Consider the following 57,671-nt stretch of genomic DNA (forward strand, 5'->3'; position numbering starts at 1 on the left):
CTCTACCACCTTCACCTACACGGGCGACGTAGCCATAACCGGCACGACGTACAGCGCCTGCGCCACCAACGCCTGCCACAACAACGGCAAGAACGCCGCACCGCGCACGGCTGCTTACGCATGGGACGCCGCGGTGATAACCAACTGCGACGAATGCCACGGCGACGAATCCGCGACGCTCACCTCACAGTCTCACGTCGCTCACCTTACCGCCGCCACCAACTTCGGAATAACGGTAACCTGCGCCAACTGCCACGCGGCGGCAACGACGGCGACGCACATCAACGGCACGATCAACATTCCTGCCATGACATACAGCGGCGACGTGCTTGTAACCGGCACGACTTTCGGCAATTGCGGCAACAACACCTGCCACAGGTCCGACGCCTCCGCCGGCACCAACCCGGTAAATATGACCTACACCTGGGGCACCGCCTATGCGAACTGCACGCTGTGCCATAACGCGCCCCCGGCCAACGGCGGTCACGTCAACCACCTTGCCTCCAACGCCATGCCCGGCGCCACGGCCATCAACGAGTGCTACATATGCCACAACGGCACGGCTACGAGCGGCGGCATCGCCAGCGGCGCATCGCACATAAACTCCACGGACAATCTCGCGTTCAACACCTCGGCGCAATACCAGGCTACGGCGGTCACGACCGCGGGTTCCGGCACAACCACCACCTGCACCAACGTCAAGTGCCACAACGGCGTAGAGACTCCGACCTGGGCCACCACGCCCATCACCTGCGGCAAGTGCCACAACGAAACCTGGACCGCCTTGGGCACCGGCCCGGCTCCGACAGGCAGCGCAGGCGTCGCGGGCAGTCATGCCATACACACCAACAACGACGCAGTATATAACGATTGCGCGGCTTGCCACGCTGGCGCTACGGCTTACACCGCCGTTGGCCCCCTTGCCGGAACTCACCAGAACCTCACCGTCAACGTGAGCATGACGAGTGTTACCTATGCACCCGACGCAAATCCGGGCGGCATTAACTACATCGCACCCGGCACCGACAACGGCACCTGCACCTCCGTGGCAGCCGGCTGTCACAACGTTGCCACTCCTGTATGGGGCGGCACCATAAGCGTTACATGTCTGTCATGCCACGTCGGCACCGAGCCCGCCACCGGCGCCAAACCGATTCCGACGGCCGACGCTACCCCCAACAGGGTCGCCAGCGCCCAGTACGCAGGCGTCAGCGCCCTAGGTCACGGCAGGATAACCAATAACTACGCATCCGGCCTCCTCCCCGCGGCACTGACGGACACCACGGCAAGAGACACCACCAACGGCTGCCTGAAGTGCCACGATCAGGCGGCGGATCACTTCCCGAAGGATACGCTCGACCCCTACCGTCTCGGCGTCCTGGCGGCCACTACCGACAGCCTCTGCCTCGATACCAACAGGTTCGGCGCAGGCAGCTGCCATGAAGCGACTCAGGCCCAGACCCACTCCAAACTCAACGCCGGCGGCGCCGTACCCGCGATCTGGCCCAACGGCGAATACGCCTTCAAGTGCGTTGACTGCCACGACCCGCACGGCGACGCAAACGTTTCCATGATCCGCAGCCACATCTCCGCGCCGACATCGACGGCGGATACCAGCTTCGGTTCCGACAGCAACGGCACCCCGGCGGATACGGCCACGCTCTCCGCCGTCACCTTCACCTCCTACACAGGCAACGCGACCAACAGCTACGGCGTGAACCTCGCGCCTAACGGCATCTGCGAAGTCTGCCACGTAGACCTTGCCGGTGTAGACTTTTACCGCCGCGCCCAGGCCGAAAACAACACCCACAACACCGCCGGCACATGCACCACCTGCCACAAGCATGAGGAAGGCTTCAAGGGAGGCGCTTGCAACGGATGCCACGGCTTCCCGCCGGTACTGGCTGATCAAAACTACGCGGGCGGCGGCGGCGCGCACGACGCGCACGTCAGTTTCCTGGCGGATGCCACCGGCGCCCAGTATCCGGCAACTACCTCGTTCCAGTCGGCCCTGCTGTGCGACCCCTGCCACGGAACCGGTTCCGGCAATACCGCGCACAACGGATCCGTTCAGGGCTCCGGCGCTTGGCCTGTCGCTACGAGAACCTTCGTAAACATCGTCGCCAAGACCGGCGCGGATAGCTGGAATGTCGTTACCCCCGCAAGGTACAACGGCGTTGCGATAACCACCTCTGCCGCCACCTCCGCGACAGGCATAAATGCGGTTGTATCCGCGGACAACACCGAATGCACGGCGGTTGATTGCCATTCGACGACAGCCGCCGAAGACGCTGAAAATCCGCCAGTAGTCAACTGGACGGCGATCACCGACACCTCGGCCTACAACGATGGCCTGGCCCGGTCCAAGGTCTGCAAGGCCTGCCACGACAGGACTCCGTCAAAAATGAAACTCTGGAATACCACGTTCCCGGTAGACGGCACTTACGACGCGGCTGTAGACGGCAACGCGGCCATCAACGCGGCGGACAGCTACTACGGCAACTTCACCCTGTACGGCAGGGGCGGACACGGCGATGCGGCGATACAGACGGAAGACCCGCTCGTCGATTCCGCCGCGGGCAGGACCACGCCCATAGACTGCACGGCCTGCCACGCCGCGGCCACGACGACGACCCATTACAACGCCAAGGCGGGCGCCAACCCGAACCGGCTGACGGGCCTCTCCACCGCCTCGACGGCGGACAACATGGTCGCCCGGTGCCAGGTCTGCCATGCCTCCACTTTCTACGGCAGCACCTCCACCCTCGCTCCCAGGCACCACCCGGCAGGCGACTTCTTTGCCGCCCCCGCAGGCACTTCGGAAATCATGACCGCGATCTCCGGCACCACCACCTGGGGCGAGGTAGCTCCCCCGGCCGGACATTACGAGCAGAACGCCTACGGCTACAACATTAACTATCCCACTGGCGTCGGAAGCGCCAACGTAGACCGGTTCATCGACTACTGGGGTGGTGACTTCGAGACCACAAGAAGCGCCACCAATCCGCCGAGACCCGTCTTCGTGGGCGAGCTCACCTCCGCGTCGCCCAAGGTAACGCTCCCTCTGGCGCAGTACGCAATCGGCGGCGGTACCAGCAACAAGATTGTCTGCACCACCTGCCACAACCCGCATGGCACGGATCTCTACGTGTACGACACAACCGCCGGTCATTCGGGTAGAAGCATCGCCGACAACAACATGCTCCGCCTGCGTGACGACGACAGCACACTGTGCAACGCCTGCCATTAAAAGCGGGCTGAAAAACAAGGGCGGCTCCGGGAAACCGGGGCCGCTTTTTTTCTTGGCGCGCCGGTTTGTTTCTTTAGCGGCCCTTCGGGTCTTTACTGTTGCGGCGGCTATTCAAGTATGTAAAAATCAAAATATCCTTATTGGAAATTTTTCGGGGAACAGGCACTGGAGGTTTAAATGAACAGAAAATCTTTTCTCCTCGCCGGGGGGATAGTTTTTTTTCTTACCGCTTCGCTTTCGATGGCGGCGGACCATCCCGGCAGCGATTCCAACTGCGCCGAGTGCCATTCGGTTGAGTCCTCGGCCGACGCCCCCAGGGTGATACCCGCCAAGCCCGGGCTTTTGGACAAGCTGTTCGGCGGCGCGCCAACCCCGAAATGGCACGAGAAAATCGGCTGCACCGGCACCGCCGGGGCCGACGGCTCTATAACCGGCTGCCACAGGCCCGAGGACAAAAAGAAGAATTATCTGGTCATGGACCTTTCCGGCAAACCCTCCGATCTGCTCTGCGCCAAATGCCACGCAAACGAAATGGATCCGGGGCTTCACCACCCCTCTTATAAAATCGACAAAGACGGCAACGGAATTCCCGAGCACTTCGTAACGGTAATCGAAAACAAAGAGGCCGTAACCAAATTCGCCCCGGCGCTTCTCGGCGAGCCGCTGAAGAGCTACCCCGATTCGCTTTCGTTCGTAACGGGGGCCGACGGACAGCGCAAGCTTGTTTCCTCCGTTCCCCTCGGGAAATTCGTCGAGGTAGAGAAAAAAGAGACCAAGACCTACGAGAGGGTGGTCACCTGCTCAAGCTGTCACAATCCGCATTTCGGCTTTCAGGCCGAAAACGGAAAAGACGAAGTTTTTGAAAAGACGGCCAGAAAGACCGGAGACGCCCTGCTCAGACTGCGCGACCAGAACAACACCCTTTGCCTTGTCTGCCACTGATTTAAACGGCCGGGTTAAAGTTTTTTCCTTTCCCGGCCGTTAATTTATTTGGGGATTCCTTCCTTTATTGCCGCTATATTTTTGGGGTGAATAAAACGATTGCCTTCGCTTGTCCGCCAGCCCCTGGGAGACAGGCGCTTTTATTTCGTGATGACCTGAATTTGACGACACGCAGGATTGCTCTGATTGTATTGGAGATTTCCTTTGAGCGGTGACAGGGAACAACCATTGAGCCCCAAAAAACCATTCTCTCGCCTCGGATTTTCGCTGTTTTCCGGGTGTCTGCTGTCGGCGGCTGTTTCAACCGCCGCGCTGGCGGTAACTCCAGTCTGGTCGCCGTACCCTCCGGCCGACGGAAGCCATCCCGGCGGCGGGCCGTGGGGGGGAACGGTAACACGGCTGGTCTCGACCTATGACGCCTCCGGCAACTCCATTGCCCTGTGGGCGGCGACGGCGGGCGGGATATTCAAATCCATCGACGGCGGCAGTTCCTGGACCCAGTCCCGGACCGGGATCCTGGATCTGGACGTTACGTCCGTTGCGGTGTCCCCCCCGGGAGACCGCCTCCTTGCCTCCGTTCACGCTTACGCTTCCATCGACGCCGCAAACGACGAGGGCGGCGGCATTTACTTGTCGAACGACGGCGGAGGCAGCTGGCAGAGATTCTCCCCGGGTCTTTTTGAATTTGATTTCTCGATACCCGGCGGGTTTGTCTCCGTGGCGATCGACCCAACCGACCCCACCCACTTTTTCGCGGCAGCCAATGACGCGGGCAGAAGCGTTACCGGCTACAAGGATGTCATTTTCGAGTCAAAAGACGGAGGCGTCACCTGGACAGGCCCGCAAACCGACGGCGGGAACGGGCCCCGCGTGGAGCTTGGCGATTCTTACAATATCACCGGGCTTCGCGCCATTTCCGGCGGCACCCTTTTCTTTTACGGGCGAAGCAAAGAGTTGTACAGGCTGAAAAGCGCCGACCAAAGCCCGTCGCTGATCGGTGCTTTTGTGGACGGAAGCGGAAATCCCTGCACGGTTGAGGACATCGCCGTCGTCGAAGTTCCTTCCCTGAAAATATACGCCGCGGCGGGAGCTTGCGGCTTGTGGGAGGGGGTTTACAACCTCACGAACGATAACTTTACCTGGACGAAACGCCAGTCCATTCCGGTCACCGCCAACGGCTACCCGCTGATAACGGCGGTGGGGGTAACTCCGGGAGACCCCTCGCATCTCTACTACATGGTTTACGATTATCAGGACGAGGCGGTTTCAGAAATCTACGAGAGCCTTGACGGGGGCGTAACTTCAACCGGGATATTACTCCCCGAACGGGTAATGAACGTAAAGCAGATCCTTCCGGATGCGGGGGGCTCTTTCCTCGTGGAATCTTTCTCCGGGATTTACCGCCGCGCCCTCACCGGGAACTATCTTCATTCCAGCAAAGGACTTCGCGCCTTCGAGGCTAACGGTTTTGATTTCAAGCCCGGCGGCTCGGGGAGTTCCGGCGGTCTCGCCGAGCTTGCCGTCTCAGGCGGCTCCACTTCGTCCAGCAGCGGCATCGGCTGCGGCGGCGTATCCCTCTGGGATTACACCACCGGCTGGAAGCGCGCTTCGGATCAGTGGTACGACCCCGGGCGGGCAACGAGGCTCATAGCCTACGAAAACGCCCAGAGGCTGTGGCTTTCCGTCGAGGGTTTCAACATCTACGCGGGAGAAAAATCCCTCGCCACCAACGACATAGCCTGGGGCGAGATGACCCTCGGCATCGGCAGCTCCTCCACTTCGCTTAACACGGTCACTTCGCTTGCCTTTTCTCCCGACCCTTCCGACGTTTTATACACGGACAAGGCCATTATAGGCGGAACCAGCCTTATTGCGGGCAGGGGAGGGGTTCCTTACTGGCACTCGGGAAACCAGAGGATCGAGCTGTATCCCGAGGGGTGGAACCTGCCTGCGGGACTCCCCGGCGGGTGGCGGGACTGGCAGAACTGGATTACCCTTGGCGACCCCTTCAATCCGGGCGGATTTTACACGATAGCGGGCAGCGCCAGGGTAGATCCCCTCAATCAGGCGAATCTCGGCGCTTTTGTCGGCTACGCCGAATATGCGTCGGTGCCCTCTCTTGTCGAAACGGAATACGGAACGGAGATTTACGACATCTACGTGCCTCTCATCGTCCAGCGCTCGGCCTTTCCCGGCGTGCAGTTCCTGTCCGCCAGCGCCTCGCCGAATTCCAGCGGCAGCCTTTTGGCAGGGACAATGGGCGACGGGATGTGGAGAACCGCCGACGGCGGCAGAAACTGGAGCAAGGTCTATCTTCCGGTTATCGGTGACGCGCCCGAGGTTCCCTTCGTTGAAATCGGACCTTTACCCGGCGACGTACTGCTTGGAGCGTACGTAAACGGCAAGGGATTTTATCTTTCCGGCGATGGCGGCATAAACTGGCGCTCTTTCGGAGAGGGGTTCGACTTCCCCTCCAGCCTTCCCGGGCTTCGGGCGATGAAATTCACCCCCGATGGCCGGGCTCTGGTGGCCGCGCTCGGCGGCGCGGGGCTTTGGTCCCTCTACCTCGGAGAGCCTCCCGAAATTTCGATCAATGGGCCTGTAACGGTCGACGTCGGCTCCACCCTGACCCTCGACATAATCGCTTTCGATCCGGACGGCGACGCCGTGACGCTCTCCTCCAGGATTCTTCCCGACGGCCCCGAAGTCGCAGGGGCGCATCCCGCCTGGACGGCCGGCAATACTCCCCCGGCGATAGCGTCTCCCGGGGACAAGGTCGTTACCGTGGGAGAGACCCTCTCCTTCGACGTTAACGCGACCGACGCTGCCCCCTCCGCCACGATACGCATAACGAGCGGCGACGGTTTTTTCACCGTAAGCGAAGATATACTTCTATCCGCCACCGCCTCGTCCGTGGGAGTTCAGGCGGTAACCGCCGGGGGCGCGATATTCGACTCCGCTTACCCCAACAAGCCAACCTTCGACGGCAGAACCTTCACCTGGACTCCGGCTTACGCAGAGGGCGGGATCGACTACGAGGTGACCTTTACAGCCACCGACCTTCAGGGCGAGACGGACGTACAACCGGTACTGATAACCGTAAACAGAAAACCGGAGCTGAGTCTGCCTCCCCGGTTCGTATTCACCGTGGGCGCCGCCGAAACACTGGCGCTGCCGATAACCGAACCCGACGGAGACACCGTCTCCCTCGCCGCTCCGGGATTGCCCGGCTGGCTCACCCTCGATCCCACGGCTCTTACCATCGGCGGAACAGCGCCCTCGGCGGATGGCGGCAAGACCTTCAACCTGACCCTGACGGCTACCGACCAGCACGGAGCCTCCGCGCAGGGCGCGCTCGGCCTTCTGGTCAATCGCCCTCCCGTGCTTTCCCCGGTGGGCGACAAATACATCAGCGGAAACGAAACCGAGGTTTTCACCGTCTCAGCGACCGATGCTGACGGCGATACCGTGGCAATCAGCCTTTCGCCGCTCCCCTCCGGCGCAACCTTCGACGGAAGAACCTTCGTCTGGACTCCCGCCGGGTCCGCATATGGAACGAGGACGGTAGTCGTCACCGCTACCGACGAACATGGCGGCGCCGACTCAGAGACCATTTCCATAACCGTCGAAGAGCGCCCCAACTCGCTCCCCGTCCTTGGCGTCATAGGCTCAAAATTCATCAACGCAGGGAGCCTCCTGACCATATCCCTGTTCGCGACCGATCCCGACGGCGACCAGATAGTCTATTCGGCGGCCCCCATGCCCGCCGGAGCGAAGATAGAGGGGAACTCCTTCACCTGGACTCCCTCGGAAGCTGACGGCGGAACTTCGACCCTCACCTTCACCGCTTTTGACGGCAGAGACGGCACGGACACCGAAACGGTGGAGATTACCGTCAACCGCTCCCCCGCCCTTACCCTGCCGGGTGCTCAAAGCGGCGCTCCGGGGCAGAGCGTTGGATTCACCGTCCTGGTGAGCGACCCGGAAGGCGACCAGACCACGGTAACGCCGGTGGGGATGCCCTTCGGCGCCTCCTTTGTTTCCGGCACCTTCGCCTGGACTCCGGAGGGTGGGCAAAGCGGCGTCACAAACGTAAAATTCATAGCGCGCGACAGCTACGGGGCTTCAAGCGAGGGGATCGTACAGATAACGGTCGGCGCGACAAACGCGCCTCCCGTGCTCGCCCCCGTCGGCAACCACATTTACGACTGGAGCCAGCCCAGCCTGCAGTTCTGCCTGAGCGCCACGGACCCAGACGGCGACGCGCTGGATTACACGATGACGCCGGTCGAGTTTAACGGCGGGGCCTCGGCGTTGCCGACGCCCATCGCCGGCGTGACCTTCGACACCAGCGTAAATCCGCCCTGCTTCACCATAGACCAGATGTTTGTCTTCAACCATCTGGATTACGCCATCTACCCGACCTACCCCCAGACCCTTACGGTAAAATTCGAGGTGGCCGAGAGCCTGACCGCCGACAAAAAGAGCGACAGCGAGACGGTAGACATCATTATCTGGGACGTTCCTCCGGCGAACGCTCCTCCGGCCATTCTCCCCCTCGATCCGAAAACGGCTTTTGTTGGAAGGACGATTTCCTTCGGGGTGGAGGCCACGGACATCGACGGCGACATCGTCACCGTAACGGCGTCGAACATGCCCGCGTGGGGCTCTTTTGCCTCGAACAGGTTTACCGGCACGCCGCAGCTTGCCGATCACGGAGCCGTTGCTTCGATAACCTTCACCGCAAGCGACGACAAGGGAAATCAGAGCCAGACAACCGTAGACGTAACGGTAAAGGGCGCTCCCTCTTTCACCGGTCTTTCAAACAAGGTCATTCCCGTCGGGGAAACCCTGACCTTCACAGTGACTACCGCCGATCTCGACGGGGACGCGGTGGTTGTCACCGCCGAGGGGCTGCCGGCGGGAGCCACCTTTGACGGCGCGCAGTTCTCCTGGACTCCCGGAGCCTCTTTGGTGGCGCCGGTGCGCTTCACCGCCGCCGACGGCTTGACCTCCACCGCCCGGACCATAGACATTATGGCCCACAACCCGCCGGTCTTTACGCCCATAGAGGACAAACTGGTCACCGTCGGCTCGCAGCTTAGTTTCGACGTAGCCCTCGCCGACGCCGATTACGATGTGGTATCCGTCGAAAGCACCGGGCTTCCCGTGGGAGCCCTTTACGCCAACGGGACTTTTTCCTGGGTGCCCGCCGTGGCGGACGGAGGAGCGGTCGTGGAGGTATCCTTCACGGCGACGGATTTTTACGGCGCTACCGCGACCGTGAGCTTTACGATTACCGTAAACCGGCTGCCGGTATTTTCTTGCCCGGCCGTATCCACGGCGGTCCTCGGGCTTCCCTTTACCCTCGGCCTCGACGTTCTCGACGCGGATGGCGACGCCGTCAGCGTTACTCCTCTTACGGCTTTTCCCGGAGATATGAGCTTTAACGCCGTAACGAATACCCTCTCGTGGACACCCGTCACGGAAGACCTCGCGGGAAGCCCCTACAGCCTTAGATTTCTCGCCGACGACGGTCGCGGCGGAACCATCGAGCACTCTCTCGTCGTCTTCCTGAATTCGCCGCCGGTATTTAACTGTCCTTCAAGCGTAACCGTAAACGCCGGAGAGCCGCTCGTTCTTGACCTCGGGGTAACGGACGCCGACCTTGAAGAGGTTACAGTCGAAGCCCTCACCGCGCTTCCGGGAACGATGCTCTTCGACGGAGGTTCGCTCCTGTGGACGCCCACGGCCGCCGATGCCGCAGCGTCACCCTACAACCTCACCTTCAAGGCTACCGACGCCAATAACAACGCCGTGACGAAGGACATATCGATTGCGGTCAACAGGATTCCCGTCATTGCCGCTCCCTCCTCCGCAATGGGAATAGTGGGCGAAACCTTTACTCTGGTGGTGGGCGCGAGCGACGCTGACGGCGACACCGTAACCATATCGGCGGCCACGGGGCTTCTGGCCTCGATGACCTTCGAGGGAAACACCCTTCACTGGAATCCCGTCGCGGGAGACCTGCCCTCAATGCCCAAAGAAATCACCTTCACGGCCGGAGACGGAAGGGGAGGCGCCGCGCAGCACGTCCTTAGCCTTACCCTGAATCAAAGGCCCTACTTTACCTGTGCGCAGACAGTCGACGTTCTCGTCGGCAACGAACTGGTCTACGACGTGACGGTGACCGACCCCGATTCGGACGCCGTAACCGTAACCGCTACCTCGACTCTCCCGGCGGGCATGACCCTTCAGGACGGAGTTCTTTCCTGGACGCCTGTCAGGGCGGACAAGGAAGGCTCACCCTATACCGTTGACCTCGTGGCGACCGACGAACACGGCGCCGCCGCAACCTGGGCCCTCACCATAAACGTCTCGGAGATAGCCTCGGGCGGCGGTGGCGGCGGAGGTGGAGGCGGATGCTTCCTGGAAGCCCTGGGCGGTTCTATTTGGCGTTGAGGACGGCTCTGGCTCTCGCCGGAGCCCTCCTGACCTTTTCTGTCTCCTTTGCCGGTCCCTTCGGCGGGTCGGTAAACTCCATACTTCTCGACAAAGACGAGGTGACGCCGCTTTATGCGGCGACGGAACGCGGGCTCTTTTCCTTTGGAGGAGGGAAATGGTCCCGTGTGCCCGCTTTCGGCGTGAACCGGGTGCGCTCGGTCCAGCGCGCCGGAAAAGCCTTTGTTGCCCTCAAGTCCCTCGGCGATCTGTACGTCGGAGGAGGTGAGGATAAATGGCGTCCCTCCCGAACGGGACTTGAAGGCGCAACCGGCCACCTTGTCGATGAGATGAACACCATCACGGTAGACGCCTCCAACCCCAAACGGATCTACATGGGAAGCGCCGGGAAGGGGCCCTTCGTTACCCCCAATCAGGGGCGCGACTGGGATATCCTGTGGACCGGCCTTGAGGAGCGGCCCCCTGCCGCCGGGCAGGTCAGGGCCATTCTCTCTCCAAGAGAGCAGCGCCCCCTTATCATGGGCACCGAAGGGGACGGACTTTTTTACTGGCGGGACAAAAGCTGGCGCTCTTTCGGTGAGGGTCTTCCCCAAAACCTCCGGGTCATGTCTCTGGCGGAAGATCCCGGCAACCCCGATCATCTGGCGATGGGCACGGGCGAAGGGCTCTGGGAATCGGCCGACGGCGCGAAAAGCTGGAAACTGCTCCGAAAAGGGGAGTTTAAACACGTAAACGTCGTTTCGATAGGATACGACGGCGCGATCCTTGGATTTTTCCCCGGCGAGGGGTTCGTCGTCGCGCGGGGGGGAAAAGCCGGAAAAATTCAAAAGGACCAACACCGCTACGTTCTCACTCTTACGCCTCACAAGGGCGGGGGATGGTACGCCGGGCTCAGGGACGACGGTATTGTAAAAATCGACGCAGAGGGCCAGGACGCGGGTTTTCTGAACGAAGGGCTTCTGGCCACCCAGATATATTCCATCCACACCGGGAAAGAGCCCGGAACCTTCTGGTGCGGGGACGCCAACGGCATGTTTTTCTCCCGCGACAAGGGGGTTACCTGGGAGCCCCGTGACAGCGGCCTCGTGGTCGGAGCCTCCAACGTAATCCTGGAGGACGGGGGCGAATACTTCATGGGCAGCCACGGCCTCGGCGTATACCTCTGGGACGAAGCGGCGGGGAAGTGGCTGGAGCGCATCCTGGGGCTCGGCACCTCAAACACCATCTACTCTTTCGTGAAAGACCCCAAAGGGCGCTTTTTCGTCGGCACGGAGGGGGGGATTCTCCGCTCCGATGACCGCGCGGGCAACTGGGTTAAAAAGCCGGAAGGACTCCCCGCGTCCAACAAGTGGTTTCTGGCGGCCGAACCCGGTGAAAACGGCGGGCTCTGGGCGGCCTCCTCGGCGGGGCTCTACTATACCTCCGACGGCGGCGACAGCTGGAAAAGCGTAAAGTCCGGCGATTTAGGAAGAGTGAAACACATCGATGGAAAACTCTACCTCTCAAGGGCGGCGAGGGAGGTGATCGAGTGGGACGGGAGGGAGGGGATTCTTCTCTTCACGGCCCCTCAGAACGATTACGTAAACGATTTTGTCTTCGTGGGCAAGACGCTTATAGTGGCCACGAGCAAGGGACTCTGGGACGGGGAAAACGAAAAAAAGCCCCTGTGGGGAGAAGCCGGCGTGTTTACCCTCTATGAAACGGGCGACGGCCGGATTTACGCGGGCACTGACGGCATGGGCGTGAAATCGCTCAGGATACGGTGATAATTTTACGGAGCCTCCCCGAAGCCCTTGAAAAAAGAATATTTGTGGTCTAAAGTATAAAAAAGCCGGTAGAAAATTCCGTCAACTACTTTCGCAGAGGAAACGCCATGAAAAAGACAACCTACGTTAAGCCCCGCGTCATCGGCGCATCCACCGTACACCCCTGCTGAAAAGCAAATAGCGAAATCAAAAAAGGGCCGGATATCCGGCCCTTTTTTATTCCCCTGAGATACCTGATCAATCGTAGTGGCATCTTTCGCAGAATTTCTTCTGCTCCTGGCTGTTTTCAAAGATATTTCTGGTCGTTATGTCCTTCCGGCCGTGAACCGTATGGCAGCTTATGCAGTTCATCGGACGGATTTTGCGCGCGGCGTCCGCCTTGTATGAAACCGGGTGGTTGTGCATCTCCGCGTGTTCTCCCTCCCTGACGTGCTCATGGCATTCGAGGCACATCTCCTCGACAGCGTCCTTTTTCAGAAAGCCGGGATTGTTCGCGCCGTGGGAGACGTGGCAGGCGTTGCAGGGGTTGTCGGCGTGAAGCCCCTCGGTCATATTCTGGTTGACGGTCTCGTAGTGGCAGCGGGCGCAGAGGTCTTTTATCTGTTCCTGCTCCAGCAGCTTTTTAAAGCCCGCGTGAGGGGTGTGGCAGGTATTGCAGCGGTCCACGGCGAGGGGGCCGTGGATGAACTGCTTCGAGGTGATCTCCTTTGCAATGTAATCGTCGTGACAGGTTCCGCAGCTCTGCTTTTCACCGTCGTTGACGGTGAAGCGGGAGGGCGCGTACTTCGGATCGTGGCAGTAGAGGCAGGTGAAGCCTCCGGCGGGCCTGTGAACCTCCTCGCCCGAGATTATGTCGCGGTGGCAGGAGGTGCAAAGAACGCCGGTGGGGAGCTTTCTGTCCACGGTTTCGAGGTCGGGGGAGAGCTCGTGGCAGCCGGAGCAGTTCTTTTCCAGTTCCGGGACGTGGAAAATGAAGGTTTTGGCGGCCGTATCCATCACTTTTCTGGTCGAGGACGCGGGAATCCTGTAAATGCTCAGGGATTTTATCCTCTGTTCGTTGGAAGGATCCACCCAGGTGAATTTGTTAAGCCCCTCATTGAGCGGCAGGAGGAGGTGGACAAGGTCGGCGTCGTCTCCGGGCACCTTGTACCCTTCCTTGAACTGCTCCTTTTCTCCCCGCAGGACTACAGGAGAGAACCCCGGCGGAACCTTATAGATCACCATCGCCGATTTGGTGGAAAGGACCGCCTTGTCGAAGGGCAGCTCGATTGTGACCGAAGGTTCGGCCGCAAGCGAGGAAGCCGGGACGAAAGCCAAAACCCCGATAAGCAATGCAAGAAATCTTTTCATCAAACACTCCCTCGAAGACGAAAAACCAAAGCCTCCGGTTGCCATTGCGCTACAATTTTAGTACCCTTCAATACCCCGATGCGCAAGCGCAATATTGAAAACTATTCTAGCGCAGTTTAAAGAATACCGGAGAAATTCGCTATGACGAACCCGTTTTCATCGATAAAGAAAATAGCCGCCGGAAATGTGGAAGGAAGGTTCTACAGCCTTCCCGCCCTCGAAAAGGCCGGACTCGGCAGCGTATCCACCATGCCCTTTACCCTCCGGATAATTCTCGAATCCCTTCTTCGCGGGTATGACGGCGGCAAGACCGTCTCCGAGAGCGACATCGCGGGCCTCGCGGGCTGGAAAAGCGAAGTAGACTCGGGGAAGGAGATCGCCTTTCGCCCGGCGAGGGTTCTTCTGCAGGATTTCACCGGCGTCCCGGCGGTGGTGGACCTCGCGGCGATGAGGGAGGCCGTAAAGCGGCTCGGCGGAGACCCCCAGAAGATAAATCCTCTCATCCCCGCCGACCTCGTGATAGATCACTCGCTCCAGGTAGACCATTTCGGCGACCTTCACAGCCTCGATTACAACGTCGAGCTGGAGTTTCGGCGAAACCGCGAGAGGTACGAGTTCCTCAAGTGGGGGCAGGGAGCTTTCAGAAACTTCCGCGTCGTTCCTCCCTCCACCGGCATCTGTCATCAGGTGAATCTCGAATACCTCGCCGAAGTGGTCGCGCTACGAAAGGACGCGGAAGGAACGGTCGTCCTTCCCGACACCCTCGTCGGCACCGATTCCCACACTACTATGATAAACGGCCTCGGAGTCCTCGGCTGGGGAGTGGGCGGCATCGAGGCGGAGGCGGCGATGCTCGGCCAGCCGCTCTACATGCTGGTGCCGAAGGTGGTCGGCGTCAGGCTCACGGGGAATCTGAGGCCCGGCGTTACCGCCACAGATCTGGTTCTTCGCGTCACCGAGCTGCTTCGCGCCCACGGCGTCGTCGGGAAGCTTGTCGAATTCTACGGCCCAGGACTCGACAGCCTCTCTTTGCCCGACAGGGCGGTTGTGGCCAACATGGCCCCCGAGTACGGCGCGACGGCGGGGTTTTTCCCCGTGGACGAGGTCGCCCTTCGGTTCCTGCGCTTTACCGGCAGGGAGCCGGGCAGGGTGGACCTCGCCGAACGCTATTTAAAGGAACAGGGACTCTTTTTAGCCGACAAGAATTTCGAGCCGCGCTTTTCCGAAAAGGTCTCCCTCGACCTCGGCTCGGTCGTTCCCTCCGTGGCGGGGCCGAAACGCCCGCAAGACAGACTCGCCCTCGGGGAGGTGAAGAGAAACTTTTCCCAAAACCTGCAAAAGGGCTTCGGAAAGACGGTAGTCGCCTGCGGGGAGCCCAAAACGGGCGAGGGGAAGCGGGAAGACACCTACGGAGAGTTCGCCGTTCCCTTCGACACGGGGGATTTCCGGTCGAGAGTGACCCACGGTAGCGTGGCGATAGCCGCCATCACCTCCTGCACCAACACCTCCAGCCCGGCGCTGATGATAGGGGCCGGCCTCGTCGCCAAAAAGGCGGTCGAGCGCGGCCTTTCGCCCCGCCCATGGGTTAAGTCCAGCCTCACCCCCGGCTCGCGGGTGGTCACAAGCTACCTCGAAAGCGCGGGGCTCCTCCCTTACCTCGAAGCCCTTCGCTTCCACGTCGCGGGGTACGGCTGCGCCACCTGCATAGGAAACTCGGGAGACCTTCCCGCGCCGGTAGCCGAGGCGGTGCGAAGCGGCGATCTCGTCGTGGCGGGGGTCGTCTCCGGCAACCGCAACTTCGAGGGGCGCATAAACCCCCTCGTGCGCGCCAACTACCTCGCCAGCCCCCAACTCGTCATAGCTTACGCGCTGGCGGGGACGATAGACATCGATCTCGACACCGAGCCTCTGGCCGTGGACCCCAACGGCGAGCCGGTTTACCTTAAAGACATCTGGCCGACGCCCGAGGAGATAGACGCCGTCGTGGGCAAGCACGTCGGGGCGGAGATGTTCTCAAAAGAGTACGGAGACGTCTTTTCCGGCGACGAAAAATGGCGCTCGATAAAGACCGTGGGAGGGGAGATATACCAGTGGGACGAAAGCTCCACCTACATCCGCAATCCCCCCTTCTTCTCCGGCCTGCAAATGGAGTCCAAAAAGATCGAGCCCATAAAGAGCGCCAGAGTTCTGGCTTTCCTCGGCGACTCGGTGACCACCGACCACATCTCGCCCGCGGGGAACATAGCAAAGACAAGCCCCGCCGCCCTCTACCTCGAATCGAAGGGGGTCGCGCGCGCGGATTTCAACTCCTACGGCTCCCGGCGCGGCAACCACGAGGTGATGATGCGCGGCACCTTCGCCAACGTCCGCCTCCGAAACCACCTCGCCCCCGGCACCGAGGGAGGCGTGACTGTTCACTTAAAGAGCGGCGAAGAGATGTCAATCTACGACGCGGCGATGCGCTACGCCGAAGAAAAGACACCGCTCATAATACTGGCGGGAAAAGACTACGGCATGGGTTCCAGCAGGGACTGGGCGGCGAAAGGCACGCGCCTTCTGGGCGTTCGCGCCGTAATCGCCGAATCTTTCGAGCGCATCCACCGAAGCAACCTGGTCGGCATGGGCGTCCTCCCGCTGGAGTTCCTCCCCGGCCAGAGCGCCTCCACCCTCGGCCTCTCTGGGTCCGAATTCTACGACATAGAAGGGCTGGGCTCCCTCTACGCGGGCGCTACCATCAACGTCATTGCAAAGGAAATATCCGGAAAGCAGAAATCCTTTGAGGCGAAAGTCCGGCTGGATACGCCGATAGACGTTGAGTACTATAAGAACGGCGGGATACTGCAGTACGTGATCCGCTCGTTGCTGTAAGGTCCGGCTTCCTCTTTCGGCGAATGGCTGCGTCGTTTCTCGAGCGCGGGTCTTGGCGTAGTCACGCTACTGCCTGCGACCGCGCGCCCTGCGGACTCCTTGCCCTTCGCCGAAATAGATTGCCGGATTGAAAAGATAAAAGACCATAAGGCGCCGTTCCCCAAGGGGCGGCGTTTTTGTTTATCTGGCTGAAAGCTATTTACATACCCTTCCCAATCTCCCCCTTCCTTGACTCCCTCGACTGCCGCAATTAGAATCGGCTTTCGGCGGTGTGCCGCGACCTTCTGAATTCTCACGCAAACGACGGAAATCAACTGACATGGCGGGGATTACGCTTCACGCGGGAAATCGCATGGAACCTCTTGCCGAGGCGCTTTCCGGGGTGGTTGCGGCCCCGCTTGCGGACCCCTTCGCCGTCGAGCGGATAATAGTGCCCAACCGGGGCGTCGGACGCTGGCTCTCCCTCTATCTCGCCGAAAAGCGCTCCGTCTTCACGAACTTCTCCTTCCTGAGTCCCGACGGTTTCTTCGAGGAGGCAAAGGCCGCGCTCTTTCCCGGCGAACCCCGGCAGGAGTATTTCTCTCCCGAGGTCATGACCTGGCGGCTGATGAGGAAGATCGGCGAACTTCAGTCCGGACCGTCTTTCGCCGAGGTGAGGGGGTACACGCGGGCGGGCGAGACCGGCGCGGGGGATGAACTCTTCCGGCGGCTCCAGCTCTCCGGGAAACTCGCCCAGCTCTTCGAGCTTTATCAGGTCTTCCGCATAGGCAAATTGAAGGAGTGGGAGGCAGATCCCGGAGGGGACTGGCAGGGGGAACTCTGGCGGGAGCTTGCGCGCGAATACCCCGGCGGCGACAAGGCTTCGCGCTTCTTGCGGCTGGCGAACCTTCCCGACGGCTTCGTCCCGCCTCCGGGCGCTCTTCCCGAGCGGGTTTCTCTCTTCGGCACCGCCCTTCTGGCCCCGGTACGCCTTCAGATTCTCATCTCGCTCTCCCGCTTCATGCGGGTCGATCTCTTCATTCTGAATCCATCCCGCGCCTACTGGGGCGACATCGTCTCCGGGAAGGAGATGGCGAAGCTGGCCGCGAAAACGGGAATCTCGCCGGAGGAACTGGGTATGGAGAGGGGGCACCCGCTGCTGGCGTCTCTCGGGAAGCCCGGAAGGGAGTTCTTCGAGAGCGCCCTGTCTCTGGGGCTGGAGGCGGAGGAGTACTTCCGGAAGCCCAGTGGCGATTCGCTCCTCGCCATGATTCAGGGCGATATCCTCGACCTCGCCGACCCCACCGTAGCGGGGGAAAAGAGAGTTTTGCCGGAAGAGGACAACTCTATCGACATCCGCTCCTGCCACGGTCCGGTGCGCGAGGTGGAGACCCTCCACGACTACCTTCTCGGCCTCTTCGAGAAAACGGAAGGGCTGGAGCCGAGAGACATCCTGGTGGCGGCGACCGACATAGAGACCTACGCCCCGATAATAGAGGCTGTCTTCGGCGGCGAAAGAGACCCAGGCCGCCGCATACCCTACACCATCGCCGACCGCTCCGCGCGCTCCGGCGGAAAACTGGCCGGGATATTCCTACGCTTTCTGGAACTCCCCTCCGGGCGCTTCACCGTATCCGAGGTGGTCGAAATTCTCGAAACCGAAGAGGTCATGAAACGCTGGGGGTTCGAGGCGGGCGATTTGGAACTGATAAAAGGGTGGATTGAGGCCACAAGGATCAGGTGGGGCAGGGACGCCCTCCACCGCGAGAAAGAGCTCTCTTTCGCCTACGAGGAGAACAGCTGGCGCGCGGCTTTCGACCGCCTCCTCCTCGGCTACGCGATGGGCGGCGGGAGGGAGGAGTTCCGCGGGATTTTGCCCTCCGGCGAGATCGAGGGGAGCGAATCCCGCACCCTCGGGCGGCTCATCGAGTTTTGCGAATTCCTCTTTACCTGCGGCGATTCGTTTTCGGTTCCAAAGACCCTTTCGGAGTGGAGCGCGGCGCTGCTGGACTCCTTCGGAAACCTCCTCGAAGCAGGGGAGGAAGAGCTCGGCGAGGAGAGGACGATTCGGCAGGCGATAGGAAAGCTGGCCGAACTTGAAAGCCTTTCGGGGTTCGCCGGGCCGGTCGATCTTCGCTCCGTGAGGACCCTCCTGACAAAAAATTTCGAGGAGAGCGGTTCCGGGGGCGGGTATCTGCGGGGTCGCGTCACCTTCAGCGCCCTTCGGCCCTTCCGGAGCCTCCCCTTCAGGGTAATCGCCCTTCTGGGGATGAACGACACGGTTTTCCCGCGCGCCGAGCGCAGGCAGGGGTTCGACCTCCTCGCAAAAGAGCGTCTCCCGCAGGACCCCTCGATGAGGGAGGAGGACCGCTACCTCTTTCTGGAACTGCTCCTCTCCGCCAGGGACAACCTCTACGTCAGCTATTGCGGCCAGTCGCCGCAGGACAACTCCGAAAGGCAGCCCTCGGTGGTGGTGAGCGAGCTTGTCGACGCCGTGGAGGAGGGGTTTCGCCTCCCCAGAGAGGGGAAGGTGCGGGAAAAACTGGTGAGAAGGGAGCGGTTGCAGGGTTTCAGCCCCTCCTACTTCGAGGACGGCGCTTTTCGCAGCTACTCGCGTGAAAATTTCGAGGGGGCGAAAGCCCTCGCGGGAGAGCGGAAGGCCCCCGCCTCCTTCCTCCCTTCGCCCCTTCCGGACCCCGGACCGGAGTGGCGGATTGCCTCGCCCGCTTCTTTCACTAAATTCTTTTTGAATCCCGCAGGGTTTTTCATGACCGGGAGGCTCGGCCTCCGCTTTTTGAGGCCGGAAGAAGGGCTGGAGGACCGCGAGACCTTCGCCCTTTCCGGGCTGGAGAACTACAAGCTCATCGGGGAGATGGTCGAGGCAAGGCTCAGGTGCGAGGTCCGTCCCGGAGAGCTTTCCCATCTCAGAAAGCGCGGCTTTCTGCCGCCCGGAAGCGCCGGGGAGGGGGTTTACTGCGAACTTCTGGAATCGGCGGCCTTGCTGACCGCCAAGGTCTCGGAGCGGATGGGCGGAGCCCTTCCCTCTACGTTGGAAGTTTCGGTCAGGGCGGGGGAGATTGAAATTTCAGGTCCGCTTTCCGGCGTCACTCCCGGCGGCCTTCTCCTCTACCGGCCCGGCAAGCTGCGGGACAAGGATATCGTCGAAGGCTGGGTGCGCCACCTCCTCTGGAACGCCGCGGACACCGCCGCTGCTCCCAAACGGACCTTTTTCACGGCACGGGACAAGGAAATTTCCTTCCGGCCCGTTGACGGCGCTCAAGCCCTCCTCGACAGCCTGGGCGCGCTCTTTCTTCGCGGAGGGATGGAACCGCTTCATCTCTTTCCCTCGACCTCCCTGGAGTACGCGAAGAAGGTGCGAAAGGGGGAAACGCCCGAAAAGTCCTTTAAGGCTGCTCTGGAGAAGTGGGAGGGGAAAGAGCAAACCTCCGGGGAAGGACTCGATCCCTACATGCAGCGCTGTTTCGGCGAGACAGGCCCTTTCGCGGGCGATTTTGCGGCCATTGCCGAAACCTTCTTCTTTCCCCTTCTCGACCACATGGAAAAGCCGTGAGCGGGCGGCTCCAACCCGAATCCTGCCCTCTTTCGGGGGTGAACCTCGTCGAGGCGAGCGCGGGCACCGGCAAGACCTACGCCATAGCCGCCCTCTATTGCAGGCTCGTCGCCGAGGAAGGGTACAAGGTCGATGAGGTGCTGGTAGTAACCTACACCGAAGCGGCCACCGAAGAGCTTCGCGGTAGGATACGGGAGCGGCTTCGCGAGGCGCACGGGGCCTTCGGCGGAAAGGAGACAAAAGACCCCTTCCTGAAGGCCCTCATTGCAAGTTCCAAAGATCCCGAACGGGCGAAAAGGGCGCTCTGGTCCGCCCTCTGCTCCTTCGACGAGTCGGCGATACACACCATTCACGGCTTTTGCTTTCGCGCCCTCTCGGAGAGCGCCTTCGAGAGCGGTTCCCCCTTCGACGCCGAGCTGATGGAAGACGTGGACTCGGCTACAAGGGAAGTCGTTGACGACCTCTGGCGGCGGAAAATTTTCACCGCCGCGCCTCTCTTCGCCCGCTACGCCATGAAAAACGCCGCGCCGGAGGAGCTTTTCTCCCTCGTCGGCCGGTGGGGGACGAGGGAGGGGCTGACGGTGATCCCCTCGCTGACCGGCACCACCCTCCAGCAGGCGGAGGAGCGCTTCAACCGGGTTTTCGAGGAGTTCCGGACGCTCTGGGAGGAGCGGCGCGAGGAAGCCTGCCGTCTTCTCGGCTCCGGCTGCCTCAAGGGAAACGTCTACAAGCCCGACAGCATTCCGGAATGGGGCCTGGACGTTGACCGCTACCTCAGGGAAGGGGGAACCGGAAAGCCGCCCGACAAGCTCGAAAAGTTTTCCACACCCTCCATCGAAAAGAACGTAAAGAAGGGGTTCGACGCGCCCCAGGATCCTCTCTTCGACCTCTGCCGGATATTTATTGAGGCGGCGGGGGAGCTTGAGAACGCGCTGGAAGGGGAGCTTCTTCTTCTGAAATCCGAGACTCTCAAAGAGGCGAGGCAGGCGCTTAAAAAGCTGAAAGGGGAAAGAAACCTCCGCCACTTCGACGACCTTCTGACCGACCTTCGCGACGCGCTACGCGGCGAAGGAAGGGAAAGGCTCGTCGAGAGCCTGCGGAAACGCTACCGGGCGGCCCTGATAGACGAGTTTCAGGACACCGACCCGGTACAGTACGAAATCTTCAAGACCGTCTTCGGCGGGGGGCCGCTCTTTTTAATCGGCGACCCGAAGCAGGCGATCTACGGTTTTCGCGGAGCGGACGTCAACGCCTATATCGCCGCCGCGACGGAGGCTTCGCGGAGCTACACTCTCGACGTCAACTGGCGCTCCGCGCCGGATCTCATAGGAGCGGTCAACTCCGTTTTCTCCAACGCCCCCGGCCCTTTCGGCAACGAGAGGATTCCCTTCCACCCCGCCTCGCCCGCCGACAGGGATCACAAGCTCCTCGAATTCGACGGCGAGCCGGATAAGTCGCCCTTCAAGGTGTGGTTCATGCGAAGGGGCGAAAAGGAAAAACCGATAGGAAAGCTGGAGGGGAGGCAGTCCGCAGCCGCTGCGGTGGCGGGGGAGATTGTCAGGCTCCTTTCGGGAGGCAGGGAAGGAAGGGTTACCGTCGGAGGAGAGCCGCTCCTGCCCGGCGACATCGCGGTGCTGGTGCGGACCAACAAGAACGCCCTTCTGGTGAAGGACGCGCTGACGAACCGCCGCGTCCCTTCGGTCATCTGCACCGATGAGAGCGTCTTCGAGAGCCGCGAACCCCGGGAGCTTTTGCAGATCCTTCACGCGATAGCCAACCCCGCCGATTCCCGGATCGCCAGGGGAGCGCTGGCCACGGACATCCTGGGGGGCGACGGCGGATTGATCGCCCGTATGGAGGGGAGTTCGAGCGAGTGGTTCGGGCTTGCGGAGCGGTTTTACTCCTACAGGGAAGAGTGGCGAAACAAGAGTTTCGTCGCGATGGCGAGGAACTTTCTCTCGGCGGAAAAGGTCCGGCAAAACCTCCTTTCCTTCCCGGACGGCGAAAGAAGACTCACCAACCTCCTCCAGTGCGTGGAGCTGCTGGAAAAGGCGGACGAGGAGGAGAAGCTGGGGGTCGAGGGGGTCATAAAGTACCTCTCGTCGAAGGTCGCGGACCCCGGAAAGAACCCCTCCGGCGAGCACCAGCTTCGCATCGAGACCGACGAGCGGGCGGTGAGGATAATAACGATCCACAAGGCCAAGGGGCTGGAATATCCGGTGGTCTTCTGCCCCTTTGTCTGGGACTCCTCAAGCCGCCGTAAGGAGGCGGAGGTGGCCTGCCGCGACGAGGCGGACCCGCAAAAGGTGATTCTGGACCTCGGCAGCCCGCTACTGGAAGAACACCGGGAGCGGAAAAGACGCGAGGATTTCGCCGAGGAGATGCGCCTTCTCTACGTCGCCCTGACGCGCGCCTCCGCCGGTCTCTACCTCGTCTGGGGAGGGTTCAAGGAGGCCGGGGACCGCGCCCTGAACGGTCTCTTTCACCCCTCGGCAAAGACCTCCGGCGGCAAAAAGGATCTTTCCGACGATGAGATGCTGGCGGACCTTGAAAGCTTGTCGCAGCGGTCCGGCGGCAGGATTGCGGTAACGCCGATGCCGGAACCCTCCGGCGAGCCTCTTCCGGGGGAAACCGGCGTTAAGACCGGGCTCTCGCTGCCCGCGTTCAGGGGAACCATAGCGAGCGAATGGTCGGTGACCAGCTTTTCCGCCCTTTCCTCGGGAAGAGCCCACACCGAAGAATTGCCCGACCGCGACTACCTCGGCCGGGAGGCAGAGACAAAGACCGGCGGCGAGGAGGGTGGCCGGAGGAATATCTTCGCCTTCCCGAAGGGGGCGAAGGCGGGCGATCTTTTCCACTCCATCTTCGAGATCGCCGGTTACGGGGGGGAGACGACGCTCGAGCTGCTCGACCTTGCCGCCGGAAAACTCGATTTCTACGGGTTTTCGACCGCGTGGAGCGGGGTGGTGGCCGAAACCGTGAACAGGACCGTCAACGCCGTCATGGGCGGCGACGGGCTGACCCTCCGGGGACTTTTGGAGCGTGACCGGATGAACGAGGTGGAGTTTCTTATCCGCCTCGGCAGGATTACCGTAAGGGACCTCTCGCGCTGGTATGAGAAGCACGGGGGCGGCGGATTTTCGCCCCAAATCCCGCAACTCGTGGAAAAACTGGAATTTTCGCCGGTAAAGGGAATTCTCCGTGGGTTCATCGACCTCGTCTTCCGGCGCGAAGGAAGGTATTACCTGCTCGACTGGAAATCCAACCACCTCGGAAACTCGCCCGAAGCCTATATACCCGAGAAACTCGAAAGGGCGATGGCCGGGAACTATTACTTTTTCCAGTCGCACCTCTACGCCGTGGCCCTTCACCTCCACTTGCGAAGGACCCTTCCGGGCTACGACTACGACACCCATTTCGGCGGGATCGTCTACGCCTTCATCAGGGGCGCGGGCGGTTCGCCGGGGCAGGGGTTTCACCGCTCCAGGCCGACGAGGGAGTTCGTGGAGGGGCTCGCGGAGTTTCTCACCCGGGGAGGTGAAGCGTGAACGGCGAATTCTCCTTTCAGGAGTCCGAAGGCGCCTTCTCCCCTCTGGCGAGGCGCTTTGCCGATTTGCTGCTGCGCCTTTCCCCCGGGGCGTCCAGAGAGGCCGGGCTGGCGGCGATGCTGGTTTCGCGTGAGGTCGACAGGGGCAACGTCTGCGTGGAGTTGAAGAAGTACGCTTCGACTGTCCTTGAAAACGGCGAGAGCGCGCCGCCCTTCGGGGAATGGACCCGGATTTTGCTGGAAAGCGGCGTCGCGGGAGAGCCCGGAGAGTGGAAACCCCTCATTCTCGACGCGAAGGGCCGCCTCTACCTTCGCCGTTACCACGAGTACGAGACCTCTCTCGCCCGTTTCGTGGGCGAGGGGAGCTGCTTTAATCCTTCCGGCGCGGATACGGCGCTTCTAAAAGCGTCGCTCGGGCGGCTCTTCCCCGCTAGCGGCGAGAATCCCGATCTCCAGCGCGTTGCAGCCCTCGTCTGCGCCACGAGGCGCTTTTCCGTTATCTCAGGCGGCCCCGGAACGGGGAAGACCCACACCGTGGTGAAGGCGCTGGCGCTGATTCTGGAACTTAACGGCAGGCCGCTGAAGATAGCGGTGTGCGCTCCCACCGGCAAGGCCGCCGGAAGGCTGGGAGAGGCGATACGGGCCACCGTCGGAGGTATCGACTGCCCGGAGTGGGTGAAAAACGCTATTCCGAGGGAGGTCTTCACGCTGCACAGGCTCCTCGGTTTCGGAAATCTGGCGGGTTCCTTCGCCCACGGGCCGGAAAATACCCTCGCTCACGACCTGGTGGTGGTGGACGAGGCCTCGATGGTCGATCTTCCCCTCATGGCGCACCTCGCCGGGGCTTTGAAGGGGTCTGCGAAGCTGATGCTGGTCGGCGACCGCGACCAGCTCGCCTCGGTGGAGGCCGGGGCGGTTCTCGGCGACATCTGCGGGGCCGGGGGCGCGGAGGGGTTTACCCCCAGGTTCGCCGGTTTCATACGAGAGGTCTCCGGCGACGGGGTCGAAACCACCGGCGAGGGAGGAAACAGCCTCTCCGACGCGATAACGATACTCAGGAAGAGCTACCGCTTCAAAGTCGATAGCGGCATAGGCGAGTGCGCCGGAGCGGTCAACCGGGGCGACGGCGAAGGGGCTCTCGCCCTCCTTTCCTCCGGCTCCCGCGAGGACGCCGTCTTTGAGGAGCTTCCCCCGGTAGCGGGTTTTCACCGCAAGCTCTCCGCGCTGGCGCTTTTGAAGTTCGAGAAGTTCCTCCGGTCCAAAACGCCCGGCGAAGCTCTGGCCGAGTTCTCCTCCTGGAGAGTGCTTTGCGCTTTAAGAAAAGGACCCTACGGAGTCGAGGATATTAATTCTCTCATCGAGAGGGCGCTTTCGTCGCGGGGGCTTATCGACTCCCAAAAGCGCTGGTACGCGGGAAGACCGGTGCTGATAACCAGAAACGATTACAACGCGGGCCTCTTTAACGGGGACGTGGGCGTGACGATGTCCGACCCGGAAGCGGGCGGCGAGCTTCGGGTCTTTTTCCAGAGCCCCGGCGGGGGCCTTCGGGGGCTTCATCCGGCGAGGCTGGGCGAACACGAAACTGTCTTCGCCATGACGGTCCACAAGAGCCAGGGCTCCGAGTTCGAGGAGATACTCCTCGTCCTTCCGCCGGGAGAGAGGGCGGGGATTACCCGCGAGCTTCTCTATACGGCGATGACGAGGGCGAAAAGGAAAGTGGAGGTGTGGGGCGAAGGGGATTCCTTCGTGAGCGGTGTGAAGAAGCGGGTAGAGCGCTCCTCGGGCCTTCGTGACGCCCTCTGGGGCTGAGGCTTCACGCAGAAAAACAAAAGGGAGCTAATGGGATGGTCGCCCCTTTCCCTGACGGCATCAAAGTGCCAAAGTGGGAATGGTAAGTTCCACTTAACGGATGAAAGGGGCGACCATCCCATTAGCGCTTCGCGCGAGAATGACGAGTAGGTATTGTCGGCTTTCGTTCCTCAAGCGCGACCTACGCGACTACCCCTCGATTTCCGCATTCGTGGGAATGACGGTTAAGGTTTTGTCGCCTTTCGCTACGCTCAAACGACCTACATAATATTCCCTCTTCCTTTGTCTGAACCCACCAAAGTGTAGGAACCTACAAATTTGAGGGTACCCGCGTCGGCCGGTTATAAGGGGGCCTGTTTTTCTTCCGAATTAATTATTCCAATCATATCGAGTAGATGCGTCAAAGCGGGTTTCCGTAAAGGGGCCGTGGCACGGCGGTTGCTATTAGTCTTGGCGAACCAGTCGTACACCACATCCAAAAAGCATTAGGCTCAAGGAGGCTCCCGGAAATGTTTAAGAAGACGCAAAAACCGCCGACCCCCGAAGAGGTGAGAGATTACCTCGTAGATAAGTTCCCGACAAAGATCGCCCGTAAGAGGGCGAAGCAGATCGTCGTCAATTCCTGCGAGGACGACGGCTCCGTGCCGGAGATTCTCTCCAACACCAGAACCACTCCCGGCGTCATCACCCAGCGCGGCTGTTCGTACGCGGGGTGTAAGGGCGTTATCCTCGGGCCGGTGCGCGACATCCTCACCATCACCCACGGCCCGATAGGGTGCGGCTTCTACAGCTGGCTTACCCGCCGCAACCAGACCCTTCCCGATTCCCCCGAGTCGCCGAACTACATGACTTACGCGCTCTCGACCGACATGCAGGAGTCCGACATCGTCTTCGGCGGCGAGAAGAAGCTGAAGGAGGCCGTCCGCGAGGCCTACGGCCTCTTCCAGCCCAAGGCGATAGCGATCTGTTCGACCTGCCCGGTCGGCCTCATCGGCGACGACGTTCACGCCGTCGCCCGCGACATGAAGGCGGAACTCGGCATCAACGTCTTCGCTTTCAGTTGCGAGGGCTACAAGGGCGTCAGCCAGTCGGCGGGCCATCACATCGCCAACAACGGCATCTTCGCCCACGTCGTCGGCACCAAGGAAGAGGGCGTACCGGGCAAGTTTAGGATCAACATGCTGGGAGAGTACAACATCGGCGGCGACGCTTTTGAGATCGAACGCCTCCTGAAGGCCTGCGGCATCACGCTGGTCGCCAGCTTCAGCGGCAACGCCGATTACGACCAGTTCGCCAGCGCCCACACCGCCGACCTCAACTGCATCATGTGCCACCGCTCGATCAACTACGTGGCCGAGATGATGGAGACCAAGTACGGCATCCCGTGGATAAAGGTCAATTTCATCGGCGCCGAGGCTTCAGCAAAGTCTCTTCGCAAGATAGCCCAGTACTTCGACGACCCGGACCTGAAGGCTCTTGTCGAGAAGGTCATCGCCTCGGAAATGCCGGAGGTCGAGAGGGTTGCGGCCGATATCGCCGCCCGCACCACCGGCAAGACCGCGATGCTCTTCGTCGGCGGCTCCCGCGCCCACCATTATCAGGAGCTTTTCAAGGAAATAGGCATGAAGACGCTGGCCGCCGGTTACGAATTCGGCCACCGCGACGACTACGAGGGGCGCGTCGTGCTTCCCTCCCTCAAGCCGGACGCCGACAGCCGTAACATCGAAGAGCTTGACGTACACCCCGACCCCGAAAAGTTCTCTCCGAGAAAGAGCGACGAGGAGATAAAGAAGCTCATCGCCGAGGGGCTAAGCCTGCACGACTACGAGGGAATGATGAAGGACATGGAGGAGAACACTCTCACCATCGACGACATCAGCCACCACGAGACCGAAAAGCTCATCGAGCTCTGGCGTCCCGACGTATTTTGCGCGGGCATCAAGGAGAAGTACGTGGTCCAGAAGAGCGGCGTGCCCTTAAAGCAGCTCCACAGCTACGATTACGGCGGCCCCTACGCCGGGTTCAAGGGTGCGATCAACTTTTACCGTGACATCGACCGCATGACCTCTACCCGCATCTGGCGCCACATCAAGGCCCCCTGGCAGGTAAACCCGGAAATCACCGCCGAATTCGCAGCGGCCTGAAAAGAAACCAAAAGGAGAGATAAAAATGCTTCTTCGCCATACCAACCCGGAAATAACCGAACGGCAGGCGCTGTCGGTAAACCCGGCAAAGACCTGCCAGCCCATCGGAGCGATGTACGCGGCGCTCGGCGTCCGTAACTGCTTCCCCCACAGCCACGGCTCGCAGGGGTGCTGCGCCTACCACCGCTCCACCCTTACCCGCCACTACAAAGAACCGGTAATGGCCGGCACCAGCTCCTTCACCGAAGGCGCTTCGGTCTTCGGCGGCGGCGCGAACCTGACCCAGGCCATACAGAATATCTTCGCCCTTTACGAGCCGGAGGTGATAGCTGTTCACACCACCTGCCTCTCGGAGACGATAGGCGACGATGTCCCCTCCTTCGTCCATCAGGCCACCGAAAAGGGTTTCGTACCTGCGGGCAAGCGTGTCATCCACGCCAACACCCCCAGCTACGTCGGCTCGCACGTAACCGGCTTCGCCAACATGACGAAGGCTCTGGTTGACTACTTCGCCAAGAAGAGCGGAACCCCGAACGGCAAGGTAAACGTTGTTCCCGGCTTCGTCGAGCCCGCCGACATGGCGGAAATCAAGAGGCTTTCGGCGGCGGTGGGGGCGGATGTCATCCTCTTCCCCGACACCTCCGGCGTCCTCAACGCCCCCCTTACCGGCCATCACCGGATGTTCCCCGAGGGCGGCGTCACCACGGCCCAGCTCGCCTCCACCGGCGACAGCCTCGCAACCCTAGCGCTCGGCTACGAGGCCTCAAAGCCCGCCGCCGAGGCGCTCGACTCCAAGTGCAAGGTTCCCTCAAGGATTCTTGACCTTCCCATCGGCCTTCTGGCCACCGACCGCTTCATAGATGCGCTCCGCCAGGTCGCGGGCGTTGAGGTTCCCGACGCGGTGACGGTGGAAAGAGGCCAGCTCATCGACGTAATCGCCGACATGGAGCAGTACCTCCACGGCAAGAAGGTCGCGCTCTCCGGCGACCCCGACCAGCTCGTCGCTCTCACCGAGTTTTGCGTGACCCTCGGCATGATACCCGTCCACGTCGTCACCGGCACTCCGGGCAAGGCCTTCGAGCGCCGCATCGAGGAGATCGTCTCCGAGACCGGCCACAGTGTAAACGTCAAGGCCGGAGGAGACATGTACTACTTCCACCAGCTCATCAAGAACGAGAGAGTCGATCTCATCATCGGCAACACCTACTGCAAGTACATCGCCCGCGACGAGGACATCCCCCTTATCCGCCACGGCTTCCCCCTGATGGACAGAATCGGACACATCCTCTTCCCGACCGTCGGTTACCGCGGCGCGATGCGCCTTGTAGAAAAGATGCTTGACGCGATTCTGGACCGCAAGGACAGGGATTCGCCGGAAGAGAGCTTTGAGCTCGTAATGTAGTGCAGTGATTCAAGAGAAGACCAACTGATTAATAAAGAAAGGTAGAAGGCCATGAGAAAGGTAGCTATTTACGGAAAAGGCGGAATCGGAAAGTCCACGACGACACAGAACACGGTGGCGGGACTGGCCGAAATGGGCAAGAAGGTAATGGTGGTCGGCTGCGACCCCAAGGCCGACTCGACGAGACTCCTTCTGGGCGGCCTCGCCCAGAAGTCCGTCCTCGACACCCTTCGCGAGGAAGGCGAGGAAGTTGAGCTCGAAGACGTCTGCAAGGACGGTTACGGCAACACCATCTGCGTAGAATCCGGCGGCCCCGAGCCGGGCGTCGGCTGCGCCGGACGCGGCATCATCACCTCGATCAACCTCCTCGAAGCCCTCGGCGCTTACGACGAAGACAAGAATATCGACTACGTCTTTTACGACGTTCTCGGCGACGTTGTCTGCGGCGGTTTCGCCATGCCGATACGCGAGGGCAAGGCGCAGGAAATCTACATCGTCGTCTCCGGCGAGATGATGGCCATGTACGCCGCCAACAACATCTGCAAGGGCATCAAGAAGTACGCCGACGCGGGCGGCGTCCGCCTGGGCGGCCTCATCTGCAACAGCCGCCTGGTCGACAACGAGCAGGAGATGATCGAGGCTCTGGCCGCAAAGCTCAGCACCCAGATGATTTACTTCGTCCCGAGAAACAACCTGGTCCAGCGCGCCGAGATCAACCGCAAGACGGTCATCGAATTCGATCCCGCCGACGAGCAGGCCGATCACTACCGCAACCTCGCCAAGGCGATCGACCAAAACCAGATGTTCGTAATACCGACTCCCCTCGAAATCCCCGAACTCGAAAAACTCTTAATGGATTACGGGCTCTTCGGCTAAGCGCCGGCCCCAAGGAGAATCAAGATGCTGATGATACGAGCAATTGTACGCCCCGAAAAAGCCGCCGCCGTAATGCAGGCCCTGATGGACGCCGGTTACCCGGCCGTCACCAAGATGGAAGTCACCGGCCGCGGCAAGCAGAGGGGCCTCAAGGTAGGCGAAGTCACCTACGACGAACTGGCTAAGGAGATGCTGATGGCGGTCGTCAACGAATCCGACAAGGAGCTCCTCCTCAAGGCCATCACCCGCGCCGCCCGCACCGGCGAAAAGGGAGCCTACGGCGACGGCAAGATCTTCGTCAGCCCGGTTGACGAAGTCTACACCGTCTCCAGCGGCACCCGCGAAGCATAAGGACAGGGGTCAAAAATGAAAGAGATTCTTGCCGTAATACGGATGAACAAGATCAACCAGACCAAGGCTTCGCTGGTTCAGGCGGGCTACCCCTCGATGACGGCGGTGAGGGTGATGGGACGCGGCAGCAAACCGGTGGATTACGAGGTCGTGAAGGCCGCCTCCACCCAGACCGACCCCATCCCCGAGGTTCTGGACAGGCTTACCGCCCCGCCGCGCCTCATCGCGAAACGCATGATAAGCCTCGTGGTCCCCGACGAAGCGGTACCCGTCGTGGTCAAAACCATAATCGAAGCCAACTCCACCGGGAGCGCCGGTGACGGAAAGATTTTCGTACTGCCTGTGATGGACGCCATGCGCGTTCGCACCTACGAGACAGGCGACGCGGCCATCAGCGAAATGGCCGGGAACCAGGGAGGCTGACCGTGGAAAAACCCAAGTTTCACATACTCGTCTGCGGCAGTTTCCGCGGCGCCGAAGCCAAGGGCGTCTGTCACCAGAAGGGGTCGCTGGCCCTCCTCCCCTACCTGGAGTCTGAGATAATCGACAGGGGCCTCGATGCGATGGTCTCTTCCACAAGCTGTCTCAAAGCCTGCGACCACGGCCCCGTTATGGTGGTCTACCCGCAGGGCGACTGGTACGGCAAGGTGGACGAGGAGGCGATAGACACCATCCTCGACGCGCTTGAAGCCGGCGAAACCGCCGGGGATTACCTTATCTGAAAGAAGTCCCCTGGGGGCGACCCCAGGGGAACTTCATCCCTAAAGTCAGGAAAAGAAAATGGCAGCCGAAGAGATTTTAAAGGAAAGGGAAGGGCAGATCCGGGAAAAGGGAACCGGGGAGTTCGCCATCGAGTGCGACAAGCCCTCCCTTGCCGGTGCGGTGAGCCAGCGCGCCTGCGTATTTTGCGGGGCTAGAGTCGTGCTCTACCCGATAGCCGACGCCCTCCACCTCGTCCACGGCCCCGTCGGCTGCGCCTCCTACACCTGGGACATAAGGGGAGCCCTCTCCTCCGGCCCCGAGCTTCACCGCCTGAGCTTTTCGACCGACCTTCGCGAGAAGGACATCATCTTCGGCGGCGAGGAGAAGCTCTACAAATCCCTCGTCGAGCTCATCGACCGCCACTCGCCGAAAGCCGCCTTCGTCTATTCGACCTGCATCGTCGGCATCATCGGCGACGATCTCGAAGCCGTCTGCCGCCGCGTCGAAGCGGAAAAGAAAATTCCCGTGATTCCGGTTCAGTCCGAAGGCTTCAAGGGCAACAAGCGCGCCGGCTACAACGCCGCCTGCCGCGCCATGTTCCGCCTCGTCGGAAGCGGTCCCACGGACAACATCTCCCCCGTCTCGGTAAACCTCCTCGGGGACTTCAACCTCGCCGGAGAGATCTGGATAGTGCGCAAGTACCTCGAAAGGATGGGCGTCGAGGTAGTGGCCAACGTCACCGGAGACGGAAGGGTCGAGGATCTTCGCCGGGCCCACGGGGCGGCTCTGAACGTCGTCCAGTGTTCCGGCTCGACGATGGATTTCGCGAAGCTGATGCGGGACGAGTACGGGACTCCGATCCTTCGGGTCTCCTACTTCGGCATCGAGGACATGGCCCAGGCTCTTTACGACATCGCCGATTTTTTCGCCCCGAAAGACCCCGGCATAGTCCGGCGCACGCAGGAACTCGTCCGCGAGGAGATCGGAAAGATACTTCCCGCGCTGGAGCGCTACCGCAAAGACCTCACGGGCAAGAAAGCCGCCCTTTACGTCGGCGGCGCTTTCAAGGCCTTTTCCCTCATCAAGGCTTTCCGCCTTCTGGGTATGCAGGTCGTGATGGCCGGTTCCCAGACGGGAACCAGCGAGGATTACGAGGAGCTTCACAGCGTGGCGGACGAGGGGACGGTCATAGTGGACGACGCCAACCCGCTGGAGCTCGTCAAGTTCATCAAGGAAAAGGGCGTGGACGTGCTGGTCGGAGGCGTTAAGGAACGCCCAATAGCCTACAAGCTTGGCATAGGCTTTTGCGACCACAACCACGAGCGGAAGATCGCCCTCGAAGGGTTCGAGGGGATGGAGAATTTCGCCGCCGAGATACACCGCACGGTGATGAGCCCCGTCTGGCGCTTCGTGCCCCGGAAATGGGGCGAAAATGGGTAACACCGGCTACGTCTCGACAACCAACGCTTGCAGGGTTTGCGCGCCGCTGGGGGCCTGCATGGCCTTCAAGGGCGTCCGGGGAGCTGTCCCGCTCCTCCACGGCTCGCAGGGCTGCGCCACCTACATGCGCCGTTACATCATAAGCCACACCAGAGAGCCGGTGGACATAGCCTCCTCCTCGTTGGGCGAAAAGGAAGCGGTTTACGGCGGAGCCGCCAATCTCAAGGAAGCGCTCACGAACGTCATCAGGAAATACTCCCCCGAACTCATCGGCGTCGCCACGACCTGCCTCACCGAGACGATAGGTGACGACGTAAGAGCGATCGTCGGCGAATACCAACGGGAAAACCCCGGCGAAAAGACCAGGATAGTCCGCGTTTCGACGCCGAGCTATCAGGGAAACCACGTCGAGGGATTTCACGCGGCGGTTCTCGCGCTGACCGACGCCCTTGCGGTCGAGGGCGGCGAAAAGATTCCGGCTCAGGTCAACCTCTTCCCGGGGTTTCTCTCTCCGGCGGACATCCGCCACCTCGCCCTGATACTGCGCGATTTCGGCCTCGACCCGATAATCCTTCCCGACTACTCGGAGACCCTCGACGGCCCCGCGGTAGCCGAATACAGAGCTCTTACGCCCGGCGGAACCCCCGTGGAGCGAATCGCCGCGATGGGAAGAAGCGCCTTCAGCATCGAGCTCGGAAGGACGCTTTCGGGCGCGACACCGGCGGAGCTTTTGAAGGACCGCTTCGGCGTACCCTTCTTCCGGCTGGGCACGCCCGTCGGACTTCGTGAAAACGACGCCTTTTTTGAAGCGTTGTCGCTGATTTCCGGCCGCCCGGCGCCCGAAAGTTACGTCACGGACAGGGGCCGTCTCATAGACGCCTACGTTGACGGCCACAAGTATCTTTCAGGACGCCGGGCGGCCGTTTTCGGTGACGAGGACCTGACAGTAGGGTTCGTCTCCTTCCTCTCCGAGATCGGAGTGCAGCCCGTACTTTGCGCCACCGGCGCGGAAGGAAAGCGCTTCGGCGAAGTTATCGGGGCGGTGACGAAGGACCTTCTGCTTGAGCCGGTAAAGATCGCTTCCGGCGCTGATTTCGACGAGATAGCCCTCCTTGCCGAAGAGCTTTCGCCCGGTTTTCTGGTGGGAAGCTCGAAGGGATACCAGATAGCAAAGAAGCTGGACGTACCGCTCATACGGATGGGCTTTCCCATCCACGACCGCTTCGGCGGGCAAAGAACCCTCCACGTCGGCTACTCGGGCGCGCTGGGCTTTTACGACCGGATCGTCAACACCCTTCTGGAACGCGAACAGCAAAATAATGCCGTGGGTTACTCCTATCTTTAATCTTGCGGCCGAGGATCGAGGTAAAACATGAACGCACAGCCAAAAACAGTCAAACACCCCTGCTTCGACAAGAGTTCCGAAGGCGTCTGCGGCCGCGTCCACCTGCCGGTCGCGCCCCAGTGCAACATAAAGTGCGGCTACTGCGACCGCCGCCACGACTGCGTTAACGAATCCCGCCCCGGCGTCTCCACCGCCGTCCTGACTCCGGCGCAGGCGGGAATCTACCTCTCGGGAATCCTCGCGAAAGAGCCCAGAATCTCGGTGGTGGGCATAGCCGGCCCCGGCGACCCTCTCGCCAATCCCGAGGAGACTTTCGGCACCCTTCGCGAGGCTAAAAAATTAAATCCCAACATCATCGGGTGTCTTTCCACCAACGGCCTGATGCTGCCGAAGTACGCCGGCGAGATCGCGGAAAGCGGCGTGACCCACGTCACCGTTACTGTCAATGCAGTCGATCCCGAAATCGGCGCAAAAATCTACGCCTGGGTGCGCGACGGCAAGGTAATCCGCCGTGGCAGGGAGGCCGCCGAATACCTCCTCGAACGCCAGCTCGAAGGAATCCGCGCGGTAAAGGAAAAGGGATTGAAGGTGAAGGTCAACATGATCCTCATCCCCGGCGTGAACGACCATCACGTCGAAGCGGTCGCCGAGAAGATGGCCTCCCTCGGCGTGGACGTGCTGAACGTCATGCCGATGGCCCCGGTGGCGGGCACTCCCTTCGAGAACGTCCTGGAGCCCACTCCCGAAATGATGGAGGCGGCCCGCGCCAAAGCGGAAAAATTCCTCCCGCAGATGAGACATTGCAGGCGGTGCAGGGCGGACGCCGCCGGACTTTTGGGAGAGGACCGCTCCCGCGAGTTCGGCCCCTACCTGAAGGAGTGCGCCGAGATAATACCTATCGACCTCCGAAACCGCCCCAACGTCGCGGTCGCGACAAGGGAAGGACTCCTTATCAACCAGCACCTCGGCGAGGCCGATTCCTTCCAGATATGGTCCAAGGCCCCGGAGGGGTTCAAACTCGTCGAAACCAGAAAAGCTCCCCCAAGCGGCGGCAACGTCGAACGCTGGAAGGAACTGGCCTCCATTCTCTCCGACTGCCGGGCAGTGCTGGTAAGCGGTTTCGGGAAGGTCCCCGAAGCCGTTCTGGAAGCGGAAGGACTTACCCTCCTTGAAATGAGCGGCTTTATCGATATGGGCCTTAGCGCGGTCTACGAGGGGAAGGGGCTCGGAGCGCTTAAAAAGCGGTCTGCCTCGGGTTGCCGCAAAAGCTCCGGGTGCGGCGGCGACGGAGGCGGGTGCGGCTGAGCCGTATTTTTTGACGGCCCCCGCCGTGGTGATAAAATAAAGGCAACCCCTTTTAGCGGCGCATTACAAGGAGAGAATCATGAAGAAATTTCTTATTCCTGCGTTTGTTTTGGGTTTGGCCTTTGTTTTCACGGGCGCGCTGGCCGCCGAGCTGGACCCGGCGAAGAAACTTTTCGAGGAAAAGTGCGGCAACTGTCACCCGACCGAGAAATCCGCGGCGGTCTCGAAAGATCCGAAGATTCTGGCGGATACTGTAAAGCTGATGATGAGCAAGAAAGTTGGTTTCATAAGCGACGCCGACGCCAAAATCATCACCGACTACCTGTTGAAGATCGGCGGGAAGTAAGCGGTCTCGCACGATTGAAAAAACAAAGGGGCCTCCCGAGCGGGAAGCCCCTTTCTGTTTTTGAAAAGTCCGTTTTTTACCCGATGTTCTCGCAGTGGAAGGCCTCGAAGTGGGCCTGCGGATGGAGGCAGGCGGGGCATTTTTCCGGGGCTTCCTCCCCCTCGTGAAAATAGCCGCAGTTGCGGCAGCGCCATCTTGTCTTTTTGTCGCGCTTGAAGACCCTTCCCTTTTCGATGTTTTCGGCGAGGGCGCGGTACCTTTCCTCGTGGTGTACCTCCGCGACGGAGACGTAGTCGAAAAGCTCCGCTATCTCCAGAAACCCTTCCTCTCTGGCGACGGCGGCGAACCCCGGGTAGAGGCGGGAGTGCTCCAGAAGCTCGCCGTTGGCGGCGTGGATGAGATTTTCAAGGGTGTTGCCGAGCACCCCCGCCGGATAGGTGGCGGTAATTTCGAGATCGCCCCCCTTGAGGTACTTGAAAAACCTCTTGGCGTGCTCCTTTTCCTGATTGGCGGTCTCCTCGAAGATCGCGGCTATCTGCATGTAGCCTTCCTTTACCGCCGCGCTCGCGTAGTAGGTGTAGCGGTTTCGCGCCTGCGCCTCGCCCGCGAAAGACTTGAGCAGATTCTTTTCCGTTTTGCTGCCTTTGAGTCCCTTCATCATTTTTCTCCCAGGGGGTCAGCCCCCGAATACCATCTTCATTCCGAAAGCCCGCGCCACGTCGAGGCCGCTGTCCCTTACCCCCTGCTGCACCTTGAGGGGTTCCGAGGCCATTTTCATGGAGCAATCCCTTTCGAGGTAGAGAGCTACGATATAGGGGGCTTCGCCGCTCCAGCCGCAGGAGCCGAAAGCACCGGCGTATTTGCCCTTTATGGAGGAGGCGATAAGCTTTTCCAGAAACTCACGCGCCGCCGGGACCTCTTTCCCCTCCTGCGTGGGAGTGCCCACAGCAAGAGCGTCGAACCTTTCGAGTTCGAGGATATCCGAAAGATCTTCCATTTTGAAGAGCCTCGCTTCTCCTCCTGCGAGGGCGACCCCCTCGGCGATAGCCTTTGCCAGCTTTCCCGTTTCGCCCGTCTGGGTGGTGTAAACTATAGCGACTTTTCTCATGACTCCTCCGGTTCACAAAGATAAAATAAATATTTTTTAGCACCTGAAATCACCGAAGAAAATTGTAATCCGAAAATTGCAGTATATTTTAAACTAACGAGTTTTTTTTCCCTGGCCGCGCCGTCGCCGGAGAGGACCGATTTGAGAAAACGCATAGGTGAGGTTCTGATAGAAGCGGGTGTGATATCGGAGGAAGTGCTCACAGCCGCCCTCGACATAGGCAAGAGAACTCCGGGAAAGAGGCTGGGACGAGTCCTCGTCGCGATGGGAGCCGCCGACGACGTGGCGATAGCCAAGGCGCTCTCAAGCCAGCTTCGGCTGCCTCTCGTGGATCTTCGGGACAAGCGGTTTCCCCTTGAAGTCACAGGGCTTTTGCCCCGCAACCTGATCTACCGGCTTCGCGCCCTCCCCATCGAGGTCACCGGGGACACGGTTACAGTCGCCCTGGCCGATCCCCTCGAAAAATACGCCCTCGAAGAGATACGTTTCGCCACGAGGATGAAGGTGACCCTAGCGGTCGCGCCGGAGAGCGAGATCGTAAAAGCGATAGAGGTCAACGTCCCCAACATAGGGAGCCTCAAGGCCGGTGACACCGCTAACGCTATCCACGACAAGGGAGTGGAATTTCTGGAGGTCTCCCAGCCCAAGGAGGCCATAGAGGATATCCAGAGTCTTGCTGCGATCTCCCAGCGGCCCCCTCTCATAAGACTCGTCAACGCCATCTTCGCCGACGCTATCGAGATTGGCGTGAGCGACGTCCACATCGAGCCGAGCACCGATTCGGTGGTGGTGCGCTACAGGCTGGACGGAATTCTCCGGGTCGCCATGACCGTTGACGCAAAACTCCATCCGGCGATTGTCTCAAGGATAAAAATTCTCTCCAACATGGACATTTCCGAACGCAGGAAGCCGCAGGACGGCAAGGCGCAGGTGCGTTTCGGCGAAAAGACCCTCGATCTGCGCGTATCGACAATCCCCACGACTCACGGGGAGAGCGTGACCGTCCGTATCCTCGACCCGAACCGCACGGCTATGGTCCTTGAAACCCTCGGCTTCGCCCAGCGGGAGTACGGCCTTTTTATCAACGCGCTTAAAACCCCGCAGGGAATAATACTGGTCACCGGCCCGACGGGAAGCGGTAAATCGTCTACCCTATACGCGGGCATAAATATCCTGAACGAGCCCACCGTGAAGATAATAACCGTAGAGGACCCGGTGGAGTACCATATCGACGGCGTGAATCAGGTGCAGATACTGCCCAAGGCGGGGATAACCTTCGCCTCGGGCCTTCGGGCGATACTCCGGCAGGATCCCGACATAGTGATGGTGGGAGAGATACGCGACAAGGAAACCGCCACGATAGCGATTCAGGCCGCGCAGACCGGCCACCTGGTCCTTTCGACCCTTCACACCAACGACGCGCCCTCAGCCGTGGTGCGCCTCCTCGATCTGGGGGTGGAGCACTTTCTGATAACGGCCGGGGTAATCTGCGTGGTCGGGCAGAGACTGGTGCGAAGGATTTGCCAGAGCTGCAAGGTGGAGGCGGTGATTGACAGCTACACCATTTCGAGGCTGGGAAGCCTCATAGACCCGCAGAATCCTCCGCCCTTCTACAAGGGCAAGGGCTGTCCGCTCTGCCGTGGAAGCGGCTTTATCGGAAGGGTGGGCATTTACGAGTGCCTTCCCTTCACCGAAAAGGTCACTGAAATGATAAATCCCGAAACCTCCGTCAAGGCTTTAAAGAGGGCGGCGTTCCCCGAGGGCTACAGACCGATGTTCTTTGACGGGTTCGAGAAGGCGCTAAAGGGGCTTACGGCGATAGACGAGGTTCTCCGGGTGACGGGAGGCACGACCCTTACTCCCGAGGACGTGAACATGCTGGACGAAGAGCCCTCCTGGCTTGAATCGACCCTGCCTCACATCTCGGAAACCTTCCGGGAAAGCATGAAGGCGCAAAAAACCCAATAATACCTTTTAGGGATGGGCAGGGATTCCGGCGGTTCAGATACCGTCGGTACTCCTGCGCCCCGCGCCCTTTTCCCTCTCGTAAAGCTCCTCGAACTTTTCGTGGATCCCCCTCTCGAAGAGAAGCTCCACGATCTTCGGGTCAAGCTCCCCATGCTCTCCGCAGCTCTTCATAATCCTGTAGATTACTTCCGGGGGCATGGGCTTTTTGTAGGGGCGGTCTTTCGCGCTGAGAGCCTCGTAGAAATCCGCTACCGCAAGGATGCGCGACTGGAGCGGAAGGTCGGTTTCGGCGATTCCCCGGGGGTAGCCGGTCCCGTTGAGCTTTTCATGGTGCTGGGCGGCGTAAACCGGGACGTTTTTTAGTTTTCCGGTCTTGTCGAAGGGTACCTCGGCGAGGATTTTGGCGGTATCGACGACGTGCTGGCGCATTAGGGCTATCTCGTGCTCGTTGAGGCTCCCCTTGCGGATCGACAGGTTCAGCGTCTCCTCAGCGGTCAAAAGAGGCCCACCGCCGCTTACCACCCCCGACCTTCGCCTGTAGATATCATTCAGTTTCGCCAGCATCTCGTCGCTCATGAACTCGCTTGGCTGGTTCACACTCTCTATAAAAGAGTAATCGGCCATGAGGGCTTCGGTCTCCTCTTTGGCCCTCGCCATTTCCGGGCTTTCCTCCACCTTTTCGCCGTCGCCCGAGACTCTCGCCCCAAAAGCGCGGAGCGCCCGCGCTTCGGCTTCGAGTACGGCCGCCGTGAAGCGGCTCTTTACCAGCTCGATCCTGTCGAAGACGGTCTGGAGCTTGGTGGATTTGTCCATGACCCAGGTCGGCGTGGTTATCTTGCCTACGTCGTGGAGCCAGCCGGAGATGCGAATCTCGCTCATCTGGTCTTCGGTGAAATGCACTCCGGCGAAAACGCCCTCGCCGCAGGCGTTTATCTCCTCCGCCAGCAGGGTGTTGAGTTTCGCGACGCGCTGCACGTGGTTGCCGGTGTAGGGCGATTTGGCGTCCACCGCCGTAGCCATGACGCGGATGAGCGACTCGAAGAGGTCTCTGACCTCTTTTATCAGCTTTGCGTTGGTGAGCGAAATCGCGGCCTGGCTCGCGAAGGCGCTTGCGATGGGCTCGACCTCCCGGGGGAAGGGGATAACCGTCTTTTGCGCCGGATCGGTGCAGTTGAGGAGCTGGAGGACGCCGATAATCGTTCCCTCGTGGTCGTGCATCGGGACCACGAGCATCGAGCGCGACCGGTAGCCGGTCTTCTCGTCGTAACGCCTTGGCCCGGTGAAATCGAAATCGCTCGATTCGTAGACGTCGGGGATGTTGACGAGCGTTCCCGTCAGCGCCGCGTAGCCGGAAACGGCGGACCTTGTTATCGGAACGGGAGCGAGGGTTATCGGCTCGCTGCCGGGGCCGCCGAGGCGTATGCCGAGGGTGTCGTTCTGGATGATCTTGAAGTCCAGAAAACCGCCGTTCACCGTGTAAAGGGTGCCCGCGTCCGCCAGCGTAAGTTCCCTGGCGTAGCTGATTATCTTTTCGAGGAGTTTTTCGAGATTGGTCTCGGCCGAGAGGGCGATGCCGACCTCAACGAGCTTCGCCGTGCGGGAGGCGTCGAGAGTCAGACCGGCGGACTGGGTGAGGGGCATGTGACCTCCGCTATGAGTGACGGGATATTTACATTTCGTTTCCTGCTATTTCACACGCTAGCATTTTGAGACCGTCGCGGTCAACGAGCCTGAAGTCACCGGGAGGCTGTTGAAAACGTCGCGAGAAGCCCCGGATTCAAGGAGACGCGCAACGAGAAGCGAGACATAACCGGGTGTTAGGCGAGCTTTGAGAGAGCACGCGACTAAGAAGGCGGGGCTCGCAGCAGTTTTTTGAGCAGCCTCCCCGATTAAAACTCTACTACTATCTCCTCGATACCCTTCCTCCACTTCGGCGGCATAAGGGTCTTGTCCGGCGCGAAATAGCCGACGGCCATGATGAGCGGTATCCAGAACCTGCCGGGGATGTTGAACTCCCTGCGTATCCCCTCGCGGTCGATGCCGTCCATCGGGTGGGTTTCGAGGCCGAGGCATTTACCGGCGTACATGAGGCTCATGGCGAAAAGACCCGCGTTCTTGCAGGCGAAGGCGAGCGAGGCGTCCGGGCTGTCGCCGTAGATGGATTTGCAGGCCTCCATGAACCAGTCGTGCTGGGCCTCCACCAGTCCCCCCACCGTGACCATGTTGTTGAAGACCTTCTCGGCGGTGGGGTGCCCGGCCTTCCACCCTTCCTTGTCCCCCAGCACGATGAAAACCACCGGAGCCTCGGAAACCTTCGGCTGGTCCCAGGCGACCTTCCTGAGCCGCATCTTCTTTTCCGGGTCCTTGAGGACGATAAGGTTCCAGGGCTGGAGGTTGAAACTCGAAGGGGCCTTGGAGGCGAGTAGAATCATCTGCTTCAAGGTCTCTTCCGGGACGGGGCGGTTCGGGTCGAAAAAGTTGACGGCCCTGCGGCCTTCAAAGATATCCCTGCAGTCCATGTCCTTCGCTCCTGAATGTCTGGTTTAACCACGGCGTCGTAAAAGAAATCTACACCCCGAAAAACCTCTCCGGAAGGAGAGCGGGCAAAAAATGTTTTCTGAAGTCAGGGGGAGGAGGAGAGGCCGCCCAGCGGCACGTAGAATTTTCTGTATTTCCTGCCGTCGGAATAGAGGACGCCTTCCGGCGCTTCCACCAGAATCGTGGCCCTCTTCGTTATCCGGTTAAGCCTGCCGGAAAAAGGCTGCCCTTTATATCTGAAAGAGACCGTTTCGCCGATCCGAAGGCCGCTTTTCATGTGCGCCAGCCCGCGTGCGGTGGTCAGCCGGTGGGTCGTCTCGACGTGGCCGAAAAGCCGAAGGGCCGCTTCCCGGAACCATCTCCCCCGGCAGCTTGACTTGCCGCGAAGGAGGGTTTCGGCGAGGTGCAGCATCTCATGCTCCATAATCCGCAAAAGTCCGTCGAGCCTGTCCCTGCAGGGAACCCCGTTGACCTCCCTTTGCTCGCCCTCCCTGAAATTCAAAAAGAGAAGGTGGGAGGAGATTACGATCTCGAAGGTGTCGCTCTCCCATTTGCGCCTTCCCTTTTTTCTCCGAAGCATCCCCCCCGAGCTGGTCATCCTCTCCGAGAGGCGGAAGGTGAGGCGCCCGGCGGTGGCCTTCGAGAGCGAACCGCCGAAAAACCGCTCGTCGAGCACCGTAAAGACGAGCTGCAGTTCTTCGGCAAAAAGCGAGGTAAAGTTACCCTCCCGGATGGTGGCGGAGAGCCTCAGGAGTCTGGCCCTAGCTTCCCTTTGGGCGTTGCGGTGGGGCGGGCGCGAGAAGATAGCCTTCGAGAGCTCCTCGAAGGCGCTTGAGAACAGACGCATCAGCGGGCCGGAAGAAGGTTCAGCGCCCAGAGGGCGAGAAGGCCTGTAACGACGGTGCCGAAGATAGAGATGAAGGTCCGCAAGGGGGCTTTATCCTTTAACGAGAAAAGCAGGTGGGCCAAAGCCGCAGGCAGGGCGGCGGGCAGAAAAAACCACGAGAAATGGAGCAGCGCCACGAATACGAATAAAATCCCCCTGAGCGTTTTCTCGGCCCCGGCCCTTTTTTTGTCGAAGGGGAATTCCGGGGAGAACTTGAAGAGGAAGTAGAAGATTCCGAGGGTTGTGACGGAGATTCCCGAGACGAAAACCTGGGCTTTGTAAAAGAGCGGAGCGATCTCATAGGCGTCAAGAAAGCCGAATCTTCCGAACAGCCACGTTGCAGCCGCTATCGAGACGATGTGGAGCGCCTGATCGGCGGCGAAAGGCTTCCAGGAAGGGCCGATTTTCTGTTTTGTGAAGTCAAGAAGGGTATGTACTCCCCCTATGAAGAGGCAGAGCGGCCAGAGGGACAAATCCCACAGAAAAACCCACGAGGTCAAAAAATGCGTGAAGGAATGGGAAAGCAGGGGAATAGTCCTGGACTTGTTTTGCGCCATCCAGTTCGACTGCAAGAGAAAATCGGCCGTCATGTGGGCGCATAGGAGCACTACCAAGACCTGCATCATCCCGATTCGATCCTCGGCGGCTGTAAAGAACCGGCGCGGCTCCATGACGGCAGGCCGGGCCGAAAAGCGTGACCGGTAACATTATTCCACAGGACGCCCGATTTTTGAAGGCGGTTTGACGAAAAGCCCGCGCAGCTATTTCAGGGTGGAGAGGTCGACGGCGAAACGGAAGCGGATGTCGCAGGCTATGATTCGCTCGAAAGCCTCGTTTATCTTTTGGGCGGAGATTACCTCCACATCCGCCGCCAGACCGTGCAGGGCGCAAAAATCCAGCATCTCCCGGGTCTCCCGTATTCCGCCCACCAGCGTACCGGCGAGGCTCCGCCGCTGCATGATGAGCGTATCGGGGGAAACGGGGGAGGGGTCGGGCGACCCTGTCACCACCATCGTGCCGTCGCGGCGAAGCAGCTCGAGGTAGGCGTTGTAGTTGTGGAGTACGGGAATCGTGTCGATTATCAGGTCGAAACGCCGGACGTACTTGTGAAAAGCGCCCTCGCGGGTGTCGATAAAGGTTTTCGCGCCGAGCCGGCGCGCGTCGGTACGCTTTCCGGGGGTATGACTAAGGACGCTAACCTTCGCCCCCATGGCGAGAGCGAACTTGACGGCCATGTGACCGAGGCCGCCAAACCCCGCCACGGCCACCTCGACGCCGGGACCGGCGTCGAAGCGTCTAAGCGGCGAGTAGGTGGTGATACCGGCGCACATCAGGGGGGCCGCCCTCTCAAGTTCCATCCCGGCCGGGATTTTGAGGACGTAATCCTCGTTTACCGTTATCCGGGTTGAATAGCCGCCGTAGGAGGGAATTTTTCCGTCGCTCTCGTAGCCGTTGTAGGTGGCGATCATCCCCTCCTCGCAGAACTGCTCCTCCCCCTCTTTGCACGCCCCGCACCTTCGGCACGAACCGGTCATGGGGCCCACCCCGGCGGAGTCGCCCGGGCTGAACTTCCTGACCTTGCCGCCGACTGCGGCCACAACCCCGGAAATTTCGTGGCCGGGCACCATCGGGTAGAGAGAGCCGCCCCACTCGTTGCGAACCTGGTGGATGTCGGAGTGGCATACCCCGCAGTAGCGGATGTCGATCAGAACGTCGTGCGGGCCGGGCTCGCGCCTGTTGATTGAAAAGGGGGCGAGCGGCGACTTTGGGGAAAGGGCTGCGCAGGCGGGAGTTTTAAGCATGGACGGCTCCTTCTTTCCCGCGAAGAGCGCCCAGAAGCGCGTCGGCCAGCGCCTGGCCGGAGGCCGGATTCTGGCCGGTTATAAGTTCCCGGTCGCGAACCGTGAAAGGCTTTCTCGGCGGTCCGTTTTCGACAAGGCCGCCCGCGCCCGAAAGGGCGTCGGCGGCGTAAAAGGGCAGTCGCCCCCCAAAGACGTTTTTTTCGACGGATTTTTCCTCTTCGGTGGAGTAGACAGTCATCCGGTAATCCGCGTACTGCCAGCCGGAGGAGGCTTTCTTCGCCGCTTCGGCGTCGCCCGAGGCGAGGGCCCTGCGGTAATCAGCGGCGCGCTTCAGCGCGGCGAGCAGCGCGACGGGGCCGTGACAGAGGGAGGCGGTGGGCTTGCCGGTCTCGTGGAAATGGCGGAGTATCTTACCCAGTTCCGGGTCCGTCATGAGGTCGGCCATCGGCCCGTGGCCGCCGGGTATGAAGAGGGCCGCGAAGCTTTCAAGCCGGCCCGAGGCGGCCTCGCCGAATCCGAGGGGCTTTAGCACGGAAGGGTGGGCGCGGACGAAAGCGAGCGCCCGGCGAAGTTTTTCCGGGTCACCGCCGAAGCGGGAGACTTTTTCCGAGCGCGCGTCCATGGCGGGCGCGACGCCGTTTGGCGTCGCCAAGGCGATTTCGTAGCCCGCATCGATGAGGGTGAGGGCGGGAACAGACAGCTCGTCCAGGTAAAATCCCGTGGGGACCGTTCGGCCGCCGGAAAGCTCCAGCGCTTTTGCGCCGGAGGCCGCGATGAGCACCGTACCCTTGCTCCCCATTAGCCGTCCTCCTTTCCCCGCTTTTCGTTACCCGGGCTTTCAACTCCAGTTTAATACGGGAGGGACGGATGGCAATTTGAGGAGCTTGCCGTATTATCTGAATAAAGAGTCCCATTGAAAGGAGCTTTGAGGATGTTTAGAAAAATAATTTTCCCGGCGATGTTTACGGTTTTTACCCTTTCCGGTCTCTCATTCGCGGGCGAGGATTTGTCTGCGGCGAAGGCGCTCTTTGAGAAGAAGTGCAATTTTTGTCACAGCATGGAAAGACCGCTTTCCAAGAACAAGGACAGGGCGGGCTGGACGGAGACCGTAAAGCGGATGCAGTCCAAAGAGCCTGACCGCTTGAGCGACAGCGACGTCGAGACGATTATCGACTACCTCACCGCGATACGGGGGAAGAAGTAAGTTTTAAAAAAGCAAAAAGGCCGCCTTTTGAGGGGCGGCCCTTTTAATGGATTAAAAAACTTAAAAACGTAGTGAGCGGCCTGGAGGCAAGGAGACGCGGAGCGAGGCGCGAGACAGTATGCGTCAATACGGCGAGCGGCGAGCGAGCACGCGACGCCGCATCCGGGGCGCGTAATAGTTTTTACTTGCCGAAAGAGCGCTTGAACAGATCCTTGATCGCGGCCTCTCCGGCGGCGTTCAGGTTTCTCGTGCCGGTTCCGCAGAAGGTCTTGTGGCGGATGACGGGGAGTTCGTGAACCCAGGAATCGCCGCGCCAGACGTACCAGTCGCCGCGCTCCTGATCGAAGACGTGAAGGGGGCGGTTGAACATTTTGCCGAGTTCGGCTGCCCAGCCGGTGCCGCCCTTGACGGTGCCGTCGGCCTGAATGGCGCCGACGATGAAGATCTGGAGACCGTTGTTCACCTGATACCAGATGGACTGGAGGATTTTGCGCATCCAGGGGCTTTTGGAATAATCGCGCAGGAGGCGCTTGCCGACCTCTTCCATCATGACGTCGCTCTTCTCAAGCTCGGTCTCGGAGAGGAGGCGGGCGTTCTTTGAGCGCTTGATGTGGTGTCCGTCGAAGGTAAAATTGACTTCGGCGACGCCGTAAGCTTCGGCGGCTTCACCGAACGCCGTCTCGGTGCCTCTGGCGCCGCCGCTGTAAAGGGTGACTTCCTGTGGCTTCATCTATTTTCCTTTCCGTGCGGGATTTCCCGCAACGAATATCTTTGATATCTTCTCTCATAAGAAGTTAAGAGGTTGTTAAAAACGTCGCGAGAGACCCGTTTACAAGGAGACGCGCAGCGAGGGGCGAGACAGTAGCAGCGCTACGGCGAGTCCCTGAGCGAGCACGCGACGCCGTAAAAGGGGCTCGCAGCAGTTTTTACACAATCTCTTTAAAAGGGTAAGGGCTTTTATAGTAATTGCCAAGTCAGGTCAAGTTAAATTTCCTGTCAAGGCCATGAGAAATCAGGTTTTTGAAAGTATAAGAGTGTCTGGTAAAGTTCCGGATTGAGCTAATGAGTCTCAGGAGAGAGAAATGGAAAGGTTCGCAGCCGACAGAAAACTTTGCACCAAGTGTTATTTGTGCCTGAAGATTTGCCCGTGGTCGGCGATAGAGGCCGGAGAAGAGGGATACCCCGAGTCTTCGCCCGCAAGGGGCGGCCGCTGCGCGGCCTGCCAGCAGTGTTTCGCCCTCTGCCCCGAGGGCGCGATCTCGATAGAGGGAAAGAGCGCCGCGAAGAGCGTCTCGCCGGAAAATCTGCCCTCCCCCGAAGCGGTGGAAGCTCTGATCCGTTTCAGAAGGAGCGTGCGATATTACAAAAAGGAGTGCGTATCCGCCGCCGTGGTGGACAACCTCCTTCACATAACCGCCAACGCTCCGACCGGGACGAATTCCCGAAAGCTCCGCTTTACCGTGCTGGAGGGAGATTCCCTCGAAAATTTCAAGAAGGCCGCCTACGAAAAGATAGAGGAGCTTGACGCCAAAGGGCTTTTGCCCGAAAAGCAGCGCTACCTGAAGGCGATGGCGGAAAGCTGGCGCTCGGGCCGGGACGTAATCTTCCGGGACGCTCCGCACCTCCTTCTCGCCTCCTCCGGCAAGACAGCCTCCACGCCTCACGAGGACGGCGTCATCGCCCTTTCGTACTTCGAGCTTATGGCGAACTCGGCGGGCCTCGGAACGCTGTGGGTAGGGTTTGTGATGCATGTCTTCAAGCTTTTGCCTGAACTGGCCGGGCTGATCGGAATCGGCGAAGACCGGCATCTCTCCTATGCGATGCTTTTCGGCTATCCGGCGATACGTTTTCGGCGCGGAGTCCAGCGCGACGAGGTCGAGATAGCGAGGCCGAAACTGTAAAAGGCGTAGAGAGAGGCGGGAGTTGTAATTAAAACCAAAATGGTATAGATTGGACTCTCCCTTTACAAGGAGGAGCAAGATGAGATCTCTTTACGTATTTTTCATCGCGGTTTTTCTCGCTTTGCCCGCGCAGTCTCTCGCGGGCAAGCCGGTTCTGCTCATAGATCAGGGCCACGGGCAGCAGTTCCTGATAGAAAAGGAAGGCGCGCTCGATCTCTCGAAGCTCGCCAGGGTTTTCAGGGACGAGGGGTTCGAGGTCAGGGCTCTGACAGGGAAGGTCACCCCGAAAGACCTTTCGGGCGTCGACGCCTTCGTGACCTCGGGGCTCTTCGTACCCTACGACAACGACGAGAGGAAGGAAATACTCGGATTTATCGAGCGTGGGGGCGCCATGTCGATGATGATCCACATAGCGCCCACTTACGGGGTGCTCCTCAAGGAACTGGGGATTGCGTCCTTCACCGCCCCGGTGAAGGAGACACAGGGAAACATAAACGACAGCCCCATAGACTTTCGGGTCGCGGTTTTTAACGGCCATCCGCTCACCGAGGGGTTGAAGGGGTTTGGGCTTTACGGCGGCTGGGGCCTTTTCCCTTCCAGCAAAAGCTCACTGACGCCCGTCGCCACTACCTCTAAAAATGCGTGGCTTGACATAAACAACAATCAGGTGAGGGACGCAAACGAGGCATATCGCGCCTTTACGATGGTATTCGCCGGGACGAAAGGGAAGGGGCGCTACGCGATCTTCGGAGACGACGCCATCTTCCAGAACCGTTTCATGGACCCGGACAACTCGAAGCTGGCGAAAAACCTCGCACTCTGGCTGTCGCCCCCGAAAGCCCTCTAGACACCCTCCGGGCAAAAAAAAGCCTCCGCTGCGGGAGGCTTTTTCATTTACGGCAAAAAGAATTCCAGGGAAACCCGGGCCGCCCCGAAATGGGGGCGAAATCCGAAAGAATCGTCCTGGATTTTAAGTTTCTAGCCCCAGGGGAAAAAGAAAGTCAGCCGGAGAACCGGCGAGAAACAAACTTTTCGCTAAACTGACGGGGCCGAAGGGTTGAACCTTCAGGCCCCGTTTATGGCCGAAACGTTAAATTATCCCGCGCGGCAAGCCTCGCGGGTTCTTCAAAGAGACCTTAGCCGCGGCGGCGGTTAAAGCATTCCTTGCAGTAAACCGGTTTATCCTGGCTGGGCTGGAACGGAACCTCCGTGGATACGCCGCATTCGTCGCATACCGCGGGGAAGGTCTGTCTGCGGGGACGGGTGTCGTCGCCACGGCGGGGTTTTGCGCCCTTGCGCGAATCCCTGCAAACCTTGCATCTGGTCGGCTCATTGCCGAAGCCCTTCGCGGCGTAGAACTCCTGTTCGCCGGCCGTGAAAATGAATTCCTGTCCACAATCCCTGCAGTTGATTGGCTTGTCCTGATACATCGTTGATTCCTCTTTTTCCCCTTATGGGTCCTTTTCTGGAGTTTTGCGGTTTATTTAGCATAAACCACGGGTTGAATCGGCAGGAGCATATCACAACAGACTGTAAAAACAACACTTTTTGAACCAATTTAATATTGAAGAGTTGCTCTTTTAATGTCCCGATACTTCCGGAGGATTGAAGTGGCGAAAAAAGACAAACAATAACGGGTAGTTATGCACTGGTCACGGCGGCTGCGGGGTTTTCGGCGAACACCCCCGGAAGACCCAAAAAAATACCCGGCCCCTGCTGGCGAAACTTGTTTCACCGCGCAGGGGTAGCAAAATTCTATCTGTCGCAGATAAGTTGGCCTCCTACGGCAACGTTTTCGGGCATGCTCTCCCTGATCTGAATGATTATCTTATCCTTGGGCATTCCATAGGCTTTAGCAGCCACCTCCGTCAGCCCTTCGGCGAGGAATCTCTTTACCGACAGATCTCCTATAGCCGGTCCTTCCACGGTTATTATGGGCATTTTCTTTTCTCCCTTTTCGTTTCGCGTTTGCGGTTCCTGCGAATGGTTATAGTTTATTTGAAACGGAAATGAAATACTTCCGGGAATGCCGCGCAAAGGCGGAAGGTTTCAGAGAGAAATTTTTTTTGAAGTTGACACGAATTTGACGCGATAGTACTAAACCACCCCTGTTATAATTTAGCATTCAGGTATTTTTACCCGAGTATTGCCGGCGAGGAAATTGATGAGACTTACCGCACTTGAAAAGCTCCATGAAAAGTGGACCGTAGAGAACGCCCGCGAGCTTTACGGCGTCGAGAACTGGGGCTCCGGATATTTCAAGATAGATGAAAAGGGAGAGGTCTGCGTCTGCCCCGATTCGACCCGCGCGCACTCCTGCGCAAGCCTTCTTGACGTGGTGCGCGGGCTTAGGGAACGCGGCAGGGACCTGCCGGTGCTCCTTCGCTTCGAGGACATCCTTGCTTCGCGGATAATCCTCCTCAACGACAGCTTTAACGAAGCGATAAAGAATTACGGCTACAAGGGCGAATTTAGGGGCGTTTTCCCCATTAAGGTCAACCAGCAGCAGCAGGTGGTCGAGGAGATAACCACCTTCGGCAAGCGCTACCACCACGGCTTGGAGGCCGGGAGCAAGGCCGAGCTTATTGCGGCGATGGCTTACCTCGACGACCCCGAGGCGCTTCTCATCTGCAACGGCTACAAGGACGAGATGTTCATCCGGCTCGCCCTCTACGCCCGCATGATAAATCTTAACTGCGTCTGCGTCATAGAGACCCTGAACGAGCTTCCCCTCATCATCAGCCTCTCGCGGGAGATGAAGGTGCGGCCGGTGCTGGGCGTGCGCATGAAGCTCTCCTCCACGGCGAGCGGCCTCTGGAAGGAATCGGGCGGCGACAGGTCGGTCTTCGGCCTTAACTCCTCGCAGATAGTGGAGGTCGTAGACATCCTCAAGAAGGAGGGGATGCTCGACTGCCTCAAACTCCTCCACTACCACATCGGCTCGCAGATACCCAACATCCGCCAGATACGAAACGGCCTGGTGGAGGCGTGCCGCGTCTACACCGGCCTCATCGAGGAGGGAGCGCCGATGGGCATGCTCGACCTCGGCGGCGGCCTGGCGGTGGATTACGACGGCTCCCACACCAATTTCGCATCGAGCTGCAACTATACGATTGACGAATACTGCCGCGACGTAATCGAAGTGGTGATGGAGACCCTCGGTGAAACCGACACGCCCCACCCGATTATAGTCACCGAATCGGGAAGGGCCACCGTCGCCTACTACTCGGTGCTGGTCTTCAACATTCTGGACGCAAGCCGGTTCGCCGGAGACGACACCCTTCCTCCGCTCTCCGAAGAGCCCTCTACCGTCACGGCCAACATCCACGAGGCGGCCTCCAACCTTAGGGAAAAGAACCTTCAGGAGATCTACCACGACGCCATCTACTACCGCGACGAGGCGAGAGACCTCTTCAAGCGCGGCGACATAGGCATACGCGAGCGCGCCCTCGTCGAGCGCATCTTCTGGTACGCGATGCAGAAGATACAGCGGATACTGGAGGGGATGCGCTACGTGCCGGACGATTTCGAGGGTCTGGACGAGGCGATGAGCGACGTCTATTACGGAAACCTCAGCGTCTTCCAGTCGCTGCCCGACGTCTGGGCGATAAACCAGATTCTCCCGGTGATGCCGATTCACCGCCTGGCGGAAGCCCCTACGAGGAACGCCATAATCTCCGACATCACCTGTGACTGCGACGGCAAGATAGACCGCTTCATCGACCTTCAGGACGTTGCGCGGACCCTTCCCCTTCACGAGCTCAAGGACGGGGAGGACTACCTCGTCGGCGTCTTTCTGGTGGGCGCTTATCAGGAGACGCTGGGCGACCTGCACAACCTTCTCGGAGACACCAACGTCGCCTCCATACGGGTGGGCGAAAACGGCGAGATAGAGTACGTGCGCGAGCTGGAGGGCGATTCGGTTGAGGACGTTCTCTCTTACGTGGAGTACGACACCAAGGAGCTGATGAACCGCTTCCGCGAAAAGGCGGAGAAGGCCGTGCGCGAGGGAATCATCACCGGCCAGCAGCGAAGGGCGGTCACCAGCGCTTTCAACGCAGGGATGAGGGGCTATACTTATTACGAATCGGACGAGAGTTAGAGGATATCGATATGAAGAAGGTTCTGATAATAGGGGCGGGCGGAGTGGGGAGGGTCGTCGCGCACAAGTGCGCTCAGGCCGCCGAAGCGGGCATTTTCGGCGAAATCACCTTGGCTTCCCGCACAAAGTCCAAGTGCGACGCGATAGCCGCTGAGATTAAATATCCCATAAAGACCGCGCAGGTGGACGCCGACAACGTCCCCGAGCTTACGGCGCTTCTGATCGCCGAGAAGCCCGCCATAGTGATAAACGTCGCCCTTCCCTATCAGGACCTGACGATCATGGACGCCTGCCTGAACGCCGGAGTCGATTACCTCGACACGGCCAACTACGAGCCTCTCGACGCCGCCAGATTCGAGTACAGCTGGCAGTGGGCCTATCAGGAAAGGTTCCGCGAGAAGGGGCTGATGGCCCTGCTCGGAAGCGGTTTCGACCCCGGCGTGACCAACGTCTTTACCGCCCGCCTCGTCAAACACCACTTCGACGAGCTGCGGGAGATTGACATAATCGACGCCAACGCGGGGAGCCACGGCCAGCCCTTCGCTACCAACTTCAACCCCGAGATAAACATCCGCGAGGTCACCGCCCCCTGCCGCCACTGGGAAAACGGCAAATGGGTGGAGACCGGGGCGCTGAAGACGAAGCGCGTCTTCGATTTTCCCGAAGCCATCGGCCCAATGAACATCTACAAGATGTATCACGAGGAGATGGAGTCGCTTGTAAAGCACTTCCCCTCGATTAAAAAGGCCCAGTTCTGGATGACCTTTTCCGACAATTACCTGAAACACCTCGAAGTGCTTCAGAACGTCGGGATGACCCGCATCGACGAGGTCGAATACAACGGCGTGAAGATCGTCCCCCTCCAGTTCCTCAAGGCCGTCCTTCCCGATCCGGGAAGTCTCGGAGCGCTTACGAAGGGGCGCACCTGTATAGGCGTCGTCGGCAGGGGAGTGAAGGACGACAGGGAAAAGATGGTCTACGTCTACCAGATCTGCGACCACGAAGAAGCTTTCAAGGAGACCAATTCGCAGGCGATAAGCTACACCACCGGCGTTCCCGCCGTGGTCGGCGCGATAATGATGGCTACCGGCAAATGGCGCGGCCACGGCGTCTTCAACATGGAGCAGTTCGACCCCGATCCTTTCCTCAAGACGCTCGGCGAATACGGCCTGCCCTGGGTGGAGATATTCCCGAAAGACCTGCCGGAGCTTTGATTTGTCGGAGATAAACGTCGAGAGGATCATGGAGCTGGCCCCGTCCCCGGCCTACGTCGTGGACATGGGCAAGCTGCGCGATAACCTCGAAACGCTGGACTCCGTCCAGAAGAGGAGCGGCGCGAAGATTCTCCTCGCGCTCAAGGGTTTTTCCATGTGGAGCGTCTTTCCGGAGATACGAAAGACCCTTCACGGCGTTTGCGCCAGCTCGCCGTGGGAGGCCCGCCTCGGGCGCGAGGAGTTCGGCAGGGAGGTGCATACCTTCGCCGCCGGTTTTCGCGAAAGGGACATCCCCGGCCTCCTTTCGACCTCCAACCACCTGGTCTTCAACTCCTTCGGCCAGTTCGAGCGCTTCCGGCCATTCTGGGAACCGGAGGCGGGCAGAGTCTCGATCGGCCTTCGCGTCAATCCCGAGCACTCGGAGGGTGCGACGCCCATCTACGACCCCTGCGCTCCCTGCTCGCGCCTCGGCATAAAAAGGGAGGAGTTCGAGGGAAGGTCGCTCGCCGGAGTCGAGGGACTCCACTTCCACACCCTCTGCGAGCAACTTTTCGAGCCGCTTTCGCGCACCGCGAAGGTTTTCGAGGAGAAGTTCGGGGAGTTTCTGCCGAAGATGAAGTGGCTGAACCTCGGCGGCGGCCACCACATCACCCGCGAAGGCTACGACCTTGAGGGGCTGGTGGAGCTCGTGAAACACTTCAGGGGGAAATACGGGGTCGAGGTCTACCTTGAGCCGGGAGAGGCGATTGCGCTTGGCACCGGCGTCCTCGTGGGAACCGTGCTCGATATCGTCAGGAACGTCTCGGAGATAGCAATTCTGGACATCTCCGCCGCCTGCCACATGCCGGACGTGCTGGAAATGCCCTACCGCCCGCCCCTCCACAAGGGGTTTTCACCCGGAGAAAAGTCCAACACCTACCGGCTGGCCGGGCCTTCGTGTCTCGCGGGAGACGTGATAGGCGACTGGTCTTTCGAGGAACCCCTGCACATCGGGGGAAGGATCGCCTTCCTGGATCAGGCGCACTACACGATGGTCAAGAACACCACCTTCAACGGGATCGAGCTCCCCTCCATCTGCACCTTCGAGCCCCTCACCGGAGAGCTGAAAACGGTAAGGACTTTCGGCTACGAGGATTTCAGGAACCGCCTCTCCTAGATTTTACAGCCTTCACTCCTGCCTGATCTTCCTCAGTTCTTCCACCGTTTCTCCGTCGCCGGGGTTCAGCCTCAACGCTTCTTCGAGGTGTTCAGCGGCTTCCTTCCTGTTTCCGGTCGCGGCGTACACCTTGCCGAGGTTAAGGTGGGCCACACTGTCTTCCGGCGCGAGCAAGAGGTACTTTTTGTATTGATCAATGGCGAGATTGTTTTCCCCAGTCTGCGAGGCGGCGAGGGCGAGGTAGAAATTTCCCTTAAGATGGGCGGGGTCGAGCCGTACCGCTTCCCGGAACTCCCCCACGGCTTCCCGAAGCTGTTTTAACCTCGCAAGCTCAAGTCCAGCGCCTATATGCGCCTCGGGGTCGTTCGGCTCTATCCGGGCGGCTTCCCTGAACTGGACCAGTGCTCCGGCGTGGTCGCCCTTTTTGGCCAGCATCTGCCCGTATTCGTACCGGCCCTTGAAACTGTCCGGATTTATCTCGAAAAGAGTTTTGAAGGGCTCCTCCGCCACCTCGAATTTCCCCGTTTCCGATACCGCCCTGCCGAGGTAGAGGATAGCGTTCTGGTTCGTCGGAGTCAGCTCCAGTGCTTTCAGGGCGCTTTCTTCCGCGTTGGGGTAAAACCTCTTTTCAAGGTAGATGCGGGCGTTTTCCTCGTATATCAGCGAAGGGTCGCTGCCGTTCAGTTCCGACGCTTTTTTGAATGCGGCGTCCGATTTCTTCATGTTCCCCATATTGGAATACAAAAAGCCGAGGTCCCGGTAGACCTCGGGATCGTCGGGATCTTTGGCTATGGAATCCTCATAGAGCCGTATCGCTTCTTCAAAATTTCTTGAGTTGGTTAGGGCCCCGGCGAGCATTCTTTCGGCGAAAACGCTTCCGGTCTCTTCGTAGGTGTATTTGAAAAATGTATAGCTGTCCTTCCAGAGTGAAAGCTGAAAGGAGGCGCGGGCCGTGAGGGCGACGAGGCAGATTACGAACACATACGTTGCCGCGCGGCGAAGTCTTTCCCGCTCGCCGATAATTCCGTCGATTCCCCATACCGCCATGAAGGAAAGCCCCATGGCGGGAAGATATGTAAAGCGGTCGGCTACCGTGTTCAGGCCGAGAGTCAGGATTCCGCTCACGGGGAGGAGGGCTGTAAGGTACCAGAGCCAGCCTGCCGGAATTGCGTACGATATTCTGCGGGCTCTGAAGATTAAATAAGTCGCCGCCAGCAGAAAAAGCGCCGCCAAAAGAACCCAGAGGCCTGTCAGGATGAAGGAGTCGCCTCGCGGCAGCATAAAAAGTCTGGTGGGCCAGACAGTCTTGCCGACGTAATAGAGGTTCGAGGTTATGGCGTCGGTCAGATTGTCGGTCCAGGGGGGGGGATCACCGTCTCCGAGACTGACCTTCTGCGAAATCATGGTCGTGACGGAAAAGACCGCCGAAAGGACGAAAAAGGGGATCTTCCCGCGAAGTGACGCCAGGAGATTCTTCCGCGAGAAGCCTCCTTCATATTTTCGTATCGGCCAGAAATCCGTTATTACGAGAATCACCGAGAGCACGGCCACTGTGGGTTTGGCTGCGAGCCCGGCGAACATCGCCGCTACCGACGCGATATACCATGTCCATCGGTCCTTCTGGCGGTGAAGAAGGTAAAGGAGGAGGCAGAGAAGGAAGAAAAAGCCGGAAAGGGTGTCCTTCCTCTCGGTCACCCAGGCGACGGACTCAACCCGAAGGGGGTGGAGCGCCCAGAGAGAGGCCGCAAAAAAACTCTTCCAGGGCGAGCCGGTTGCGAGGTTGAGAAACGAGAAGAGCAAAAGCGCGTTCAAGGCATGCAAGATGAAGTTCGTGCGGTGATAGGCCCCCGGATTAACTCCGAAAAATTCGGTATCCGCCATGAGGGACAGCCAGGTCATGGGCATCCAGAAATTGTTTCTCGGCTCGGTCAGGGCGGTTTTGACGCCGCTCCAGGTCAGTCCGCCCTTGACGACCTTGTTTTCCATCACGTATTCGGCATCGTCGACGTTGATGTAATCATAATTTCTGGAGGGAAGGTAAAGGGCGGCTACCGCGACAAAAAGGAGCGCCGCCAGAAGCAGGGGTTTATGCTGTTTTAAGGATTGATCAGTCATCTGCCCAGTTTCCTCAGCCAGTCTCTCGCTTCCTCGTCGGAAGGGTCGATACGTACGACTTCTTCAAAATGGCGCGCCGCCTCCCCCTTGTCGCCCGCTTTTATGAGGAGCGCTGCCAGATTGTAGTGTGAAACGGCGTCGTTTGGAACAAGGGCGAGATGTTTTTTATAGTATTCCCTTGCCAGTTCGTCGCGGCCAAGGCGGGAAGCGGCGAGCGCGAGGTTGAAGTTCACCGCCGGGTCGTCAGGGGCTTTCTTTACCGCTTCTTTGAAACTCGCAAGGGCTTGCTCGATGTTCCCTTCTCCGGCGCTTATCAGGCCGAGCTGCAGATGAGCCTGGGGGTGGGTGGGAGACGCCCGCAGCACCTCGCCGAACCTCTCCCGCGCCTCGGCGGCCCTGCCCAGCCTGACCAGCAAAAGACCGTAATTGAAATTTGAGCCTACGTCGCCGGGGGTCAGGGAAAGGGCTTTTTTGTATAAGCGCTCCGCTTCGGGGAAATCCCCTCTTGCTTCGGCGTTCTCAGCCAGATAGAAATCCGCGCTGCCCGGATCCATCCCGTTCGCTCTTTCAAGAATGGCTACAGCATCGTCGAAGCGGCCCGTTTTTGTAAAGACCTGGCCGAAGATAAGCAGCGCGTCGGAATATTGCGGATCTATGTCGAGGGCTCTTTGAGCGTGGTCCAGCGCCATTTTATAGTTTTTGAGCTTGATCGCGCAAAAGGCGATGTTGTAATGGGCTTCCAGGTTTTCTGGATCCAGTGCCAACATCTCCATGAAGGAGGCGACGGCATCGACGTAGCGCTCTTTTTTCCGCAGGTACGTGCCCATGAAAAGGTGGGTGGCGGGGTCGTCGGGCTGTTTTTCCAGAGAGCTTTTGAGATACTTTTCGGCCTGATCCAGCTCGTCGTTGACGAGGTAATAATTCCCGAGGAGCTTTTCGGAAAACGCATCGCTCCTCGTGACCGAGAGGTTGTGACTAAAAAAGGTAAGTCCATTCTTCCAGTAGGAGAGTTGGACGACGGAAAGGTAAGAAAGAAATCCCACGGCGAAAAGAGCAAGGGCCGCGAGAGGTTTTCTAAGCCCGTGGTTCTCGCCCGCCAGGGCGTCGATTCCCCAGACTGCGGCGATGGCGACGCCCATGTGGGGCAGGTAGGTGAAATGGTCGGCCACCATGTAGAGGCCGACCGCCACTACCCCGCTGACGGGGAAGAGGGCGGTAAGGTACCAGAACCACCCCGCGAGCACTCCGGGAGATGACTTTCTCGCTCTCCACGCCCCGAGGGAAATTGCGGCGAGCGCCAGTACGGCCGCAACGAACCAGACCCCGGTGTATTTCGTCGCGGTTGACCTGTCCTGCATCACGAGATCGAAGGGCCAGACGGTGCGGAAGAGGTAGTGGAGGTAGGAAGTCGCCACGCTGACCGCGCGAGAGTCGAGTGGAACCCTTCCGAGAGGGTGGATGTAGGCTTTCAGCAGGAAAACCGTGGCAAGGGAAAGAACTATCGAGAGGGCGAAAAAGGGCGCTTTTTCCAGCAGAAGTTTTTTCGGATTTTCGCGGCCGATTCTTCCAAGGGGCCAGAAATCGACGGCGAGAAGAACGAGGGGCATTATGACGAGAATCGGTTTCGCGCCGTAGCCGAGAAACATCATGAGGAGCGAGGCGGCGTACCAGGCGATTTTCTTGTTCTTCGCGTATTCGAGATACGAAAGGAGGCAAAGGAGAAAAAAGAATCCCGAAACCAGATCCTTTCTCTCCGCTACCCACGCCACGGATTCGACTCTCATGGGGTGAAGAGCCCACAGGGCAGCGGCGAAAAAACTCTTCCACGGGGATTTCGTCGCCCCGTACAGAAAAAGGAAAAACAAAAGTCCGTTCAGCGAGTGGAGGATTGCGTTAGTCCTGTGAAACCCTCCCGCTTTTATACCGAAAAATTCCGAGTCCGCCATCAGGGTGAGCTGGGTCATCGGAGCCCACAGCTTCTGGTGGAGTTGGGTGAAAGCCTCCCTGACTCCGGAGAGGGTGAGCCCTCTTTTTACCAGAGAGCTGTCGGTCACGTAATCGGCGTCGTCCAGATTGATGAAATCGAAACCGGACGACCTTAAGTAAACCAAAAGCACCGCGATCGCCAGAAAGCCGGCCAGGACAAAGGGCAATTTTTTGGAGGAAAGGAGGGCCTTCAATATGGTAAATCCCTGGGGTTCAAGGGTTAGCGCTCATTCTGC

The 57,671-nt window shown here is 59.8% G+C and carries 39 protein-coding genes (1 of these 39 running past the window's edge); 24 read left to right on the top strand and 15 right to left on the bottom strand.

The genetic code is table 11. From position 1 onward, the window contains the following. Positions 1-3,427 precede the first annotated feature (3,427 nt). The 3 genes from EPN96_00005 (at position 3,428) to EPN96_00015 (ending at position 12,420) form a co-directional block, all read left to right on the top strand. Positions 3,428-4,192: a hypothetical protein gene (locus EPN96_00005; GenBank protein ID TAL18773.1), complete on the top strand. Its 765-nt coding sequence runs from the start codon at positions 3,428-3,430 to the stop codon at positions 4,190-4,192. A 204-nt stretch (positions 4,193-4,396) separates the two neighbouring features. Next, the gene (locus EPN96_00010) at positions 4,397-10,654 is read left to right on the top strand and encodes a hypothetical protein (protein TAL18774.1); all 6,258 of its coding nucleotides are present in this window, start codon (positions 4,397-4,399) and stop codon (positions 10,652-10,654) included. Then, positions 10,645-12,420, top strand: a complete 1,776-nt coding sequence (locus tag EPN96_00015; protein ID TAL18775.1) for a hypothetical protein — start codon at positions 10,645-10,647, stop codon at positions 12,418-12,420. The genes EPN96_00010 and EPN96_00015 overlap by 10 nt, the downstream gene beginning before the upstream one ends. A 237-nt stretch (positions 12,421-12,657) precedes the next feature. On the opposite strand, the gene EPN96_00020 is transcribed toward EPN96_00015, so the two are convergent. After that, on the bottom strand, positions 12,658-13,815 hold the full coding sequence (locus EPN96_00020; protein ID TAL18776.1) for a hypothetical protein: 1,158 nt from the start codon (positions 13,813-13,815) through the stop codon (positions 12,658-12,660). Between the two features lie 96 nt (positions 13,816-13,911). Here EPN96_00020 and acnA point away from each other — a divergent pair, with 96 nt between their 5' ends. The 14 genes from acnA (at position 13,912) to EPN96_00090 (ending at position 35,455) form a co-directional block, all read left to right on the top strand. After that, the gene (gene acnA / locus EPN96_00025) at positions 13,912-16,638 is read left to right on the top strand and encodes an aconitate hydratase AcnA (GenBank protein ID TAL18777.1); all 2,727 of its coding nucleotides are present in this window, start codon (positions 13,912-13,914) and stop codon (positions 16,636-16,638) included. A gap of 319 nt (positions 16,639-16,957) precedes the next feature. After that, positions 16,958-20,188 (top strand): exodeoxyribonuclease V subunit gamma, encoded by a 3,231-nt coding sequence (gene recC, locus EPN96_00030; protein ID TAL18778.1) that lies wholly within the window; start codon positions 16,958-16,960, stop codon positions 20,186-20,188. After that, the gene (recB, locus tag EPN96_00035; GenBank protein TAL18779.1) at positions 20,041-23,736 is read left to right on the top strand and encodes an exodeoxyribonuclease V subunit beta; all 3,696 of its coding nucleotides are present in this window, start codon (positions 20,041-20,043) and stop codon (positions 23,734-23,736) included. The genes recC and recB overlap by 148 nt, the downstream gene beginning before the upstream one ends. Continuing rightward, positions 23,733-25,544: an exodeoxyribonuclease V subunit alpha gene (recD, locus tag EPN96_00040; GenBank protein ID TAL18780.1), complete on the top strand. Its 1,812-nt coding sequence runs from the start codon at positions 23,733-23,735 to the stop codon at positions 25,542-25,544. The genes recB and recD overlap by 4 nt, the downstream gene beginning before the upstream one ends. A gap of 509 nt (positions 25,545-26,053) precedes the next feature. After that, the gene (gene nifD / locus EPN96_00045; protein ID TAL18781.1) at positions 26,054-27,688 is read left to right on the top strand and encodes a nitrogenase molybdenum-iron protein alpha chain; all 1,635 of its coding nucleotides are present in this window, start codon (positions 26,054-26,056) and stop codon (positions 27,686-27,688) included. A gap of 25 nt (positions 27,689-27,713) precedes the next feature. Next, positions 27,714-29,090, top strand: coding sequence for a nitrogenase molybdenum-iron protein subunit beta (nifK, locus tag EPN96_00050; GenBank protein TAL18782.1), 1,377 nt, complete (start codon positions 27,714-27,716; stop codon positions 29,088-29,090). Positions 29,091-29,141: 51 nt separating this feature from the next. After that, on the top strand, positions 29,142-29,966 hold the full coding sequence (gene nifH / locus EPN96_00055; GenBank protein TAL18783.1) for a nitrogenase iron protein: 825 nt from the start codon (positions 29,142-29,144) through the stop codon (positions 29,964-29,966). A 24-nt stretch (positions 29,967-29,990) separates the two neighbouring features. Further along, complete coding sequence (locus EPN96_00060; protein TAL18784.1) at positions 29,991-30,317, top strand: P-II family nitrogen regulator; 327 nt, start codon at positions 29,991-29,993, stop codon at positions 30,315-30,317. Between the two features lie 15 nt (positions 30,318-30,332). After that, a complete protein-coding gene (locus tag EPN96_00065) occupies positions 30,333-30,740 on the top strand; it encodes a P-II family nitrogen regulator (GenBank protein TAL18785.1) in 408 nt (135 codons plus the stop codon). Positions 30,741-30,742: 2 nt separating this feature from the next. Further along, a complete protein-coding gene (locus EPN96_00070) occupies positions 30,743-31,039 on the top strand; it encodes a (2Fe-2S) ferredoxin domain-containing protein (protein TAL18786.1) in 297 nt (98 codons plus the stop codon). A 58-nt stretch (positions 31,040-31,097) separates the two neighbouring features. Continuing rightward, on the top strand, positions 31,098-32,459 hold the full coding sequence (nifE, locus tag EPN96_00075; GenBank protein TAL18787.1) for a nitrogenase iron-molybdenum cofactor biosynthesis protein NifE: 1,362 nt from the start codon (positions 31,098-31,100) through the stop codon (positions 32,457-32,459). Beyond that, the gene (locus tag EPN96_00080; GenBank protein ID TAL18788.1) at positions 32,452-33,804 is read left to right on the top strand and encodes a nitrogenase; all 1,353 of its coding nucleotides are present in this window, start codon (positions 32,452-32,454) and stop codon (positions 33,802-33,804) included. Before nifE ends, EPN96_00080 begins: the two co-directional genes overlap by 8 nt. Positions 33,805-33,831: 27 nt before the next feature. Beyond that, positions 33,832-35,109 (top strand): radical SAM protein, encoded by a 1,278-nt coding sequence (locus EPN96_00085; GenBank protein ID TAL18789.1) that lies wholly within the window; start codon positions 33,832-33,834, stop codon positions 35,107-35,109. Between the two features lie 79 nt (positions 35,110-35,188). Next, a complete protein-coding gene (locus EPN96_00090) occupies positions 35,189-35,455 on the top strand; it encodes a cytochrome c (protein ID TAL18790.1) in 267 nt (88 codons plus the stop codon). A gap of 76 nt (positions 35,456-35,531) precedes the next feature. Here EPN96_00090 and EPN96_00095 read toward each other — a convergent pair whose 3' ends face one another. Together EPN96_00095 and EPN96_00100 are read right to left on the bottom strand one after the other, a co-directional pair. Continuing rightward, complete coding sequence (locus EPN96_00095; protein TAL18791.1) at positions 35,532-36,113, bottom strand: rubrerythrin family protein; 582 nt, start codon at positions 36,111-36,113, stop codon at positions 35,532-35,534. 18 nt (positions 36,114-36,131) lie between these two features. After that, positions 36,132-36,563 (bottom strand): FprA family A-type flavoprotein, encoded by a 432-nt coding sequence (locus tag EPN96_00100; protein TAL18792.1) that lies wholly within the window; start codon positions 36,561-36,563, stop codon positions 36,132-36,134. A 141-nt stretch (positions 36,564-36,704) separates the two neighbouring features. Here EPN96_00100 and EPN96_00105 point away from each other — a divergent pair, with 141 nt between their 5' ends. Next, positions 36,705-38,531 carry a type II/IV secretion system protein gene (locus tag EPN96_00105; protein TAL18793.1) on the top strand — a complete coding sequence of 609 codons (1,827 nt, stop codon included), beginning with the start codon at positions 36,705-36,707 and terminating at the stop codon, positions 38,529-38,531. 33 nt (positions 38,532-38,564) lie between these two features. On the opposite strand, the gene EPN96_00110 is transcribed toward EPN96_00105, so the two are convergent. The 6 genes from EPN96_00110 to EPN96_00135 form a co-directional block, all read right to left on the bottom strand. Beyond that, positions 38,565-40,172: a GAF domain-containing protein gene (locus EPN96_00110; protein TAL18794.1), complete on the bottom strand. Its 1,608-nt coding sequence runs from the start codon at positions 40,170-40,172 to the stop codon at positions 38,565-38,567. Positions 40,173-40,420: 248 nt separating this feature from the next. Continuing rightward, positions 40,421-41,050, bottom strand: a complete 630-nt coding sequence (locus tag EPN96_00115; protein TAL18795.1) for a nitroreductase family protein — start codon at positions 41,048-41,050, stop codon at positions 40,421-40,423. 104 nt (positions 41,051-41,154) lie between these two features. Beyond that, entirely contained in the window at positions 41,155-41,916 is a 762-nt protein-coding gene (locus tag EPN96_00120; GenBank protein ID TAL18796.1) for a SprT-like family protein, read from the bottom strand. Beyond that, entirely contained in the window at positions 41,916-42,626 is a 711-nt protein-coding gene (locus EPN96_00125; protein TAL18797.1) for a DUF3307 domain-containing protein, read from the bottom strand. Before EPN96_00125 ends, EPN96_00120 begins: the two co-directional genes overlap by 1 nt. A gap of 90 nt (positions 42,627-42,716) precedes the next feature. After that, positions 42,717-43,757, bottom strand: a complete 1,041-nt coding sequence (locus tag EPN96_00130) for an NAD(P)-dependent alcohol dehydrogenase (protein ID TAL18798.1) — start codon at positions 43,755-43,757, stop codon at positions 42,717-42,719. Further along, complete coding sequence (locus EPN96_00135; protein TAL18799.1) at positions 43,750-44,556, bottom strand: type 1 glutamine amidotransferase domain-containing protein; 807 nt, start codon at positions 44,554-44,556, stop codon at positions 43,750-43,752. The genes EPN96_00130 and EPN96_00135 overlap by 8 nt, the downstream gene beginning before the upstream one ends. Positions 44,557-44,688: 132 nt before the next feature. Between EPN96_00135 and EPN96_00140 the strand changes: the two genes are divergently transcribed. After that, a complete protein-coding gene (locus EPN96_00140) occupies positions 44,689-44,961 on the top strand; it encodes a hypothetical protein (GenBank protein ID TAL18800.1) in 273 nt (90 codons plus the stop codon). A gap of 181 nt (positions 44,962-45,142) precedes the next feature. On the opposite strand, the gene EPN96_00145 is transcribed toward EPN96_00140, so the two are convergent. Then, positions 45,143-45,691, bottom strand: coding sequence for a hypothetical protein (locus tag EPN96_00145; protein ID TAL18801.1), 549 nt, complete (start codon positions 45,689-45,691; stop codon positions 45,143-45,145). A 352-nt stretch (positions 45,692-46,043) separates the two neighbouring features. Between EPN96_00145 and EPN96_00150 the strand changes: the two genes are divergently transcribed. Further along, positions 46,044-46,862 carry a nitroreductase gene (locus EPN96_00150; GenBank protein TAL18802.1) on the top strand — a complete coding sequence of 273 codons (819 nt, stop codon included), beginning with the start codon at positions 46,044-46,046 and terminating at the stop codon, positions 46,860-46,862. Positions 46,863-46,941: 79 nt separating this feature from the next. Beyond that, positions 46,942-47,709, top strand: a complete 768-nt coding sequence (locus EPN96_00155) for a DUF4350 domain-containing protein (GenBank protein ID TAL18803.1) — start codon at positions 46,942-46,944, stop codon at positions 47,707-47,709. Between the two features lie 289 nt (positions 47,710-47,998). Here EPN96_00155 and EPN96_00160 read toward each other — a convergent pair whose 3' ends face one another. Then, positions 47,999-48,292: a zinc-binding protein gene (locus EPN96_00160; GenBank protein ID TAL18804.1), complete on the bottom strand. Its 294-nt coding sequence runs from the start codon at positions 48,290-48,292 to the stop codon at positions 47,999-48,001. 325 nt (positions 48,293-48,617) lie between these two features. Next, positions 48,618-48,803, bottom strand: coding sequence for a 4-oxalocrotonate tautomerase (locus EPN96_00165; protein TAL18805.1), 186 nt, complete (start codon positions 48,801-48,803; stop codon positions 48,618-48,620). A 223-nt stretch (positions 48,804-49,026) separates the two neighbouring features. On the opposite strand from EPN96_00165, the gene speA reads away from it, so the two are divergent. The 3 genes from speA to nspC are packed head-to-tail and all read left to right on the top strand — an operon-like array spanning position 49,027 to position 53,334. Beyond that, positions 49,027-50,964, top strand: coding sequence for a biosynthetic arginine decarboxylase (gene speA / locus EPN96_00170; GenBank protein TAL18806.1), 1,938 nt, complete (start codon positions 49,027-49,029; stop codon positions 50,962-50,964). An 11-nt stretch (positions 50,965-50,975) separates the two neighbouring features. Continuing rightward, on the top strand, positions 50,976-52,178 hold the full coding sequence (locus EPN96_00175) for a saccharopine dehydrogenase family protein (GenBank protein ID TAL18807.1): 1,203 nt from the start codon (positions 50,976-50,978) through the stop codon (positions 52,176-52,178). Position 52,179: 1 nt separating this feature from the next. Continuing rightward, positions 52,180-53,334: a carboxynorspermidine decarboxylase gene (gene nspC, locus EPN96_00180; GenBank protein ID TAL18808.1), complete on the top strand. Its 1,155-nt coding sequence runs from the start codon at positions 52,180-52,182 to the stop codon at positions 53,332-53,334. 12 nt (positions 53,335-53,346) lie between these two features. Here nspC and EPN96_00185 read toward each other — a convergent pair whose 3' ends face one another. The 3 genes in view from EPN96_00185 to EPN96_00195 are tightly spaced (at most 19 nt apart) and all read right to left on the bottom strand, a layout consistent with a single transcriptional unit that may run on beyond the window. Continuing rightward, a complete protein-coding gene (locus EPN96_00185; GenBank protein TAL18809.1) occupies positions 53,347-55,449 on the bottom strand; it encodes a tetratricopeptide repeat protein in 2,103 nt (700 codons plus the stop codon). Then, the gene (locus EPN96_00190) at positions 55,446-57,629 is read right to left on the bottom strand and encodes a tetratricopeptide repeat protein (GenBank protein ID TAL18810.1); all 2,184 of its coding nucleotides are present in this window, start codon (positions 57,627-57,629) and stop codon (positions 55,446-55,448) included. The genes EPN96_00185 and EPN96_00190 overlap by 4 nt, the downstream gene beginning before the upstream one ends. A 19-nt stretch (positions 57,630-57,648) precedes the next feature. Continuing rightward, positions 57,649-57,671 carry the end of a tetratricopeptide repeat protein gene (locus EPN96_00195; protein ID TAL18811.1) on the bottom strand. Its footprint extends 2,086 nt past the window's final position, so 23 of the gene's 2,109 nt are visible here — the last part of the coding sequence; its start codon lies off the right edge, out of view; it ends in the stop codon at positions 57,649-57,651.

The sequence above is a fragment of the bacterium genome (assembly GCA_004322275.1).
GTDB lineage: Bacteria > Desulfobacterota > Deferrisomatia > Deferrisomatales > BM512 > SCTA01.

Coding starts and splice junctions, on each gene's coding strand:
- EPN96_00175 (TAL18807.1), top strand. CDS start 50,976: ATGAAGAAGGTTCTGATAATAGGGGCGGGCGGAGTGGGGAGGGTCGTC.
- EPN96_00135 (TAL18799.1), bottom strand. CDS start 44,556: ATGGGGAGCAAGGGTACGGTGCTCATCGCGGCCTCCGGCGCAAAAGCG.
- EPN96_00100 (TAL18792.1), bottom strand. CDS start 36,563: ATGAGAAAAGTCGCTATAGTTTACACCACCCAGACGGGCGAAACGGGA.
- EPN96_00065 (TAL18785.1), top strand. CDS start 30,333: ATGAAAGAGATTCTTGCCGTAATACGGATGAACAAGATCAACCAGACC.
- nifD (TAL18781.1), top strand. CDS start 26,054: ATGTTTAAGAAGACGCAAAAACCGCCGACCCCCGAAGAGGTGAGAGAT.
- EPN96_00140 (TAL18800.1), top strand. CDS start 44,689: ATGTTTAGAAAAATAATTTTCCCGGCGATGTTTACGGTTTTTACCCTT.
- speA (TAL18806.1), top strand. CDS start 49,027: ATGAGACTTACCGCACTTGAAAAGCTCCATGAAAAGTGGACCGTAGAG.
- EPN96_00110 (TAL18794.1), bottom strand. CDS start 40,172: ATGCCCCTCACCCAGTCCGCCGGTCTGACTCTCGACGCCTCCCGCACG.
- EPN96_00120 (TAL18796.1), bottom strand. CDS start 41,916: ATGCGTCTGTTCTCAAGCGCCTTCGAGGAGCTCTCGAAGGCTATCTTC.
- EPN96_00090 (TAL18790.1), top strand. CDS start 35,189: ATGAAGAAATTTCTTATTCCTGCGTTTGTTTTGGGTTTGGCCTTTGTT.
- EPN96_00005 (TAL18773.1), top strand. CDS start 3,428: ATGAACAGAAAATCTTTTCTCCTCGCCGGGGGGATAGTTTTTTTTCTT.
- EPN96_00125 (TAL18797.1), bottom strand. CDS start 42,626: ATGGAGCCGCGCCGGTTCTTTACAGCCGCCGAGGATCGAATCGGGATG.
- EPN96_00145 (TAL18801.1), bottom strand. CDS start 45,691: ATGAAGCCACAGGAAGTCACCCTTTACAGCGGCGGCGCCAGAGGCACC.
- EPN96_00115 (TAL18795.1), bottom strand. CDS start 41,050: ATGGACTGCAGGGATATCTTTGAAGGCCGCAGGGCCGTCAACTTTTTC.
- EPN96_00150 (TAL18802.1), top strand. CDS start 46,044: ATGGAAAGGTTCGCAGCCGACAGAAAACTTTGCACCAAGTGTTATTTG.
- nifE (TAL18787.1), top strand. CDS start 31,098: ATGGCAGCCGAAGAGATTTTAAAGGAAAGGGAAGGGCAGATCCGGGAA.
- EPN96_00185 (TAL18809.1), bottom strand. CDS start 55,449: ATGACTGATCAATCCTTAAAACAGCATAAACCCCTGCTTCTGGCGGCG.
- acnA (TAL18777.1), top strand. CDS start 13,912: ATGACGAACCCGTTTTCATCGATAAAGAAAATAGCCGCCGGAAATGTG.
- EPN96_00160 (TAL18804.1), bottom strand. CDS start 48,292: ATGTATCAGGACAAGCCAATCAACTGCAGGGATTGTGGACAGGAATTC.
- EPN96_00155 (TAL18803.1), top strand. CDS start 46,942: ATGAGATCTCTTTACGTATTTTTCATCGCGGTTTTTCTCGCTTTGCCC.
- EPN96_00165 (TAL18805.1), bottom strand. CDS start 48,803: ATGCCCATAATAACCGTGGAAGGACCGGCTATAGGAGATCTGTCGGTA.
- nifH (TAL18783.1), top strand. CDS start 29,142: ATGAGAAAGGTAGCTATTTACGGAAAAGGCGGAATCGGAAAGTCCACG.
- EPN96_00095 (TAL18791.1), bottom strand. CDS start 36,113: ATGAAGGGACTCAAAGGCAGCAAAACGGAAAAGAATCTGCTCAAGTCT.
- EPN96_00130 (TAL18798.1), bottom strand. CDS start 43,757: ATGCTTAAAACTCCCGCCTGCGCAGCCCTTTCCCCAAAGTCGCCGCTC.
- EPN96_00020 (TAL18776.1), bottom strand. CDS start 13,815: ATGGCAACCGGAGGCTTTGGTTTTTCGTCTTCGAGGGAGTGTTTGATG.
- recC (TAL18778.1), top strand. CDS start 16,958: ATGGCGGGGATTACGCTTCACGCGGGAAATCGCATGGAACCTCTTGCC.
- nifK (TAL18782.1), top strand. CDS start 27,714: ATGCTTCTTCGCCATACCAACCCGGAAATAACCGAACGGCAGGCGCTG.
- EPN96_00085 (TAL18789.1), top strand. CDS start 33,832: ATGAACGCACAGCCAAAAACAGTCAAACACCCCTGCTTCGACAAGAGT.
- EPN96_00060 (TAL18784.1), top strand. CDS start 29,991: ATGCTGATGATACGAGCAATTGTACGCCCCGAAAAAGCCGCCGCCGTA.
- EPN96_00080 (TAL18788.1), top strand. CDS start 32,452: ATGGGTAACACCGGCTACGTCTCGACAACCAACGCTTGCAGGGTTTGC.